Source organism: Kineosporia rhizophila, from assembly GCF_021277265.1.
GTDB lineage: Bacteria > Actinomycetota > Actinomycetes > Actinomycetales > Kineosporiaceae > Kineosporia > Kineosporia rhizophila.
Window position 1 is genome coordinate 400,079 of sequence record NZ_JAJSOH010000001.1, and the last position, 57,671, is coordinate 457,749.

At 71.5% G+C, this 57,671-nt stretch carries 52 protein-coding genes (2 of these 52 running past the window's edge); 19 read left to right on the forward strand and 33 right to left on the reverse strand.

Translation table 11 applies throughout. The features are described 5' to 3' along the window. Positions 1–371, reverse strand: partial view of a sugar ABC transporter substrate-binding protein gene (locus LWF15_RS01840; protein WP_232808549.1) — the start only. Its footprint begins 685 nt before the window's first position; 371 of the gene's 1,056 nt are visible here — the first part of the coding sequence; its start codon is at positions 369–371; its stop codon lies beyond the left edge, outside the window. A gap of 362 nt (positions 372–733) precedes the next feature. Here LWF15_RS01840 and LWF15_RS01845 point away from each other — a divergent pair, with 362 nt between their 5' ends. Beyond that, complete coding sequence (locus LWF15_RS01845) at positions 734–1,726, forward strand: LacI family DNA-binding transcriptional regulator (protein ID WP_269809417.1); 993 nt, start codon at positions 734–736, stop codon at positions 1,724–1,726. A gap of 17 nt (positions 1,727–1,743) precedes the next feature. Here LWF15_RS01845 and LWF15_RS01850 read toward each other — a convergent pair whose 3' ends face one another. The 9 genes from LWF15_RS01850 to LWF15_RS01890 form a co-directional block, all read right to left on the reverse strand. Beyond that, positions 1,744–2,808 carry an ABC transporter ATP-binding protein gene (locus LWF15_RS01850; protein ID WP_232808551.1) on the reverse strand — a complete coding sequence of 355 codons (1,065 nt, stop codon included), beginning with the start codon at positions 2,806–2,808 and terminating at the stop codon, positions 1,744–1,746. 182 nt (positions 2,809–2,990) lie between these two features. After that, on the reverse strand, positions 2,991–3,845 hold the full coding sequence (locus LWF15_RS01855) for a DUF1206 domain-containing protein (protein ID WP_232808552.1): 855 nt from the start codon (positions 3,843–3,845) through the stop codon (positions 2,991–2,993). 91 nt (positions 3,846–3,936) lie between these two features. After that, the gene (locus tag LWF15_RS01860; RefSeq protein WP_232808553.1) at positions 3,937–4,593 is read right to left on the reverse strand and encodes an IspD/TarI family cytidylyltransferase; all 657 of its coding nucleotides are present in this window, start codon (positions 4,591–4,593) and stop codon (positions 3,937–3,939) included. 76 nt (positions 4,594–4,669) lie between these two features. Continuing rightward, the gene (purL, locus tag LWF15_RS01865) at positions 4,670–6,970 is read right to left on the reverse strand and encodes a phosphoribosylformylglycinamidine synthase subunit PurL (RefSeq protein WP_232808554.1); all 2,301 of its coding nucleotides are present in this window, start codon (positions 6,968–6,970) and stop codon (positions 4,670–4,672) included. Continuing rightward, positions 6,967–7,668: a phosphoribosylformylglycinamidine synthase subunit PurQ gene (gene purQ / locus LWF15_RS01870; RefSeq protein ID WP_232808555.1), complete on the reverse strand. Its 702-nt coding sequence runs from the start codon at positions 7,666–7,668 to the stop codon at positions 6,967–6,969. Before purQ ends, purL begins: the two co-directional genes overlap by 4 nt. Before the next feature lie 5 nt (positions 7,669–7,673). Continuing rightward, positions 7,674–7,931, reverse strand: a complete 258-nt coding sequence (gene purS, locus LWF15_RS01875) for a phosphoribosylformylglycinamidine synthase subunit PurS (RefSeq protein ID WP_232808556.1) — start codon at positions 7,929–7,931, stop codon at positions 7,674–7,676. Positions 7,932–8,010: 79 nt separating this feature from the next. Beyond that, entirely contained in the window at positions 8,011–8,481 is a 471-nt protein-coding gene (locus LWF15_RS01880; protein WP_232808557.1) for a nucleoside deaminase, read from the reverse strand. A gap of 3 nt (positions 8,482–8,484) precedes the next feature. Next, positions 8,485–11,136, reverse strand: a complete 2,652-nt coding sequence (locus LWF15_RS01885; protein ID WP_232808558.1) for a molybdopterin-dependent oxidoreductase — start codon at positions 11,134–11,136, stop codon at positions 8,485–8,487. Continuing rightward, positions 11,133–11,936, reverse strand: a complete 804-nt coding sequence (locus tag LWF15_RS01890) for an FAD binding domain-containing protein (protein ID WP_232808559.1) — start codon at positions 11,934–11,936, stop codon at positions 11,133–11,135. Before LWF15_RS01890 ends, LWF15_RS01885 begins: the two co-directional genes overlap by 4 nt. A gap of 235 nt (positions 11,937–12,171) precedes the next feature. On the opposite strand from LWF15_RS01890, the gene LWF15_RS01895 reads away from it, so the two are divergent. Next, positions 12,172–12,822, forward strand: a complete 651-nt coding sequence (locus LWF15_RS01895) for an MBL fold metallo-hydrolase (protein WP_232808560.1) — start codon at positions 12,172–12,174, stop codon at positions 12,820–12,822. Here LWF15_RS01895 and LWF15_RS01900 read toward each other — a convergent pair. From LWF15_RS01900 to LWF15_RS01910, 3 genes are all read right to left on the reverse strand, one after another. Next, positions 12,809–13,963, reverse strand: coding sequence for an SGNH/GDSL hydrolase family protein (locus LWF15_RS01900; protein WP_232808561.1), 1,155 nt, complete (start codon positions 13,961–13,963; stop codon positions 12,809–12,811). The genes LWF15_RS01895 and LWF15_RS01900 overlap by 14 nt on opposite strands. A 136-nt stretch (positions 13,964–14,099) precedes the next feature. Next, positions 14,100–15,170 (reverse strand): FUSC family protein, encoded by a 1,071-nt coding sequence (locus LWF15_RS35885; protein ID WP_285616593.1) that lies wholly within the window; start codon positions 15,168–15,170, stop codon positions 14,100–14,102. Between the two features lie 68 nt (positions 15,171–15,238). Continuing rightward, positions 15,239–15,943, reverse strand: a complete 705-nt coding sequence (locus LWF15_RS01910; protein ID WP_232808562.1) for a hypothetical protein — start codon at positions 15,941–15,943, stop codon at positions 15,239–15,241. Between the two features lie 106 nt (positions 15,944–16,049). On the opposite strand from LWF15_RS01910, the gene purD reads away from it, so the two are divergent. Continuing rightward, a complete protein-coding gene (gene purD / locus LWF15_RS01915; protein WP_232808563.1) occupies positions 16,050–17,363 on the forward strand; it encodes a phosphoribosylamine--glycine ligase in 1,314 nt (437 codons plus the stop codon). A 62-nt stretch (positions 17,364–17,425) separates the two neighbouring features. Here purD and LWF15_RS01920 read toward each other — a convergent pair whose 3' ends face one another. After that, positions 17,426–17,614, reverse strand: a complete 189-nt coding sequence (locus LWF15_RS01920) for an Rv0909 family putative TA system antitoxin (protein ID WP_232808564.1) — start codon at positions 17,612–17,614, stop codon at positions 17,426–17,428. Positions 17,615–17,769: 155 nt separating this feature from the next. Here LWF15_RS01920 and LWF15_RS01925 point away from each other — a divergent pair, with 155 nt between their 5' ends. Beyond that, entirely contained in the window at positions 17,770–19,005 is a 1,236-nt protein-coding gene (locus tag LWF15_RS01925) for a GNAT family N-acetyltransferase (protein ID WP_232808565.1), read from the forward strand. A 9-nt stretch (positions 19,006–19,014) separates the two neighbouring features. On the opposite strand, the gene mobA is transcribed toward LWF15_RS01925, so the two are convergent. From mobA to ligD (LWF15_RS01940), 3 genes are read right to left on the reverse strand one after another with little or no spacing between them, the layout of a single operon-like run. Beyond that, positions 19,015–19,605, reverse strand: coding sequence for a molybdenum cofactor guanylyltransferase (gene mobA / locus LWF15_RS01930; protein WP_232808566.1), 591 nt, complete (start codon positions 19,603–19,605; stop codon positions 19,015–19,017). Next, on the reverse strand, positions 19,602–20,537 hold the full coding sequence (gene ligD, locus LWF15_RS01935) for a non-homologous end-joining DNA ligase (RefSeq protein ID WP_232808567.1): 936 nt from the start codon (positions 20,535–20,537) through the stop codon (positions 19,602–19,604). The genes mobA and ligD (LWF15_RS01935) overlap by 4 nt, the downstream gene beginning before the upstream one ends. A gap of 21 nt (positions 20,538–20,558) precedes the next feature. Beyond that, positions 20,559–21,506, reverse strand: a complete 948-nt coding sequence (gene ligD, locus LWF15_RS01940; protein WP_232808568.1) for a non-homologous end-joining DNA ligase — start codon at positions 21,504–21,506, stop codon at positions 20,559–20,561. Between the two features lie 260 nt (positions 21,507–21,766). Between ligD (LWF15_RS01940) and ku the strand changes: the two genes are divergently transcribed. The 6 genes from ku to LWF15_RS01970 all read left to right on the forward strand — a co-directional run bounded on the left by ku (position 21,767) and on the right by LWF15_RS01970 (position 28,854). Further along, positions 21,767–22,726, forward strand: coding sequence for a non-homologous end joining protein Ku (gene ku / locus LWF15_RS01945; protein ID WP_232808569.1), 960 nt, complete (start codon positions 21,767–21,769; stop codon positions 22,724–22,726). Positions 22,727–22,879: 153 nt separating this feature from the next. Next, a complete protein-coding gene (locus LWF15_RS01950; RefSeq protein ID WP_232808570.1) occupies positions 22,880–24,931 on the forward strand; it encodes an MFS transporter in 2,052 nt (683 codons plus the stop codon). A 362-nt stretch (positions 24,932–25,293) separates the two neighbouring features. Continuing rightward, entirely contained in the window at positions 25,294–26,523 is a 1,230-nt protein-coding gene (locus tag LWF15_RS01955) for an MFS transporter (protein WP_232808571.1), read from the forward strand. 433 nt (positions 26,524–26,956) lie between these two features. Beyond that, complete coding sequence (locus tag LWF15_RS01960) at positions 26,957–27,427, forward strand: ATP-binding protein (RefSeq protein WP_232808572.1); 471 nt, start codon at positions 26,957–26,959, stop codon at positions 27,425–27,427. Then, on the forward strand, positions 27,424–28,341 hold the full coding sequence (locus LWF15_RS01965; protein WP_232808573.1) for a SigB/SigF/SigG family RNA polymerase sigma factor: 918 nt from the start codon (positions 27,424–27,426) through the stop codon (positions 28,339–28,341). The genes LWF15_RS01960 and LWF15_RS01965 overlap by 4 nt, the downstream gene beginning before the upstream one ends. A 27-nt stretch (positions 28,342–28,368) precedes the next feature. Then, on the forward strand, positions 28,369–28,854 hold the full coding sequence (locus LWF15_RS01970; protein ID WP_232808574.1) for an SRPBCC family protein: 486 nt from the start codon (positions 28,369–28,371) through the stop codon (positions 28,852–28,854). A gap of 7 nt (positions 28,855–28,861) precedes the next feature. On the opposite strand, the gene LWF15_RS01975 is transcribed toward LWF15_RS01970, so the two are convergent. From LWF15_RS01975 to LWF15_RS37245, 6 genes are all read right to left on the reverse strand, one after another. Continuing rightward, a complete protein-coding gene (locus tag LWF15_RS01975) occupies positions 28,862–30,151 on the reverse strand; it encodes an adenylosuccinate synthase (protein ID WP_232808575.1) in 1,290 nt (429 codons plus the stop codon). Between the two features lie 96 nt (positions 30,152–30,247). Further along, on the reverse strand, positions 30,248–31,246 hold the full coding sequence (locus LWF15_RS01980) for an NAD(P)/FAD-dependent oxidoreductase (RefSeq protein ID WP_232808576.1): 999 nt from the start codon (positions 31,244–31,246) through the stop codon (positions 30,248–30,250). Positions 31,247–31,263: 17 nt separating this feature from the next. Continuing rightward, positions 31,264–31,701 carry a DUF3151 domain-containing protein gene (locus tag LWF15_RS01985; RefSeq protein ID WP_232808577.1) on the reverse strand — a complete coding sequence of 146 codons (438 nt, stop codon included), beginning with the start codon at positions 31,699–31,701 and terminating at the stop codon, positions 31,264–31,266. A gap of 103 nt (positions 31,702–31,804) precedes the next feature. Beyond that, the gene (fbaA, locus tag LWF15_RS01990; protein WP_232808578.1) at positions 31,805–32,827 is read right to left on the reverse strand and encodes a class II fructose-bisphosphate aldolase; all 1,023 of its coding nucleotides are present in this window, start codon (positions 32,825–32,827) and stop codon (positions 31,805–31,807) included. A gap of 376 nt (positions 32,828–33,203) precedes the next feature. Next, positions 33,204–33,971: a response regulator transcription factor gene (locus LWF15_RS01995; protein WP_352396433.1), complete on the reverse strand. Its 768-nt coding sequence runs from the start codon at positions 33,969–33,971 to the stop codon at positions 33,204–33,206. Positions 33,972–34,103: 132 nt separating this feature from the next. Beyond that, the gene (locus LWF15_RS37245) at positions 34,104–35,528 is read right to left on the reverse strand and encodes a sensor histidine kinase (RefSeq protein ID WP_232808580.1); all 1,425 of its coding nucleotides are present in this window, start codon (positions 35,526–35,528) and stop codon (positions 34,104–34,106) included. A gap of 153 nt (positions 35,529–35,681) precedes the next feature. Between LWF15_RS37245 and LWF15_RS02005 the strand changes: the two genes are divergently transcribed. From LWF15_RS02005 to LWF15_RS37250, 3 genes are all read left to right on the forward strand, one after another. Further along, entirely contained in the window at positions 35,682–36,911 is a 1,230-nt protein-coding gene (locus tag LWF15_RS02005) for a lipid II:glycine glycyltransferase FemX (protein WP_232808581.1), read from the forward strand. Beyond that, positions 36,908–37,993, forward strand: a complete 1,086-nt coding sequence (locus tag LWF15_RS02010; RefSeq protein ID WP_232808582.1) for an alanine racemase — start codon at positions 36,908–36,910, stop codon at positions 37,991–37,993. The genes LWF15_RS02005 and LWF15_RS02010 overlap by 4 nt, the downstream gene beginning before the upstream one ends. 115 nt (positions 37,994–38,108) lie before the next feature. After that, on the forward strand, positions 38,109–39,497 hold the full coding sequence (locus LWF15_RS37250) for an SGNH/GDSL hydrolase family protein (protein WP_232808583.1): 1,389 nt from the start codon (positions 38,109–38,111) through the stop codon (positions 39,495–39,497). Here the strand turns inward: LWF15_RS37250 and LWF15_RS02020 are convergent. Beyond that, positions 39,483–39,953, reverse strand: a complete 471-nt coding sequence (locus tag LWF15_RS02020; protein WP_232808584.1) for a hypothetical protein — start codon at positions 39,951–39,953, stop codon at positions 39,483–39,485. The two genes, LWF15_RS37250 and LWF15_RS02020, sit on opposite strands and share 15 nt — an antisense overlap. A gap of 155 nt (positions 39,954–40,108) precedes the next feature. On the opposite strand from LWF15_RS02020, the gene LWF15_RS02025 reads away from it, so the two are divergent. After that, positions 40,109–40,885 carry an HAD-IIA family hydrolase gene (locus LWF15_RS02025; protein ID WP_232808585.1) on the forward strand — a complete coding sequence of 259 codons (777 nt, stop codon included), beginning with the start codon at positions 40,109–40,111 and terminating at the stop codon, positions 40,883–40,885. Between the two features lie 52 nt (positions 40,886–40,937). Here the strand turns inward: LWF15_RS02025 and LWF15_RS02030 are convergent, their stop codons facing one another. From LWF15_RS02030 to LWF15_RS02045, 4 genes are read right to left on the reverse strand one after another with little or no spacing between them, the layout of a single operon-like run. Continuing rightward, positions 40,938–43,718, reverse strand: coding sequence for an FtsX-like permease family protein (locus LWF15_RS02030; protein ID WP_232808586.1), 2,781 nt, complete (start codon positions 43,716–43,718; stop codon positions 40,938–40,940). Beyond that, entirely contained in the window at positions 43,715–46,486 is a 2,772-nt protein-coding gene (locus LWF15_RS35900; RefSeq protein ID WP_269809419.1) for an FtsX-like permease family protein, read from the reverse strand. The genes LWF15_RS02030 and LWF15_RS35900 overlap by 4 nt, the downstream gene beginning before the upstream one ends. Continuing rightward, the gene (locus tag LWF15_RS02040; RefSeq protein WP_232808587.1) at positions 46,483–47,244 is read right to left on the reverse strand and encodes an ABC transporter ATP-binding protein; all 762 of its coding nucleotides are present in this window, start codon (positions 47,242–47,244) and stop codon (positions 46,483–46,485) included. Before LWF15_RS02040 ends, LWF15_RS35900 begins: the two co-directional genes overlap by 4 nt. A 22-nt stretch (positions 47,245–47,266) precedes the next feature. Next, a complete protein-coding gene (locus LWF15_RS02045; RefSeq protein ID WP_232808588.1) occupies positions 47,267–47,794 on the reverse strand; it encodes a PadR family transcriptional regulator in 528 nt (175 codons plus the stop codon). Between the two features lie 342 nt (positions 47,795–48,136). On the opposite strand from LWF15_RS02045, the gene LWF15_RS35905 reads away from it, so the two are divergent. After that, the gene (locus LWF15_RS35905; protein ID WP_269809420.1) at positions 48,137–48,262 is read left to right on the forward strand and encodes a hypothetical protein; all 126 of its coding nucleotides are present in this window, start codon (positions 48,137–48,139) and stop codon (positions 48,260–48,262) included. Between the two features lie 157 nt (positions 48,263–48,419). Beyond that, on the forward strand, positions 48,420–49,373 hold the full coding sequence (locus LWF15_RS02050; RefSeq protein WP_232808589.1) for an RNA polymerase sigma factor: 954 nt from the start codon (positions 48,420–48,422) through the stop codon (positions 49,371–49,373). Positions 49,374–49,377: 4 nt separating this feature from the next. Here the strand turns inward: LWF15_RS02050 and LWF15_RS02055 are convergent, their stop codons facing one another. Then, a complete protein-coding gene (locus LWF15_RS02055) occupies positions 49,378–50,010 on the reverse strand; it encodes a TrmH family RNA methyltransferase (protein ID WP_408622476.1) in 633 nt (210 codons plus the stop codon). Positions 50,011–50,248: 238 nt separating this feature from the next. Between LWF15_RS02055 and LWF15_RS02060 the strand changes: the two genes are divergently transcribed. Together LWF15_RS02060 and LWF15_RS02065 are read left to right on the forward strand one after the other, a co-directional pair. Then, positions 50,249–51,016 carry a DedA family protein gene (locus LWF15_RS02060; protein ID WP_232808591.1) on the forward strand — a complete coding sequence of 256 codons (768 nt, stop codon included), beginning with the start codon at positions 50,249–50,251 and terminating at the stop codon, positions 51,014–51,016. A gap of 38 nt (positions 51,017–51,054) precedes the next feature. Further along, a complete protein-coding gene (locus LWF15_RS02065) occupies positions 51,055–51,684 on the forward strand; it encodes a DedA family protein (RefSeq protein WP_232808592.1) in 630 nt (209 codons plus the stop codon). 91 nt (positions 51,685–51,775) lie between these two features. On the opposite strand, the gene pyrE is transcribed toward LWF15_RS02065, so the two are convergent. Beyond that, on the reverse strand, positions 51,776–52,351 hold the full coding sequence (gene pyrE / locus LWF15_RS02070) for an orotate phosphoribosyltransferase (RefSeq protein ID WP_232808593.1): 576 nt from the start codon (positions 52,349–52,351) through the stop codon (positions 51,776–51,778). Next, a complete protein-coding gene (locus tag LWF15_RS02075) occupies positions 52,309–54,954 on the reverse strand; it encodes a putative bifunctional diguanylate cyclase/phosphodiesterase (RefSeq protein WP_232808594.1) in 2,646 nt (881 codons plus the stop codon). The genes pyrE and LWF15_RS02075 overlap by 43 nt, the downstream gene beginning before the upstream one ends. Before the next feature lie 238 nt (positions 54,955–55,192). Between LWF15_RS02075 and LWF15_RS02080 the strand changes: the two genes are divergently transcribed. Then, complete coding sequence (locus LWF15_RS02080) at positions 55,193–55,975, forward strand: exodeoxyribonuclease III (RefSeq protein ID WP_232808595.1); 783 nt, start codon at positions 55,193–55,195, stop codon at positions 55,973–55,975. A gap of 7 nt (positions 55,976–55,982) precedes the next feature. On the opposite strand, the gene LWF15_RS02085 is transcribed toward LWF15_RS02080, so the two are convergent. Further along, entirely contained in the window at positions 55,983–57,527 is a 1,545-nt protein-coding gene (locus tag LWF15_RS02085) for an ATP-binding cassette domain-containing protein (protein ID WP_232808596.1), read from the reverse strand. Continuing rightward, on the reverse strand, positions 57,524–57,671 hold the 3' end of the coding sequence (locus LWF15_RS02090; RefSeq protein ID WP_232808597.1) for a hypothetical protein. The gene runs 2,846 nt beyond the window's last position; 148 of the gene's 2,994 nt are visible here — the last part of the coding sequence; the start codon falls outside the window, past its right edge — the gene reads right to left on this strand; it ends in the stop codon at positions 57,524–57,526. The genes LWF15_RS02085 and LWF15_RS02090 overlap by 4 nt, the downstream gene beginning before the upstream one ends.

The following is a 57,671-nucleotide window of genomic DNA, read 5'->3' on the forward strand; positions in this document are numbered from 1 at the left end:
ATCACCGCCAGACCGGCCTCCTTGGCCCGGTCGATGGCGGGCACGATCGCCCGCGAGTCGTTCGGGGTGATCATGAAGCCCTCGGCCCCCAGGGCCATCAGGTTCTCGATCGCGGTGACCTGCGACTCGTTGTCGCCGTCCACCTTTCCGGCGAACGTGCGCAGGTCGATGCCGTCCTGCTCGGCCTGGGCCTGGGCGCCCTTCTTCATCGTGACGAAGAACGGGTTCGTGTCGGTCTTGGTGATCAGCCCGATGATCGGACGACCGTCGCTGCCGCCGGAGCAGGCGGCCAGGGCCAGGGCGGCACCGGCCAGGACGAGGGCGGCCGGTCGCCGGGCGGGGGAACGTGGTCGGACACCTGAACGCGGCACGAAGCGGCTCCTTCGGTACGCGTCGAGCCGCCGTGCCGGAGATTTCTGGGCGCGGACAATTCCGGTCGCACCCGGGCACATCCGGGCCGGCTCCCGACTTCCTTGTCGGTGCTGGGCTACTCAGGACAAGTTACGCCACATCGCCCATTCCGGTAAGCGGCCGCGAACGGTCAACGGCCGCTGGGCGCCAGTTCGGCGAACGTGCTCCCCTGGCCCCAACCGCGCGGTAGGTTCTCGGCAGGGGGATGTCGATCTCGGGCACGAGGGGAGCGGCGGGCATGGAAAGCCAGCTGCCGGAGACTGCAGGAATGCACGAGGAAACGTCACGACGGGGGCAACCACCACTCGGGCGACGCCCGACCATGCGTGACGTGGCGGCCGTGGCGGGGGTCAGCCTCAAGACCGTTTCGCGAGTGGTGAACGGGGAGCCGGGGGTTTCCAGCACCCTGGGACGCCGGGTGCGCGACGCCATCGACGAGCTCGACTTCCGCCCGAACATCGGGGCGCGCAGTCTGCGGCGGGCGGGCGGGCGCACGGCGACCGTCGGGCTGCTGCTGGAGGACGTGTCGAACCCGTTCTCCTCGGCGCTGCAGCGGGCGGTGGAGGACGTGGCGATCCCGCGCGGGGTCATGGTGTTCACCGCCAGCCTGGACGAGGACGCGCAGCGCGAGCGCGAGCTCACCCGGGCGTTCAGCGCCCGGCGCACCGACGGCCTGATCATCGCGCCGGCCAGCAACGACCAGTCGTACCTGGAGAGCGAGGTGCGGGCCGGCACGGCCATCGTCTGCATCGACCGCGCCGCCCGGCGGCTCGAGGTCGACTCGGTGCTGACCACCAATGTGGCCGGGTCCACCGCCGGGGTGCGGCACCTGATCGAGCACGGTCACCGGCGCATCGCCTTCCTCGGCGACCGGGCCGACATCACCACCGCCCAGCAGCGCTACGAGGGCTACGTGGCGGCGCTGGAGGAGGCCGGGATCGCGGTCGACACCCGGATCGTGCTGAGCGACCTGACCAGCCAGGCCATCGCCCAGGCGGCGGCGGTCGAGCTGCTGGGGCGGCCCGAGCCGCCGACCGCCGTGTTCGCCGCGCAGAACCTGGTCACCATCGGCGTGGCCCGGGCCCTGCGGCAGCTGAAGAAGGAGCGCACGGTCGCGCTGGTCGGTTTCGACGACTTCCCGCTGGCCGACCTGCTGGATCCGGGGATCACCGTGGTGGCCCAGGACCCGGCGGCGATCGGCCGGCTGGCGGCCACCGTGCTGTTCGACCGGATCGGCGGCAACGACGCCCCGCCGGCCACCCATGTGGTGCCGACCCGCCTGATCACCCGCGGTTCCGGCGAGATCCGGCCTTAGGCCTCAGGCCTCAGGCCTCAGGCGAAGCGCACCGCGTGGCGGCGCGGCCAGACCACGGTGACCGGTTGCCCGGCCTGCACCGGGATGTCTTCCGGGGCAGCGCTGTTCAGCCTCAGCACCTGGATCTCGGCGCCCTCGGCATCCAGCCGCACGGTGATCCGTGAGGTGGCGCCCAGATAGACCACGCGCTGCACCGTGCCGGTGGCCAGCACCTCGTCCGCCGCAAGTGGGTAGCCCTCCCCCACCACCCGGATCTTCTCCGGCCGCACGCTGAAAGTGGCTGTCTGGGCGAGCAACTGCACCGAGACCGCGGGCCCGAGCAGATTCACCGCCCCGATCAGCTCGGCCACCGACTCGTTGGCCGGCCGCTCGTAGATCTCCAGCGGCGGTCCGCTCTGCACGGTGCGCCCCTCCCACAGCACGGCGATCCGGTCGCCGAGGCTCAGCGCCTGCTGGGCATCGCGCGTGGCGATCACCAGAGCGAAGCCGAACTCTTCTCTGACCACCCGGATCTCGTCCTGCACGCGTTCGCGCAGAGGGTGCTCGACGGGTGCCAGCGGATCGTCGAGCAGCACCACCTGGGCGCCGGCCGCGGCCTCGCGCCCCATGGCAAGGAGCAACTGGTGCGCCGGGGACAGCTCGACCGCACGCAGCTCGGGATCGTCGATGGGGCCGATCCGCTTGAGCAGCGAAGCGACCTCGTCGTCCATCTCGCGCCGGCCCACGCCCCGGGCTTTCAGCGCTGGGGCCAGCACGTCACGCACACTCTGGCGCGGGCCGAAGTCGGTGTCGGCCAGGCCGATGACCGAGCTGCCCCGGGGCACCTCCTGGCCGTCCAGGAGGATCTGACCGTGGTCGGGCTTCTCCAGCCCGGCGACGAGGGCCAGCGTGGCCGACTTCCCCGACCCGGCCGGCCCGAGCAGGGTGAGCACCTCGTGCTCGTACAGCGTCAGGTCGACCCCGTCGAGCGCGGTCAGGCGGTGCGAGCGCGACCCGAACGACTTGCCCAGGCTACTCACAGTGAGCAGCGGAGGCAGCGCGGACTCCAGCTGCTGAAGGTAGGACAGATGCGTGCCGACCACTGTGTCGCGCCCTCACTTCACTCGGAAACCCGCCCCCACCAGCGGTGCTGATCATGCTAGGGGGCCGTCCACCGGCTCGGGCGGATCAGGTACCTACGCGCAGAGAAACAGGGGCGGATCGTGCACGACCGCGACTTTGTGTCGTCGGCCGGGCACGATCCGCCCCTGTTCGGGTGGAGTGGTCAGCCTTCCTTGTGCTGGCGGGCCGTGACCAGCTGGAACACCGCGTAGCAGGCCAGGCCCAGGGCGACCAGCGTCAGGATCCACTGGCCGAAGGGCTGCTCGGCCAGGGTCTTCAGGGCCGCGTCCAGGCCGCGGGCCTCTTCCGGCTGCGACTTCACACCGGCCACGACGAACAGGATGCCCAGCACGCCGAACGCGACACCGCGGGAGATCCAGCCGGCCTGACCGAGGCGGGTGATGTTGCGGCCCGGGTGACCCTCGAGCTTCTCCAGGAACTTCTTCTTCACGCCCTTGTAGACCATGTAGCCGGACCAGGCGATGACCGCCAGGCCGAGCAGCACGACCAGCACCCGGCCGGCCGGAGCGCCCATCAGGTCGGCGGTGAAGTCGGACGTCTTGTCGCTGGAGTTGCTGCTGCCGCCGCCGAGGCCGAGACGCAGCGACTGCACGGCCAGCAGCGCACCGAAAATGCCCTTGCCGGCGGCACTCAGGCGCTTGAAGGCACTGTCGTCGCTCGGCGGGCCGATGATGCTGAGCAGGAACTGCCAGACCGCGAAGCCGATCAGGCCGATCCCCATGATGACGAGAAGTGCCTTGCCGAACGGCTGTTCGGCGACCTGCTGGAGGGCCCCGCTGTTGTCGGCGCTCTGCTCCGAGCTGCCCCAGGCGACCTGGAGCGAGATCCAGGCCAGCAGCAGGTAGACGACCCCGATGGCGGCGACGCCGACCTGCCCCAGCCGCTTCAGCCAGGGTGAGTTCGCCTGCCGGGCAAGCCCTTCGGCGGTGTTCTTGGCGTTCGAGGCTTTACCCTCGCCGCCGGAGGAGCCGTTACGTGTCGGCGTGGCACTGGCCATGGTTCGACCTCTCACTTCCCTACGTGGTTGATCGCCGGACCAAGATCGCACGAAAGGATGAAGGCCGCATATCGAGAGTCTTGACGAGCGGTCAGACCAGGGGTAGGAGCGCCTGTGCCACGGTCAGCTCGGCCGGGGTGGTCACGTGCACGTTGGTCGGCTCACCGGGAACCACCACCACGCGCCCACCCAGGGCCGCCACCATCCCCGAGTCCTCGACAGCGTCTGCAATCTGCTCGTGGGCCCGGCGCAGGGTGGGCAGGTCGAAGGCCATCGGCATCTGCGCCGACACACTGCCGCCGGCCGGGGTGGTGGCACCCGCCAGCCCCAGAATTCCCTCCGCGCCGGAAACCGGATCATTCTCAAGCTTTTTCACCGCATCGGTGAGCGGGAGACCGGGCAGGGCGGCGTCGGCCCCGCCTCGCACTGCCGTGATCACCCGGTCGTAGAGGAGCGGACTGGCCAGCGGGTGGGCGGCGTCGGTGATGCAGACGATCTCGGCGTCTTCCGGCAGGGCGGCCAGACCGGCGCGCACGGACTCGGCGCGGGTGGAACCACCGGTGGCCTGCACTCCCTTACCCGGCCACTCGTGGCCGGCAGGCAGGACGACCACAACGCCGTCGCAGCTGCGCGCCGCGATGTCCACCACCCGCTCGAGCAGGGTCTGTCCGCCGAGCACGGCGAACTGCTTCAGCCCGCCGAACCGGGTACCACCGCCACCAGCGAGAACAACACCCCAGACGCTCATGGGCGCAACCGTATCGTCCGGATATGCGCAACGGCCCGCCTCCCGTTGCCGGGAGACGGGCCGCCGACTTACAGCCTCAGGCGTTGAGCGCCTGGGGCAGCGTGCTCTCGTGCGCGGTGCGCAGCTCGTCGAGCTCCAGCGAGAAGTGACCGGTGACCGTCAGCGACTCGCCGCCGGTCGATCCGAGCGCCACCACCGGCACCTCGTTGGCCAGGCAGGCCTGGGTGAACAGCTGCATGGCCTCCGGCTTGACCGCCACCACGGCGCGGGCCGTGGACTCGGCGAACAGCAGGGTGAACGCGTCCACCCCGTCACGCTCGCAGGCCGCCTCGAGCGAGACCGTGGCGCCGACGCCGTAGCGCAGGCTGGACTCGACCAGGACCTGGGCCAGACCACCGTCGGACAGGTCGTGCGCGGCGACGACCAGGCCGTCGTTCGCGGCCGCGACCATGACCGCGGCCAGGGCCCGCTCGGCCTCCAGGTCGACCTGCGGCGGCAGGCCACCCAGGTGCTGGTGCTGCGACCAGGCCCACTCCGAGCCGGCGAACTCGGCGCGGGTGGTGCCCAGCAGGAACAGCTGCGCACCGGCGCTCTTCCAGCCGGACGGCGTGCGCCGGGCCACGTCTTCCAGCACCCCGAGCACGCCGACCACCGGGGTGGGGTGGATGGCCGTGCTGCCGGTCTGGTTGTAGAGGCTCACGTTGCCGCCGGTGACCGGGATGCCCAGGGTCTGGCAGCCGTCGGCCAGGCCGCGCACGGCCTCGGCGAACTGCCACATCACGGCCGGGTCCTCCGGCGAGCCGAAGTTCAGGCAGTCGGTGACCGCCAGCGGCTTGCCGCCGGCCACACCGACGTTCCGGTAGGCCTCGGCCAGGGCCAGCTGCGCCCCGGTGTACGGGTCGAGCGCGGCGAAGCGCTGGTTGCAGTCGGTGGCGATGGCCACGCCCAGACCGCTCTCTTCGTCGACCCGGATCACGCCCGCGTCGTCGGGCATCGCCTGGGTGGTGTTGCCCTGGACGTAGCGGTCGTACTGGTCGGTGATCCAGGAGCGGCTGGCCAGGTTCGGCGTGCCGGCCATCCTGACCACCAGGGCCCCCAGCTCGTCCTCCGAAGGCCGGGGCAGCTTGTCCGGGGTGTCGGCCTGACGCGCGTCCAGCCAGTCGGGGCGGGCGTAGGGCCGGTCGTAGACCGGGCCGTCGTGGGCCACGCTGCGCGGCGGCACGTCGACGATGGTCTCGCCGTGCCAGAGCACGACCAGTCGGCCGGTGTCGGTGACCTCACCCATCACGGTGGCCTCGACGTCCCAGCGGGTGGTGATCTCCAGGAAGCCGGGCAGGTCTTCCGGGGTGACCACGGCCATCATGCGTTCCTGCGACTCGCTCATCAGGATCTCTTCCGGCGCCAGCGTGGAGTCACGCAGCGGGGCCCGGTCGAGGTGCACCAGCATGCCGCCGTCACCGTTGCTCGCCAGCTCGGAGAACGCGCAGGACAGGCCGGCCGCTCCGAGGTCCTGGATGCCCTGCACCACGTCGGCCTTGAACAGGTCGAGGCAGCACTCGATCAGCACCTTCTCGGCGAACGGGTCGCCCACCTGCACGGCCGGGCGCTTGGTCGGGCCGCCCTCGGTGAAGGTGTCGCTGGCCAGGATCGAGGCGCCGCCGATGCCGTCGCCGCCGGTGCGGGCGCCGAACAGGACCACCAGGTTGCCGTTGCCGCGGGCGTTGGCCAGGTGGATGTCCTCGTGCCGCAGGGTGCCCACGGCGAGGGCGTTGACCAGCGGGTTGCCCTGGTAGCAGGGGTCGAACGAGACCTCGCCGCCGATGTTGGGCAGGCCCAGGCAGTTGCCGTAGCCGCCGATGCCGCCGACGATGCCGGGCAGCACCCGCAGGGTGTCCGGGTGGTCGATGGCGCCGAAGCGCAGCGGGTCCATCACCGCGACCGGGCGGGCGCCCATCGAGATGATGTCGCGCACGATGCCGCCCACGCCGGTGGCCGCGCCCTGGTAGGGCTCGACGTAGCTGGGGTGGTTGTGGCTCTCCACCTTGAAGGTGACCGCCCAGCCCTGGCCGATGTCGACCACGCCGGCGTTCTCGCCGATGCCGACCAGCAGGTGTTCCTTCATCTCGTCGGTGGTCTTCTCACCGAACTGACGCAGGTGCACCTTGCTGGACTTGTACGAGCAGTGCTCGCTCCACATCACCGAGTACATCGCCAGCTCGGAGCCGGTGGGGCGGCGCTCGAGGATCTTGCGCACCGCCTCGTACTCGTCCTCCTTCATGCCCAGGGCGGCCCAGGGCTGTTCCACGTCGGGCGTGGCGGCGGCCTTGTCGACAGTGTCGAGGGCCTTGCGCTGCTCTTCGGTAAGGCTGTTGGTCACGCTGAGAGCACTCCCTGCAGTGCGCTGGTGAAGAAGGCCAGTCCGTCGGTGCCGTTGTTGACCTCCGGGCCGTAACCGGCCTCGGTGGCGTGCTCCGGGTGCGGCATCAGGCCGACGACGGTGCCGGAGGCGTTGCTGACGCCGGCGATGTCGCGGTACGAGCCGTTCGGGTTCACCTCGAGGTAGCGGGCGACCACCCGGCCCTCGCCCTCGAGCATGTCGAGCGTGGCGTCGTCGGCGACGAAACCGCCCTCGCCGTTCTTCAGCGGGACGACGATCTCCTGGCCCTGCTCGTAGCCGTTGGTCCAGGTGGTGCCGGTGCGCTCGATCCGCAGCTTCTGGTCGCGGCAGATGAACTGCTGCTTCTCGTTGCGCACCAGGGCGCCGGGCAGCAGGTGCGACTCGGTGAGCACCTGGAAGCCGTTGCAGATGCCGAGCACCGGCAGACCGGAGGAGACCTGGGTGGGCGGGCCGGCCAGCCGGATGATCTCGTTCATCACCGGGGCGAACCGGGCGATCGCGCCGCAGCGCAGGTAGTCGCCGTAGGAGAAGCCGCCGGGGAGCACCACGGCGTCGACGCCCTTGATGTCCTCGTCACCGTGCCACAGCGGCACCGGGGTGCCACCGGCGATCTTCACCGCGCGCAGGGCGTCCCGGTCGTCCAGGCTGCCCGGGAAGGTGACGACACCGATCCGCATCCCGGTCACTCCTGCTCCGAGGCGGCGCGGACGGCCACCACGTCCTCGATGACCGGGTTGGACAGCAGCGTCTGCGCCGCCTCCCGGGCGCGGTCGAGAACCGCCTGGTCGACCTCGCCCTCGACCTCGAGCTCGAACCGCTTGCCCTGGCGGGCACCGGCGAACTCGGCGAAGCCGAGCCGGGCGAGGGCCCCGACGACCGCCTTGCCCTGCGGATCGAGGATCTCAGGCTTCGGCATGACGTCGATCACGACGCGACCCATGACAGTGCTCCTAGCTGGAGAGACGGGCTGATGCGGGTAAAACGCTACCTGACCCGGACCGCCCTGCCGCACATCAGCATCAGTAGTCGGTGCGGTCGCTCTTGCGCCCCCACTCCTCGAACGGCCGGGTGGCCGCGGCCAGCGGCAACTGGGCCAGGGTGAGCGGCCACTGCGCGGGCTCGTTCTGGAACACCTCGTAGAAGGCCCGGTCGTCGAAGCCGGCCTTGGCCGCGTCGTAGCGGTCGGCGGCGAAGACGATGCGTTCGACCCGGGCCCACAGGGCCGAGGCGAAGCACATCGGGCAGGGTTCGCAGGAGCTCACCAGCAGGCAGCCGTCCAGCCGGAAGGAACCCACCGCCCGGCAGGCCGCCCGGATCGCCACCACCTCGGCGTGCGCGGTCGGGTCCAGCGTGGGGGTGACCTGGTTGGTGCCCGAGGCCAGGAGCTCGCCGTCGCGCACCACGATCGCCCCGAACGGCCCACCGCCGTCGGTCACGTTCTGCGCCGCCAGCGCCACCGCCTGGTCCAGCCACTCGGTCTCGGTGACCATGGTTCAGCTCCTGTCCGGATGGTTCGTGAGGTTCTGCCGCTCGGCCTCCAGCCTGGCCCAGATCCGGTCGCGGCTCAGCGGGAGGTCACCGAAACGCACGCCGGTGGCCGAGCGCAGGGCGTTGGCCAGGGCCGGGGCCACCGGGTTGAACGGGCTCTCGCTCATCGACTTGGCCCCCAGCGGGCCGAGCCGGTCGTAGGTCTGGGCGAAGACCACCTCGGTGGTGGGCACGTCGGCCACCGTGGGCAGGTGGTAGCCGCGGAACGTGGAGGTGGTCACCGTGCCGCCGGCGTCGACGTCGACGTGCTCGAACAGGGCCGCGCCGAGGGCCTGCGCGGTGCCGCCCTCGATCTGCCCCCGGCACTGCATCGGGTTCAGCACGGTGCCCGCGTCGGCCGCCTGGATGCTGCGCAGGAAGGCGATCTCCCCGGTCTCCGGGTTCACCGCGATCCGGAACCCGTGCACGTTGAAGGCGATCGAGCGGGGCGAACCACCGGCGGTGCCGGTGCCGGTCAGAGCAGAATTGAGGACGTTTGTGGGCCTCGACGCCGGTTGCGTCATCTTTTGTCTCAGGTCGAGTGCGGCCCGGACGGTGGCCGCCCCGGCCACCACGATCCCGGTCGACCCGAAAGCGCCGGTGTCGTAACGCACCACGTCGGTGTCGGACTGGCGCAGCCGGATCGCCTCGACCGGGCAGCCGAGCACCTCCGCCGCGAGCTGGCGGTGCACCGTGCTGGTGCCGTTGCCGAACTCGGCCGTGCCCACGTTGAGCTCGTACCCGCCGTCGGCCAGGGCCCGGACGGTGACCTCGCTGTGGTGACCGCGCGGCGGGATGGTGTCGATCATCGCCAAGGCCGTGCCCGAGCCGACCAGCCACCCTTCCGGCGCCGGGGTCGTGTCTTCTTCGAGGGCGCGGCGCACCACGGCCAGGCACTCGTCGGCCCCGTGACTGCCGTACTCCACGTCGTGGTCGTCCTCGCTGGTCGAGACCATCCGGTCACCGGGCCGCACGATGTTCAGCTCACGCAGCCGGAACGGGTCGATCCCGAGTTCCCGGGCCACCTCGTCGACCGCCGACTCGACCGCGAAGATCAGCTGGCTCAGCCCGTACCCGCGGAACGCCCCGGCCGGCACGGTGTTGGTGTACACGGCGTACCCGTCGACCTTCTTGGCCGGGCAGCGGTACACCGAGATCGACTCGTTGCAGCCGTGGAACAGCACACCGGGAGCGTGATTCCCGTAGGCGCCGGTGTTGCTGACCACCTCCAGCTCGATCGCGGTGAACGTGCCGTCGGCCCGGGCCCCGATCTTCACCCGGATCCGCATCGGGTGCCGGGTGGTGGCCGCGGTGAACTGCTCGGAGCGGGTCAGCTCGATCTGCACCGGCCGGCCGGTGCGCAGGGTGGCCAGCGCCGCCACGTCCTCGACCAGCATCTCCTGCTTGCCGCCGAACCCGCCCCCGACCCGGCCGGTCAGGACCCGCACCTGGGCCTCGGGCCGGCCGAGCACGTGGGCCAGGGCGGCGCGGGTGAGGAACGGCGTCTGGCTGCTGGTCCGTACGTTCAGGCGGTCCTTCTCGTCCACCCAGGCCACGCAGGCGTGGGTCTCCAGGTGGGCGTGCTGCACCCGCTGGGTACGAAAGGTGTTCTCGTACACCACGTCGGCCGCAGCGAACCCGGCCTCGGCGTCTCCGATCCGGCCGTGCACCTCGGCCACCACGTTGTCGGCGGCCCGGGCCACGCCCTGCTCGGGGGTGCGGTCGGGATGGAGCACCGGGGCGCCGGGGCGCATCGCCAGCTCCGGATCGAACACGGCTTCCTTCAGCGTGTAAAGGATCTCGAGCCGGCGCACTCCCTCCTCGGCGGCGGCCACGGTCTCCGCGACGACGGCGGCGACCCGCTGGCCCTTGAAGCGCACCGTCCGGTCGAGCACCAACGTGTCCCACGGGTCGTCGCGGAGGCTGTCGTGGCGGCCGGTGGAGAACAGGGTCTGCGGCGAGTCCTCATGGGTGAGCACGGCCACCACGCCGGGCACGGCCAGGGCCGCGGAGCAGTCGACCGAGTCGATCTCGGCGTGGGCGTGCGGCGACCGGGCCAGCACGCAGTGCAGCAGGGCGGGCGGGGTCTCGTCGAGCGTGAAGCGGGCTGCCCCCGTGACGATCTCGCGCGTGGCCGGGGCCGGGCTGTTCCGGCCCACCCCGCCCACACCGCCCGCCTCGACGTGTGACACCCCGGCCACCGCGTCGCAGATCGAGCGGTAGCCGGTGCAGCGGCACAGGCTGCCCTTGAGCGAGCGCGGCAGGTCCTGCTTCTGCTCCGGGCTCATCCCGGCCACGGTCATGATCATGCCCGCGGTGCAGAACCCGCACTGGAAGCCCTGGGCGTCGGCGAATCCCTGCTGCACCGGATGCAGCCCGTCGGCGCCTTCCAGACCCTCGATCGTGGTGACCTCGCGGCCCGCCGCTCGTTGCGCCGGGTACAGGCACGAGTGCACCGGACGCCCGTCCACGTGCACCGTGCAGGCCCCGCAGTCACCCGCGTCGCAGCCCTTCTTCACCCCGGTCCAGCCGACCTCGCGCAGATAGGTGCGCAGGCACTGCCCGGGCGCCGGCTCCTCGCCGTACGACTTCCCGTTGACCAGGACCCGGAAACTCACTGCACCAGCTCCTGTCTGATCTCCTCGGCGAAGCCCAGGGTCAGATGCCGGCGCCAGGCCGGAAGCCCGTGGACGTCGTCGTGCCCCAGCTCGTCCGGCACAGCCTGCAGCACCGCGCGACGCACCTCGTCCGCACCTTCGTCGCCGGAAAACCGCAGCTGGACAGGATGCTTGACGGAGGCCGTGACGGTCAGCACCCATTCGCGACCCGATCTCGCCGTACCGATCAGCAAGGCCGCCGAACGTCCGTGGGTGTTCAGCGACTGGCGGCGGAAGACGTGACGCCCGCGCAGTGCGGCGGCCGGGAGGTAGATGGAGCGCAGCCATTCACCGGGCCGGAGCACATGCCGATTGTCACCGACGACGAAGTCTGCGGCCCGCACGGTCCTTTCGCCTGACGGCCCCTGGATCAGGCACACGCCGTCGAGCGCTGCGGTGAGGGCGATCATGGGTCCGGCCGGCAGCGCGTTGCAGAGGTTGCCGCCCACGGTTGCCTCGTTCCAGACCTTGAACGAGGCCAGGAAGGCCTCGCAGCACTGCCTGATCAATGGCCCGGCCGTCGTCCCGGGCAGCCCCGGCCAGCTCCGCAGTTCGGCGATGGTGCAGGTAGCAGCGATCTCCAGACCGTCCGGCCCGGCCACCAGCGCGGGCCAGCCCAGGGTGGTCAGGTCGAGCAGGCGCTCGATCCCGGGCTGCGGTTCGGAGAACAGCCAGGTGCCGCCGGCCAGCCAGGCGTCTCCCGGCCGCCAGTCGCCCAGGGCCGGAGTGGCCACGAAGGCCGAGACCTGATTCAGGTCCACAACGGTCCCCGCAACCCAACCTCCGCAAAACCGCCGTCGCCCACCACAACGTCCTCAGTTCCGAGGTTTTCCCGCCCTAGAGGCCGCCGTGCCATGTCTGACTCAACCACCTCCTGGAGCGTACGCACCACCTGTTGCGCCCAGGTGTCGCAACGCGACGGACAGATAACGTTGTCCCCGCCCGGGCGCCGTGTCCCGAGTGCATCGCCGGACCGCTCGTGCCAGGGTGGACGGCGTGCGGATCACTCATATCGGGCATTCATGTCTGCTGGTCGAGACCGGGAACGCCCGCATCCTGACCGACCCGGGCGCCTTCGCCGAGGGTTTCGAGGACCTGACCGGGCTGGACGCGATCGCGATCACGCACCAGCACATCGACCACCTCGACACCGAGCGCCTGCCCGCCGTGCTGGCCGCGAACCCGCAGGCCGTGGTGCTGGCCGAGCCGGAGACGGCGGCCCTGCTGGCCCAGGCCGGGGTGCCGGTGCAGGCCCTCACGCCGAACCAGCCGGTGCGCGTCGCCGAGGCCGTCCTCACCCCGATGGGCGGGGTGCACGCGGAGATCCACGCCGACATCCCGCTGATCGGCAACGTGGGCCTGCGGATCGCTGCCCCGGGCGACATCTCGCTGTTCCACCCGGGCGACTCCTACGGCGCCCTGCCCGGTGAGATCGATCTGCTGGCCCTGCCGCTGAACGCGCCGTGGGCGAAGTTCAGCGAGACCGCGAACTTCGTGAGGGCGATCGCCCCGGGCCGGCTCTTCCCGATCCACGACGGCCTGCTGCAGCCCGCCGGGCGCGCCGTGTACCTGCGCAACCTCTCCGGGCTGCTGCCGGCCGGGGCCCAGCTGGTGGATCTGGCCGGGCAGGGCCCTACCGAGCTGTGATCCGCAGCGCCTTCAGGCCTTTCTCGGGAAGACCGGTGCAGGTCGCGTCGCCCTTCAGGCGGGCGGCCCCGGCGATGCAGCGGCCGATCGCCTGCTGCCCGTAGAAGTTCGGGTGCAGGGACTCGGCATAGTCGCCCTGGCCGGTGTAGTCGACGAAGCGCACCCACTCCACGTCGGTCGAGTTCGGCTCACCGCGGGGGTGGGTGGTGCCGTCGGCGCACAGCTCGTGACCGTCGAAGGCGTTGCTGAGGTCGAGGAACGTGGCGCCCTGCCGGTGCGCGGCCCGCTCCAGGGTGAGGCTGATCGCCGGGATGGCGCTGCGCGCCGTCCAGGTCATGTCCGGATCGGTGAACGGGCAGCGCCCACCGGTCCACTTGAACACCCGGGAGTGCCCCTCGTACTTGTCTTCCGCGGCGGTGGGCAGCGGGTTCGGGTACGACTGCAGCATCAGCCGGTAGTCGCCGTCGGCGTAGCCGGCCGCGCGCAGGGTGGCCCGGATGTCGGCGAGCACGGCCCCCACCGCCGCGCCCATGGCCGGCAGCTCGACGTCGAGGCGAGGCTGCTGCTCGGTCTTGCACGGGTCGTCGCGCAGCGTGTAGGCGGAGATGCAGTCGAACACCAGCTCGGGGAAGCTCAGGTCGTTGCCGCCGACCGAGAGCACCACCAGCTCGACCCGGCTCTTGCGGGCCAGGGCGGCCAGCTGGTCGTTCTGCGGCTTCTCGCCACGCATCCCGACCCCGCCCTCCACCGCCCGCAGCACGTTCGCGGCCTGGGCGCCGGAACAGGAGAGGTTGACCGGCCGGCCGGCCAGCCCGGCCTTGGTGGCGCTGATGATCGGGGCCGAGTCGGACCGGTAGCAGCCGCTCTTGGCGGTGCGGCCGTAGACCTTGCCCCGGTCGGAGTCGCCGAAGAGCTCGCCGTCGTCGCGTGACCAGGCCCGGTCGGTGCCACCGCGGTCGAACAGGAACTGGTCGGAGTTGCCGGCCCAACGGCCACCGGTGCCGGAGATGTAGCTGTCGCCGAGGCTGACCACCACCGGGTCGCCGGACGGGCGCTGTGGTTGCGGCTGCGCATCGGCGGAGGGTGGGACGGCCAGCAGCGCGGAGGCGGCCAGGGCCGCGACCGCGGCCCAACGCAGCACGCGCCCCTGCGTAGTAGTTCCGGTTGCCGACCGTGCCTGCGCCACGCGAACCTCCCCCGCCGGATGCCTCTGGCAGGGTCGCACCCAATGCGCTGTGTCCGCAATGGTTCACCGTCGGTAGTGCGGCGCGCGGAGGTCAGCCCGGCAGCAACGTCCGCGCCTGGTGCTCGTCCATGCCGGTCACCCCCAGCAGGTCCACCACCACCGACCTCAGCTGCGCCACCACCACGTTCGCCGACAGCGACTGTGCGCCCAGCTGTTCCGGGTCGAGGCGCCCGGCCAGGGCGGCCAGCGCGGTGGCCGAGACCATCCGCTCGTGCGCGGTGCCGACCTCGCCCTCCAGCAGCCGGAGGATCTCGGCCAGGTGGTCGAAGACGTCGGCCAGCTCGGCGGGCATCGGGGTGCCGGTCTCCAGGGCGGCCGCGATCCGGCGCACGGCCACCCGCATGTTGCGGGTGGCCCGGTCCAGCCCGACCAGGCCGCGGCGGTAGCGCTGCAGCTCGGGCCGGTGCCGGCGGCGCAGCGGAGACACCCGGCTGATCTCCTCGGCCCCGCGCAGCGCGTCGGTCCAGGCCTGGATGTCGTCCTGGGTGCGCCGGGCCCGTTCCAGGGCTGCATCGGCGCGTTCCGGGTCTCCGCTGCGCAGCACCGCGGCCGACTCCGACGAGATGGCCGCCAGCACCCGGATCAGGTCCTGCGCCTCCTGCCGCACGAACCGGGCCGGGTCAGCCGGCAGGAAGGCCACCACCACCAGGGCGGTGGTGCCCCCGATCAGCGCGTCCTCCCAGCGGTAGAGACCGCCCCCCGGGGTCTGCGGCATCGCGGCCAGGAAGATGCCCTGCACTGCCGACTGCGTGGTCATCAGGGCCCCGCCGCCGAGCAGCTGGGCCACCGACATGCAGACCAGCACCACCAGGGAGATCTGCCACCAGCCGTTGCCGAGCTCCTTCACCAGCAGCTCGGCGATGCCCACGCCGATGCTCACGCCCAGGGCGAGCTCGACCATCCGCCGCAGCCGCTGGGTGTCGGACAGGCCCAGGCAGACCACCGCCGCGATGGGGGCGAAGAACGGCCGCGGGTGGTCGAGCACGTTCTCCGCCACCAGCCAGGCCACCGCCGCGGCGATGCCGCACTGCAGGATCGCGAACCAGGCCATCCGGACCCGGAGCACACCGTCCCGCACCACCACACCCGAGGCTCTGATCACGGGTCAATCCTGGTGGGCAACCCCCGGCCCGGCCACCAGGGCGGGGCCACCACCCAGCGGCGGCGGCGTCATCCGTCCGTGCCCGGGGCCTCGGCGCCGACCGGCTCGTCCCAGTCCGAGAACGTGTAGGTGATCTCGTCGCTGCGGTAGCCGACCAGTTCCGCCTCACCGTCCGCCGAGGCGTACAGCGTCAGCGCCTCGTCCTCGGTCTGCAGCCCGATCGCCAGCCGGCCGTCGAACTCCTGACCGTCGACCTGCCGCAGGCCGGACATCTCGCTCCTCGACAGCTTGAGCAGCGTGTCGGTGTAGAAGGGGATCTCGGTGTACGTCAGGAACCCCGCCACCGGGCTCTTGGCGGTGATCGCTCTCCACTCGCCCTCCGGCTGCGCCCCCTTCACGCCGTACGCATCGAGAAAGTCCTGGTCACCCTTGAACCAGGCGTCGTCGCCGACCTTCAGCAGCTCGACCTGCTGATCGTCGGTGGGGGAGACCGAACCGGTGGCCGAGCCGTCGCGGTCGAGCCGCAGATCGGTGCTCAGGACTGCACCGGCGTTCTCCGATTCCATGCGCACCCGTACAGAGTCGGCCTTGCGCACCGAGGTGCGGACCAGCTTGTAGATCTCGACCGGCTGCAGCCCGTCGTAGGGGACCACTTGCAGGGTGTTACTCAGAGCAGTGGACGAGGGGGCGTCGCCCGACGCTGTCGAGTCGCCTCCGCAGCCCGCCAGCAGGGCCGTCGCGGTCAGGGTGATCAGCAACTTACGCAGTGCCATTGCGAGTCCGTTCGCACGCAGAACCGCGCCTTTGCGGTGATTTCCAATGGTTCGGACCCAGCCTAGAGAACATGGAAGGGGCCGAGGACGATTACCCTCTGGAACCGTGAAGGTTCTTGTGGTCGGGCCCGGAGCCCGTGAGCACGCCCTGGTCCGCTCCCTCGCCGCCGACCCGGGGGTGACGAAGCTGTACGCGGCACCGGGCAACCCGGGCATCGCCGGGCTGATCGGTGAGCGCAACTGCCTGCCGGTCGACACCCTCGACCCGCAGGCGGTCGCCGCCCTGGCCACCGACCTCGAGGCCGATCTGGTCGTGGTCGGGCCGGAGGCGCCACTGGTGGCCGGCGTGTCCGACGCGGTGCGGGCGGCCGGTGTCCCCTGCTTCGGCCCGTCGGCCGCCGCCGCCCAGCTGGAGGGCAGCAAGGCGTTCGCCAAGGACGTGATGGCGGCCGCCGGGGTGCCCACCGGCGCGTCGTACGCCTGCACCACCCTCGAAGAGGTGCAGAAGGCCCTGACCGAGTTCGGCGCGCCCTACGTGGTGAAGGACGACGGGCTGGCCGCGGGCAAGGGGGTCGTGGTCACCGAGAGCGTGGACGCAGCCCTGGCGCACGCCGCCGCCTGCCTGGACCGTGAGGGCGGCCGGGTGGTGATCGAGGAGTTCCTCGACGGCCCCGAGGTGTCGCTGTTCTGCATCACCGACGGCAAGACGGTGCTGCCGCTGGCCCCGGCGCAGGACTTCAAGCGCGCCCTGGACGGCGACCTGGGGCCGAACACCGGTGGCATGGGCGCCTACTCGCCCCTGCCCTGGGCCCCGGCCGACCTGGTGGACGACGTGGTGGAGAACGTCGCCCGGCCGACCATCGAGGAGATGGCCCGGCGCGGAGCCCCGTTCGTCGGCGTCCTGTACTGCGGGCTGGCCCTGACCAGCCGGGGCGTGAAGGTGATCGAGTTCAACGCCCGCTTCGGCGACCCCGAGACGCAGGTCGTGCTGGCCCGGCTGAGCACGCCGCTGGGCATGCTGCTGCGGGCCGCCGCGGTGCAGCACCTGGAGCACGTGCCCCCACTGGAGTGGCTCGACCGGGCCGCCGTCACCGTGGTCCTGGCTTCCGAGAACTACCCGGACACGCCGGTCAAGGGTGACGTGATCACCGGGGTGAGCGACGCCGACGGCTGGCCGGACGCCTGGGTGCTGCACGCCGGCACCGCGATCGAAGAGGGTGACCTGGTCGCGGCCGGAGGCCGGGTGCTCTCGGTGGTGGCCACCGGTGAGGACCTGACGGCGGCACGCACCACCGTCTACGCCGCCCTGGAGCGGATCGGGTTGCGCGGCGGGCAGTTCCGTAAAGACATCGCCGAGGCTGCGGCCGCGGCCGAGCTCACCGAGCGTCTGGCCCACCCCGCGGTGCCCAGCGAGTCCTGAGCCCGGCGCCGAGCCGCAGCGGAGTCGTTCAGGCTCCGCTGCGGCTCGCGGCGGTCTCTTACCTACTGACCGATCGCGCCGTCGGCCTTCTTCTGCGCCGCGTCGACCTGCTTCTCGTACTTGTCGCCGCTGGCCTGGTCGGCCGCGTCGCCACCGCGCTCCACGGCCTGGTCGCTGGCCTTCTCCACCTGCTCGGGGTGGTCCTCGGCGTACTGCTGGCCCTTGTTCTTCAGCTCGTCGAACGCGCCCATGACGTACTCCTCCCGGATTTCGCGGATACAACGGGTACAGCGGATCTGCGCTGCCCAGTCGAGCCCAGCCCGGAGGAGTCCGCGAGTTGATCAACCCCCGTCGCCGTCCCGGAAAACCGGGTGCAGGCGGGCGCTTCGCCGCGTAGCGTCCCGATGTGACCGCCACCACGATCGAAGTCCGCCCGGTCGGCGCGGAAGAGCTCCCTATCTGGGCCGCCCTGAATCACCGGGGTTTCCTGTCCACCACCCGGCCTTCCGAGGCCCGGCTGAAGCACTACCAGCGACAGTCGGCCGAATACCGGTTCTGGCTGGCCTACAGCGGTTCCACGCCGTGCGGCGCCTACCGCTCGTGGGACCTGGAACTGCCGGTGCCGGGTGCGGCGGCGGTGCCGACCCGGGCCATCGGCTCGCTGAGCGTCCTGGCCACCCACCGCCGGCGCGGCGTGGCCAGCAGCTTCGTGCGGGGTGCGCTTTCGGGTGCGCGGGAACGCGGTGCAGCGCTGAGTCTGCTGATCCCCAGCGAGTCGGGGATCTACGGGCGTTTCGGGTTCGGCGCAGCCACCGAGACCACGCACCTGGCGGTGGACACGCGCCGGATCACGCTGCCCCCGGCCGAGGGTCTCGAGCTGGAACTCACCGATGATGCGGCGGTGCGCGCAGTCGCCCCCGCGCTGTACCGGGAAGTGGCCGCGGGTATGCCGGGGGCACTGCCTCGCACCGACCTGTGGTGGGACGACGTGTGCGGGCTGCACGCGGACGAGGACGATGACGACGACCGGCCGGCGGTGATCGCCCGCGACCAGAGCGGTGCGGTGGTCGGCACGGCCAGCTACCGGATCAAGGGCGACTGGAGCCTGGACCATCAGGCGGACATCGAGCTGCAGGATCTGACTGCCGCGAATCCCGCTGCCTACAGTGCTCTTTGGCGGTTCCTGGCCGACCTCGACCTGACCGACCGGGTGCTCGCCGAGGACCGGCCGGTGCACGAACCCCTGGCCTGGATGCTGCCCGACCGACGGGCGATCACCGAGTCGCACCGCACCGACTTCCAGTGGGTCCGGGTGCTCGACGTGGTCGCCGCCCTGAGCGCCCGGGCGGCGCAGGGGCCGGGTCGGGTGGTGGTCGAGGTGGCCGATGCCGACGGGTACGCGAACGGCCGGTGGCTTGTGGACGCCGACGAGGACGGCCGCACGCAGGTCACCGCAACCGAGGTGGAGGCTGAGGTGACCCTTCCGGTACAGACCCTGGGATCGCTCTACCTGGGCCAGAACTCGCTGGTCCGGCTGCACGGCGCGGGCCGGGCCGACGAGCACCGGGCCGGGGCGGTGCGCAGGCTGGACCGGATGCTGGCCTGGGCGCCGGAGGCGGCGGTGGGGCACACCTGGTTCTGAGCAGCTGTCTCATGGTCGAGTCGCGGCTGCCTGGTCCTGCAGGGCCTGGAGCTGGGCCGGGGTGTCACAGTCCTCGGAGGCACCGCGATCGGGCACTTCGACGACGGTGAGCGAACGCACGAGGGCGCGCATGGGTTTCCCGGCCAGCGGGCTCAGTTCGCGCAGCGCGGTGATCAGCGGCGTGGTGCGGTAGACGGCGGCCAGGGGCTGCATCCGACCCTCGGCATCGACGAACAGGGCAGCCTCGGCGTCGGTGGTGGCGACCAGGGTCTCCAGCAGTAGCTGCACATCCGGCTCCCGCAGCCGGGCCAGATCGGTGGCGAAAACCCCCGTGAAGGGCGTCACCTCCGGATCCAGCAGCTCCACACCGGCCAGAAGGGCGGCCAACGGCCCGGTTCCGGGCGGCTCCTCGCGCGTCCACTCGACTTCTCGCGCAGAAGGACGTTTGTCACCGACGACCACGGTGAGCACAGCCGATTCGGTGGCCCGGAGGACGTTGTCGAGCAGGGTCACGCCGCCGATCTCCAGCGCCCCCTTGTCCACCCCACCCAGGCGTTCCCCGGTGCCGCCCGCCAGCACCACAGCAGCCAGATGCGTCATGACGTGGGCACCTTCGGTCCGGCCCCGGCCTGACCGGCCGAGGGCAACATCGTGGCCAACGGATCACCGAACTCCTGCACGCGCTCCAGCACCTCACCGAAGTCCAGTTGTCTCAGCGCCCCGGGCGATTCCAGCTCGTCCCAGGTACGGGGCGCCGCCGCCGTCGGCCGCTCCCGGCCGCGCGGGGAGAACGGGCAGATCGTGGTCTTGGCCGAGTTGTTCTGGCTCCAGTCCAGCAGCACCCGGTTCTTGCGCAGGCTCTTGGTCATCCGTGAGACCACCAGGCGGGGCAACTTCTTCTCCAGTTCCTCGGCCAGACGGTGGGCGTACTCCCGGACCGTCGTCGCATCCTGCTTGCCCGACACCGCTGCGTACAACTGCATGCCCTTGCCCCCGGAGGTGACCGGATGCGGCTCCAGGCCGTCCTCGCGCAACCTCTCCTGCACTGCGAAGGCGACCTCGCAGCATTCCGGCAGACCGGCCGGGGCCCCTGGGTCGAGGTCGATCACCAGCAGGTGCGGATCCTTGGCACCGCCGCGCGGGCCGACCCGCCACTGCGGCACGTGCAGCTCCAGGGCCGCCAGGTTGGCCGCCCACATCAGCCCGGCCAGGTCGTCGATCAGCGGATAGGTGACCATCTCGCGGTCCTTCGTGCTGCCCGGGGCCGGCAGGGTCACCTCGCGCAGCCACTTCGGCGCGCCCCGGGGCACGTTCTTCTCGAAGAAGCTGGGGCCCGCCTCCACCCCGTCGGGCCAGCGCTTACGCGTGGCCGGACGATCGCGCAGATGCGGCAGCAGCACCTCGGCCACGCCGGTCAGGTAGTGCAGCAGCTCGCCCTTGGTGGTGCCGGTGGACGGGTAGAGCACCTTGTCGAGGTTGCGCAGCCGTAGCGTGCGCCCGGCCACCTCGACCAGTTGTTCCTCTCCAGGCAACGGGCCCCCCTCAATCCACGCTCACTCGTACCGGACGTCCTCTGGTTCCAGGTCGCTGCGGATACCCCGGAAGACCGGCTGCCGCAGCCTTCCGCCCTCGGTCCGCCCGAGGTGCCGTACGTCCACCACGACCCGCGGCCGCACCCAGGTCGCCCCCTTGGCATCCGGCCGCGGCACCGTGTCGTCGAACGGTGACTTCTCCAGTTCTAGCGGTGCCAGCAATCGGCGCAGCTCGGCCTGCGGCCCGGCGGCGGTCAGGCCGCTGCCCATCCGCCCGACGAAGCGCAGTACCCCCGGCGCCGCCCACACCCCGATCAGCAGCGCCCCGATCTGCGCGCGGTCGTTCACCTCCGGCCGCCAGCCCCCGATCAGCACCGACTGCACCCGCCGGTGGGCCAGCTTGCGCCAGTCGCTGCTGCGCGCCCCGGCCCGGTAGACCGAGCTGCGCCGCTTGGCCACCACCCCCTCGAGCCCCTGCTCCCGGGTGGCCTCCAGCAGGATCTCGACGTCCTCGTAGACCGGCGACAGCTGCCAGTGCTCCCCCGAGGCGGGCAGGCGTTCCAGCGACTCCCGCCGTTCCTGCCAGGAGCGCCCGGTCAGGTCCACGCCGTACATCCGCAGCGCGTCGAAGGCGATCAGGGTGGCCGGGTTGCGAGCCGCCAGCGCAGCGGCCTTGCGCGGGTCGCTCAGGTGGATCCGGTCGGCCAGGGCGGTGAACGAGGGCAGTCCCTGCTGCAGGATCACGATCTCGCCGTCGAGCAGCACGTCCGGATGGGCCCGGCCGATCGCCGTCAGCTCGGGGAACGCCGCGGTGATCTCCCGTTCCGACCGGCTCCACAACCGCACCGAGCCGTCGTGGATGTCGGCCAGCACCCGCCAGCCGTCCCACTTGACCTCGTAGGCCCAGCGCACGCGGTCCGCCGGGAGCCCGCGGTCGGGATCCGCCGCGGTGGCCAGCATCGGACGCATGTCGCCATCAGAGCACACCGCAGCCGCAGATCACTGGGGCTGGCCGACTCGATCGCCACCTCAATCGCCGACTCACCCGAACCGATGACTTTCCCCGTAGACGCAGGTCAGTACGAATGGACACGCACCTGCCCTGGCACCGTGGTGGTCGAGCGGTCATGCTGGGTGACAGGTCTGCGCGTGTCCGCCTTGACACCGGATGTCGGTTCGGTCCCGTGCCGCCAGGGTCGACGTGAGTGCGACAGCGAGGGAGATCCACGATGCGAGCGATCTGGAAGGGCGCGGTCTCGTTCGGCCTCGTCAACGTGCCGGTCCGGCTGTTCTCGGCGACCCAGGAACACGACATCCGCTTCCACCAGGTGCACCGCGAGGACGGCGGGCGGATCCGGATGCGCCGGGTCTGCAGCGTCTGCGGCGAGGAGGTGGCGTGGGACCAACTGGCCAAGGGCTACGAGGCCGAGGACGGCCGGCTCGTGGTGATGACCGACGAGGACTTCGAGGCCCTGCCGCTGTCCACCAACCGCGAGATCGACGTGATCGAGTTCGTCCCCACCGGGCAGGTCGACCCGGTGCTCTTCGGCAAGTCCTACTACCTGGAGCCGGACTCCCGGGCGGCCAAGCCCTACGCCCTGCTGCGCGAGGCGCTCGAGGCCACCGATCGGATGGCCGTGGTGAAGGTCGCTCTGCGTCAGCGTGAGTCACTGGCCGTGCTGCGGGTGCGCGAACAGGTCATCATGATGCAGACGTTGCTGTGGCCGGACGAGATCCGCGCGGCCGACTTCCCGATCCTCGAGGAAGACGTCGAACTGCGCCCGCAGGAGCTGCGGATGGCCGCCTCCCTGGTCGACTCGATGGCCGCCGACTTCGAGCCCGAGGAGTTCGAGGACGACTACCAGCAGGCCCTGGTGAAGCTGGTCGAGGCGAAGCTCGAGGGGGCCGAGCCGGCCCCGGTGGAGGCCTCCGACGAGGCCGCCACCGAGGTGGTCGACCTGCTCTCGGCGCTGCAGGCCAGCGTCGACCGGGCCAAGGCGGCCCGGGGCGAGAGCACCGGCGAAAAGGACGAGAAGCCGGCCCGCAAGAGCGCGAGCAAGGCCCCGGCCAAGAAGGCCACGGCGGCCAAGAAGAGCAGCACGGCCAAGAAGGCACCGGCCAAGAAGACCGCCACCAAGACGGCGAGCAAGAGCGCCGCGAAGAAGGCCCCGGCCCGCAAGTCGGCCTAACGGCCTGACTTTCCGTGCTCGCCCGACCGCGTTCCGGCATCTGGCGGGCGGCTGGTTCTTGTGACACCCTCACGGCGCGCCGACGCCTGCTGGTCCATGCCCCGCGAGTTGTCCGGCCAAGATCCGGAACAGCTGTAGGCGAAGGCGGCAGGCGTGCTCAATCCCGTGCGACGAGCACTGCTGGTGCTGGCGATCTGCAGTTTCGGCCTCGGGACGGGTGAGTACGCCAGCCTCGGCCTGCTGCCGGACATCGCCCAGGACCTCGACATCACCGCCACCCAGGTGGGCAACCTGATCTCGGCCTACGCGCTGGGGGTGGTGATCGGGGCGCCGGTCCTGGCCGCCGTCTCGGTCCGGTTCCCCCGTAAGGGCCTGCTGATCAGCCTGGTGCTCGCGCTGGCGGTGGGAAACCTGCTCTCGGCCGCGATGCCGAGCTTCTGGGGCCTGCTGGCCATGCGCTTCCTGGCCGGCCTGCCGCACGGCGCGTTCTTCGGCCTGGCCTCGGTGCAGGCCGCCAACCTGGTGCCGCAGGCCCGGCGCAGCCAGGCCATGGCCGTGGTGTTCGCCGGGTTGACCATCTCGAACGTCGTCGGCGTGCCGCTGACCACCTACATCGGCCAGAACACCTCCTGGCGGCTGGTGTTCGTGCTGGTCGCCGTGGTCGAACTGGTCGGCGTGCTGGGGATGCTGGTGGCCGTGCCCCGCAGCGCCCGGGCCGACCGGGACGCGCCGGACGGCCCGAACCTGCGCACCGAACTGCGGGCGTTCAAGAACCTGCAGATCTGGCTGTCGCTCGGGGTGGCGATGATCGGCTGCGGCGCGATCTTCTCCACCTTCAGCTACATCGCGCCGATGATGACCGAGGTCGCGGGGTACGCCGAGGAGAGCATCACCCCGCTGCTGGTGCTGTTCGGGCTGGGCATGACCTTCGGCAACCTGGTCGGGGCGCGGCTGTCCGACCGGTTCGAGGTGACCCGGGTGATCTACGGCGTGATGGCGGCCCAGGTGGTCGTGGCCGGGATCTTCTTCTTCGCCTCGAGCAACCGGATCGCCTCGGCAGTAATGATCTTCGTCTTCCCGTTCTGCAACACGATGGCCTTCCCGGCCCTGCAGAACCGGATCATCACGATGGCCGGTGGCGCCCCGAACCTGGCCGCCGCGAGCATGCACGCGGCCTTCAACATCGCCAACTCCCTGGGCGCCTGGCTGGGCGGCCTGACCATCGCCGCGGGCTGGGGCTACAACGCGCCCAACCTGGTGGCCGTGGGGCTGGGCCTGGTGGCCGCGCTGATCGCGATGTACGCGGCGCAGATGCAGCACTCGCTGGTCCTCACCCTGCGCCCGAGCCTCGGTGACGTGCCCCCGGCCAGCAACAACCAGGCCCACGAGGCCCTGAGCGCCGACCCGGCCGCGACGGCTCCGCGCGGCCTGCGGATACCGGTGGTGGGCCTGAACACCAACCCGATCCCGATGGTCGGCCACTACACCAACACCGGCCAGATCCCCGTGATCAAACCCCAGCCCGTCTGGCCCACCGGCCCGCTGCCCGCAGCGCACGTCCGTCCCTTGGCCGCCGCGTCCGCCAGTTCCGCCGCCACTGCCTCCCAGCCCGTGGCGCCGAACCCCACCCCCGCCGACGACAAGCCCTCAAGCACATCAGCGCCGATCACATCCACGTCGGCCACCACAGGCCCCACTGCATCAGGCCCCACCACCTCGGGACCCGCCACCCCAAGGCCCGCCACATCCACGCCGTCCACCCCAGGCTCCACCACATCAGGCCCCACCCCCTCCACCCCCCCCACCCCAGGCCCGGCCACCGCCCCCCCCCCCCCCGTTCCCACTTCCGGGCCGCCCACCGCCCCCACGCCCGCAATACCGGCACCCGCCGCCAGCCCCACGCCTGCGCCGACCTCCGCGCCGGCACCGTCCACCCTGGCCGCGTCCACCTGGGAAGAGCAGATGAAAGACATCCTCGACCTGGCCGCCCCCAGGATCGAGGCAATGCTCAATGCCCCCGAACAGCCGCAGCCGGCCTCAGAAACACCCGCCGAAACCTCCAAGCCCGACGCAGCGGTTTCCTCTTGGCGAGCGGTCTCACCCCCCGCGACGGTCACCGTTCCGGCAGAACTGCTCAACGAGCCGCCCGAAGCAGTCCTCGACTCCGGCACGACCCCAGCCGTACCCAGGACACCGCCGAACTAGGGCCTGTCCTGTGGATCAGCGCCGTAGCGAGGAGGTGCCGGTAGGCGCCCCGCAGTAGGCGAGTGATCCGCAGGACAGGCCCTGACCCGAGCCCCGGCCCCGAATCCCCGGCCCCCACCGACCGCCCAGCCCAGCCTCAACGGGCGCGAGCGGTTGTACGCTGGGAGCAGCCAGTGGCGACCGCAGCCGTCCGTCCGTTCGGCGCTTGGGCTCAATGATGCCGCCCCGCAGCTTTTTCCCCTACCGTCCGCTTTTGCTTGCCTCTCAAGCAAACGACGCGCCCTGGCCGACCGCGAGACCTCAGCGGCTGCCGTCCCAGGGGCGGGGCCGCTCACTGATGTGCACGAAAGAGGCGGCAGGCCATGTTCACTCCCGTACGGCGAGCCCTTCTGGTGCTGGCCATCTGCAGCTTCGGCCTGGGTACAGGTGAGTTCGTCGCCCTCGGGCTGTTGCCGGACATCGCCGCCGATCTCGATGTGAGCGTGCCCCAGGCGGGCAACCTGATCTCGGCCTACGCCATCGGCGTGGTCATCGGGGCGCCCCTGCTCACCGCCGCCAGCGTCCGCTTCCCCCGCAAGGGTCTGCTGATCAGCCTGGTCGTCGCGCTGGCGCTGGGCAATCTGCTCTCGGCGGTCATGCCCGGCTTCTGGGGGCTGCTGATCATGCGGTTCCTGGCCGGTCTGCCGCACGGCGCGTTCTTCGGTGTGGCGGCGGTGCAGGCGGCCAACCTGGTGGCGCAGAACCGTCGCAGCCAGGCGATGGCCATGGTGTTCGCCGGGCTGACCATCTCCAACGTGGTGGGCGTGCCGATGGCCACCTACATCGGGCAGGGCACGTCCTGGCGGGTGGTGTTCGCCCTGGTGGCCCTGATCGAACTGGCGGGCGCCCTGGGCGTGCTGGCCGCGGTGCCGCGCAGCGAGCGGATCGATCCGAGCTCGCCCGAGGCCCCGCACCTGCGCAAGGAACTGGGCGCCTTCCGGAACCGGCAGGTCTGGCTGGCCCTGGCGGTGGCCACGATCGGCGGCGGGGCCACGTTCGCCACCTTCAGCTACATCGCGCCGATGATGACCGAGGTGGCCGGCTTCGCCGAGTCCAGCCTCTCGCGCCTGCTGGTGCTGTTCGGCCTGGGCATGACCGTGGGCAACCTGATCGGGGCCCGGTTGTCCGACCGCTTCGACAGCAACCCGGTGATCTACGCCGCGATGGGGGCGAACGTGCTGGTGGCCGCCACCTTCTACTTCGCCTCGAGCAACCAGGTGGCCTCGGCCGTCCTGATCTTCCTCTTCCCGTTCTGCAACACCATGGCCTTCCCGGCCCTGCAGAACCGGATCATCACGCTGGCCGGCGGGGCGCCCAACCTGGCCGCGGCCAGCATGCACGCGGCCTTCAACATCGCCAACTCCCTGGGCGCCTGGCTGGGTGGTCTGACCATCGCCGCGGGCTGGGGCTACAACTCCCCCAACCTGGTGGCCGTCGTCCTCGGATTCCTCGGCACCCTGATCGCGGTGTATTCGGGACGGACCCTGGCGCCCACCACCCCCGCGCCCAGCGCACAGAGACAACACAGCCCCGCCGCCCTGACCGACCACTGATCAACCCGACTGAAGACGTCCGTGGTCACCACGGACGTCTTCAATCGGGTTCTGCGCTGGTCGGCGAACCCGGCGCGCTTGTTGAGTTTTCACGCACGGAGGACGATTCGCCCGATTGGTGATGAATGCCGTGCTGCACTCACGCTGCATTCACCGGAGAATGACCGGATGTGGCCAACAAGGCGTGCAACGGCTCCGGAATCAAGCCGTGGATGCGCCCCTGGACGGGCAGAATTACCCGTACGGCCGAACGGGTGACCGGGTTAACTAGTCGTGATCGAGCAAGCGACTTCCGTAGCTTGCCTCTCCCTTGAGGCCTGGACAAGTTCAACTCTGAGTGCACTACCCTGTTCCGATGGTGACATTGGTATCGTTCCGTGACGAACGATCCGCGCACCGCAACGATCAGGTCCGGACTTCGTCACGGGGGGATGTGAGCACGATTCGCGGCAGGCAGCGCTCCGACCTGTTCGACCGCAACGGGCAGGCCGAGCCGGCAGAGAAGGCGGAGAAGACAGCGCGCCGCCCCGACGTGGTGGACCTGCGGGTGCCCGCCGATCCGGCCTACCTGGCCGTCGTGCGCACGGCCGCAGCCGGCCTCGGCACCCGCCTGGACCTGACCCTCGACGAGATCGAAGATCTGCGGATCGCCGTGGACGAGGCCTGTTCCCTGCTGCTCGCCGGGCGGGCCCACCCGGGCCGCACCCTGGAGGCGGCCTTCGAGGTCGGGCTGGTCGGCAGCCAGCATCTGTCGGTCACCATCTCCGGGCCGGTGGCCCACCTGCCCCGCGAGGCGAGCTTCTCGTGGTCGGTGCTGCGCGCCCTGGCCGGAGACGTGCTCACCGGAGGCGGGGCCGAGGGGGCCTGGATCAAACTGAGCGTACCGGGGCGGGCGGAGAGGTGAGTCTGCAGCCGGACGCCGACGCCCGCCTGCACGTAATGCCGCGCAGTCAGCCGGGAATCGTCCACCGGGTGGGGCCGGAGCAGCCGGGCGAGCGCGAGGTGCTGGACCTGGACGACCCGGATCTCGCCGCCCCGGGCGAAGAAGAAGACGAGGAAGAGGTACCGGTAGATCCAGACACCGCCGTACCCCTGGCCGATCCCGACCTGTTCCGGCTGGCCGCGATGCCCCCGGCGCACCCGCAGTACCAGCAGCTGCGCCGCGCGGTCATCGAGGCCCATCTTCCCCTCGTGCACCACCTCGCCCAACGCTTCAAAGGCCGCGGCGAACCCTACGACGACCTCGTCCAGGTCGGAACCATCGGCCTCCTGCACGCCGTCGACCGCTTCGACCCCCAACGCGGCGCCTTCGCCGCCTTCGCCGTCCCCACCATCGTCGGAGAGATCCGCCGCCACTTCCGCGACCGCGGCTGGGCCATGCGCATCCCCCGCCGCATCCAGGACCTCGGCCGCCGCGTCTCCGAAGCCCGCGAAACCCTCACCCACACCCTCGACCGATCCCCCACCGTCCGCGAGATCGCCGAACATCTCGACGTGGACGCGGATCTCGTGCTCGAGGCGCTGGAGACGGCGAGCGCATACATCACCGTGCCGCTGCAGACCACGGCCGACGACTCCGACCGGATGGGCAAGTCGTTCGAGGACGCCGGGCTGGAACTGGTCGAGCAGCGCGAGACCCTGCGCCCTCTGCTGGCCCGGTTGCCGGTGCGCGAACGCCGCATCCTGGAGCTACGTTTCGGCAAGGGTCTGTCCCAGTCGCAGATCGCCGCCGAGGTGGGGGTCTCGCAGATGCACGTCTCCCGGCTGCTCACCAAGAGCCTGAACATCCTGCGCAGCGGCCTCACTCAGGAACTCTGAGACGCGATCTTGTGGGAGCCTGACCCCATGCAGACGTCAGACCCGACCGGACGCATCACCCGTGACCAGAACGGCGCTCGCCTGGTGTTCACCCGGGCCTACAGCGTTCCGGTGCAGCAGTTGTGGGCCGCCCTGACCGAGCCGGAGCAGACGGCCCGCTGGATCGGCCGGTGGGAGGGCGATCCCACCTCGGGCACGGTCTCGCTGCACATGTCGGCCGAGGAGGGCACCCCGGCCAGCCCGGTGCGCATCGACAGCTGCGCCGCGCCCTACGTGCTGGCCGTGACCACTCCGGCCGAGGGTGAACCGTGGACGCTGCGCCTGGTGCTGAGCAGCACCGCCTCGGGCAGCAGCCTGACCTTCACCCACGAGCAGGCCGGCTCCCCCGACCTGGGCAGCATCGGCCCGGGCTGGGAGTTCTACCTCGACCGCCTCGCCGCCGTGCTGGACGGCGGCGAGGTTCCGGAAGACTTCGAGAAGTACTATCCGGTGCGGGCTTCCGTCTACGCCTGAGAGTTTCTCACTCCGGCAGCAGCGAGTGGCGCACCACGGTCTGCTCACGGCTCGGGCCGACCCCGACCGCGGAGATCCGCTGACCCGAGATCTCTTCCAGGGCGAGCACGTACGCCTGGGCGTTCTTCGGCAGGTCCTCGAACGTGCGGGCCGCGGAGATGTCCTCGGTCCAGCCCTCGAAGTGCTCGTAGACCGGCTTGGCGTGGTGGAAACCGGTCTGCGTCATCGGCATCTCGTCGTGCCGCACCCCGTCCACGTCGTAGGCCACGCAGACCGGGATGCGCTCGATGCCGGTGAGCACGTCGAGCTTGGTGAGCACGAAGTCGGTGACGCCGTTGACCCGGGCCGCGTAGCGCGAGATCGGCGCGTCGTACCAGCCGCAGCGCCGCGGGCGGCCGGTGGTGGTACCGAACTCACCGCCGACGTTGCGCAGCCGGTCGCCCCACTCGTCGTGCAGCTCGGTCGGGAACGGGCCCTCGCCGACCCGGGTGGCGTAGGCCTTGGCCACCGCGATCACCCGGTCGATCCGGGTCGGCGGTACGCCGGAACCGGTGCAGGCGCCGCCGGCGGTGGCGTTCGACGAGGTGACGAACGGGTAGTTGCCGTGGTCGACGTCGAGCAGGGTGGCCTGGCCGCCCTCGAAGAGCACCATCTCGCCCCGGTCGAGCGCGTCGACCAGCGTCTTGCCGGTGTCGGTGACCATCGGGCGCAGGCGCTCGGCGTAGGCGATCAGCTCGTCGAAGACCTCGTCGACCTGGATGGCCCGCCGGTTGAAGGCCTTGACCAGCAGGTGGTTCTTGGACTCGAGGGCGCCCTCGATCTTCTGCCGGAGGATCTTCTCGTCGAACAGGTCCTGCACCCGGATGCCGACCCGGCTCATCTTGTCGGCGTAGGTCGGGCCGATGCCGCGGCCGGTGGTGCCGATCTTGCGCTTGCCCAGGAACCGCTCGACCGTCTTGTCCAGGGTGCGGTTGTACGACGGGATCAGGTGGGCGTTGGCCGAGATCAGCAGCTTGGAGCAGTCGATGCCGCGGGCGGTCAGGCCCTCGATCTCCTGGAACAGCACGGCCAGGTCGATGACCACGCCGTTGCCGATCACCGGGATGCAGTCCGGCGTCAGGATGCCCGAGGGCAGCAGGTGCAGCGCGTACTTCTCACCGTCGACGACCACGGTGTGGCCGGCGTTGTTGCCGCCGTTGAACTTGACCACGTAGTCGGCTTCGGCGCCGAGGGCATCGGTGGCCTTGCCCTTACCCTCGTCGCCCCACTGGGCGCCGACCAGAACGATCGCGGGCATCTACCGGGCTCCTTAGCTCACCCCTGGGTGTGGGGTCCGGTGATTGATGCTACCGCGACGACAGTGCATCGCCCGGACGCCCCCCGGGCCTGTCGATCACTGGTCCAGATGCTTCAGCAGCGTCTCGGCCAGCCCGTTGCCGGACATCCAGGCCTGTTCCACCCGGGAGCGCGGGCCCCAGGCGTCCGAGCAGACACCGATCAGGCCGGGCTCTTCACCCGTCCCCAGCAACCGGAACGGCTCCAGATGGGTGCGCGCCGGCGCGGCGAACGACCAGCGGTGGATGCGGGCCCACTCGGCCCGCGGCGTGGGCTCGACGCCCAGCACCCGGCCCAGTTCGGCCAGCATCGGCTCGATGCCGGAGCTCGGGTTCTTCAGCCGGGTGCGGGCGAACTCGCTGGTGCTGTGGGCGACCAGCAGGGGCACCCCGTCGGCGTGGCTGCGGCCGCTGTCGGCGATCCAGGTGAGCACGTCGGAGTGGTTCACGAAGACCCCGTCGAACTCCGGCCACCAGCGCTGCGCCCAGGGCGCCCAGAGCGCGAGCACCGGCTGCTGACCGGAGTTCTGCACCCCGAGCCGGGCGGCGACCGGCGCCGGCACCAGACGCTCGGCCTGCGGGTCGGGCATGGCCAGCACGACCGCGGCCACCGGTTCCCCGTCGACCGTGGGGCGCCCGTTCTCCAGGCCCACCGACTCGACCAGGTGCGCCGTCTCCACCCGCAGCCCCTGGGCCAGGTTCTCGACCAGACCGCGCAGGCCTCCGGCGCCGGGCACGGTCGACCAGCGCTGCAGGCCGTTCTCCTGCCGGCGCAGGCCCTGCTCGTCCAGCACCGAGAACCGGTCGGTCCAGGGCTGGGCCAGGCCGGCCCGCTGCCAGGTGGCCACCACGTGCGCGAAAAGGGCCTCCCGCACGGTGAAGTAGGGAGCGCCGATGTCGACCGCGTGGCCCACCGACAAGGACGAGACCGGCCCGACGTACTCGGTCTTCACCGCCATCCGGCCGCCGATCCGGCGACCGCGCTCGAAGACCCGGACCCTCACCCCTGCGTCGTGCAGGCGGCGGGCGCAGGCGATGCCCGCGATCCCGCCGCCCACCACGACGACGGTCTTGCTCAGCGCGGGTCCGCCCAGCTCAGAACGTTGAGGGCGGAGGCGGCCTCCGGGTCGCAGTCGGCCACGAACTTGGCGATGCGCTCGCGCTCCTCGTCCTCACCGATCTCGGCGGCGGAGCGGCCGAGCGCGGCCAGCGCCCGCAGGAAACCCTGGTTCGGCAGGTGCGACCACGGCACCGGGCCGTGCCCCTTCCAGCCGTTGCGGCGCAGGGCGTCCAGGCCCCGGTGGTAGCCGGTCCGCGCGTAGGCGTAGGCCTCCACGTCGTTCCCGGCCTCCAGCGCCCGCTCGGCCAGGGCCGCCCAGGGCAGGCAGTGCGCCGGGTTGGCGGCGGCGACGTTCTCCAGCGGGGCCCCCGCGGCGATCGCGTCGCGGGAGACGGCGTCGTCCGGCAGCAGGGTGGGCGGCGGCGAGTTGAGCAGGTTATGCGGCGTGGTCACGGAGGTGATTGTGCCCCAGCCCGCCGGTGAGACGCCCGTCCGCCCCCGGCCCGGCGCCGGCAAAGGTGCGTGGCCCGGCGAGCCGGGCCACGCGTCCGCCGCTCTACTTGATCTTCGTACCCGCGCTGCGCAGCGCCTCGCAGGCCTCGACCACCCGGGCCGCCAGACCCGCCTCGGCGGCCTTGCCCCAGGCCCGCGGGTCGTACTGCTTCTTGTTGCCGACCTCGCCGTCGATCTTCAGCACGCCGTCGTAGTTGCGGAACATGTGCTCCACCACCGGCCGGGTGAAGGCGTACTGGGTGTCGGTGTCCACGTTCATCTTGACCACGCCGTAGTCGACGGCGGCCGAGATCTCCTCCGGCAGCGAACCGGACCCGCCGTGGAAGACCAGGTCGAACGGCTTCTCGCGGCCGTACTCGGCGCCGATCTCGTCCTGGATCTGCTTGAGGATCTCGGGGCGCAGCTTCACGTTGCCCGGCTTGTACACGCCGTGCACGTTGCCGAAGGTGAGAGCCGTGATGTAGCGCCCCTTCTCACCCAGGCCGAGGGCCTCGACGGTGGCCTTGGCGTCGGCCACGGTGGAGTACAGGTGCTCGTTGATGTCGTGCGAGACGCCGTCCTCCTCGCCCCCGACCACGCCGATCTCCACCTCCAGAACGATCTTCGCGGCGGCGGTGCGCTCCAGCAGTTCGGCGGCGATCTTCAGGTTCTCGTCCAGCAGCACCGCCGAGCCGTCCCACATGTGCGACTGGAACAGCGGGTTCTCGCCCCGGTCGACGCGTTCCTGGCTGATCGCCAGCAGCGGGCGCACGTACCCGTCGAGTTTGTCCTTCGGGCAGTGGTCGGTGTGCAGCGCGATGTTGACGTCGTAGTTCTTGGCCACCTCGTGGGCGAACTGGGCCAGCGCCACGGCCCCGGTGACCATGTTCTTGATCGTCGGGCCGGAGGCGTACTCGGCCCCGCCGGTGGAGATCTGCACGATGCCGTCACTGCCCGCCTCGGCGAACCCGCGGATCGCGGCGTTCAGCGTCTGGGACGAGGTGACGTTGATGGCGGGATAGGCGAACGACCCGGCCTTGGCCCGGTCGAGCATCTCCGCGTAGACCTCGGGGGTTGCAATCGGCATCTGCGCTGCTCCTGTGCGGTTCGTCGCGTGCGGTTTTCGCTCTGCGGCTCGGCGGTAACTCGTCTACGGCTCGGGTACGGCCCTCGGAGACATGTCCTGCCGCCGATCCTTGCACGTAACGCCTGCCCGAACCCGTCTCCAAGCGCGGCCATGAGGCTCGAATTCCTCGACGGGGCCGCCGTTTTACACGCGCCGGTGTCATCCACCTCCGGCTTCCCGGGCCAATCGACGAACGGTCGTGTCCAACTTGTCCGGACAAGCACGGAGTTCAAACCGGTTCAGGTGATCAACACGACATTCCGGACGCTGGTGCGACGTCGGTTCAGTACTCTCGAACCTGTCCGGACAACGTGATCCAGACAACGAGTGGCGTGCATCAAGTACCAGTGATCCAGGCAACTCCGCCAGGGCCTTCCGGCCTCCCCGGCACCACCACGCCGGTCTCGTAGGCCACCACCACCGCCTGCACCCGATTCCGCAGCCCCAGCTTGGCCAGCACCGAGCTGACGTGGGTCTTCACCGTGGTCTCGCTGACCACCAGATGCGCGGCCAGATCGGTGTTCGACAGCCCGCGGCCCATCCCGGCGAAGATCTCCTTCTCCCGCTCGCTGAGGGTGGCCAGCCGGGGAGACCAGTAGGCGTGGGCAGGCCGGTCGGGGCCGCCCGGCAGGGCCGGAGGCTGGGCGCGCTCGAGCTCCAGGCAGTGGGCGATCAGCGTGTTGGTCACCACCGGGTCGACCAGGGAGTTGCCGGCGTGAACGGTACGCACGGCTGCCACCAGAACGTCCGGGCCCGCGTCCTTCAGCAGGAAACCGCTGGCACCGGCCCGGATTGCACCGAGGACGTACTCCTCGTCGTCAAAGGTGGTCAGGATCAGCACCGCCGGCTGAGGGCCCCCCGCCGCTCCTTCGGCCAACAGCCGGCGGGTGGCCTCGATCCCGTCCAGCACCGGCATACGGATGTCCATCAGCACCACGTGCGGTTGTTCGGCCGCGACCATCGCCAGCGCGGCGGCACCATCAGCGGCCTCGCCGACCACGGTCAGATCGGGCTCGTGGTCGATGATCATGCGCAGCCCCGCCCGGATCACCCCCTGGTCGTCGACCACGGCAACACGGATGGGCTGGTTCAACACGGTGTACATCCTGCCCGTCAGGGGTTTGTTTTAGGACGCTGGCCCGCCTCTTTGGTGACCATCGGCACCTTGGGTGCGGGAGGGCGTCCTCAATTTTGCTTTTGAAGGCCGTAATTCGTGCCTTTGGGTGTTGAAAGGTGTTCAGCCGGCGTGCGGCAGCGCCGTCTGGTTCATCAGCGACTCGCTGGACACAGCCGTGGTCAGCCGGGCCCGCACCAGCCAGCCGCCCAGGTGCGAGCGGCCGATCTCGAGAGTGCCGTCGCACGAGGCCGCCCGCTCGCGCATACCGACCAGACCGTGCCCCGAGCCGAAGGTGGACGAACGACCTACCGGCATCGGCTGCCCGGTGGCCGCACCGACCGCTGGAATGCCGGAGGGCTGGGTGGCGGCCCGCCGGGACCAGCGGGTGCCCGCGCCCTCAGCCGACGAGGTCCCCCGCCCACCGTCGTCGTGGACCTCGATGACCAGCTGGTCCCCCGAGGGCTCGAGGGCCACCAGCGCCTGCCCGGCCCGGGCGTGGATCAGCGCGTTGGTCAGCGCCTCCTGCACGATCCGGACCGCCGCCAGCTCCACCGCGGCCGGCAGGATCGGCTGGATCGGCGGCAGACCCAGCTGGACCGGCATGCCCACCGCCTGCATCCGGGCCGCGATCTCGGGGATCTCGGCCAGCGTGGTCTGCGGGGCCAGGGCGGCTCCCGAGTCGGTGGAACGCAGAACCTTCACCACCTGACGCATGGCGGCCAGGGTGTGCTGCCCGTCCAGGGCGATCCAGCGCACGGCCTCGCGCAGCTGCTCGGGCTGGGCGTCGGCGACCCGGTCGGCGGCCTGGGCGCGCAGCACCACGGCGCTGATGTGGTGCGCCACCACGTCGTGCAGCTCCCGGGCGATCCGGGTGCGCTCGGCCATCACCATCTGGTCGGTCTCGATCTTGCGCAACCGTTCCACCTCCTGCTGCCGCCGGCGTAGCTCCTGGTTCGCCTGCTCCTGCCGATAGGACGCACGGCCGAGCAGAACGGTGGCAACGAAGGCGCAGCCGAACAGCGCGGTGCGGGAGAAGTTGAAGTCCCAGAACGAGTAGGCCTCCGGGTACTGCAGGAGCGACAGGAGGGGCCACGACTGCCAGTCCGGCCCGCTGACCCAGTCGTGCCGGAACACCCCGAAGAGGCCGACGAGAAGTCCCCAGTGGGCACGCATGGCCCCGCGCGCCGCCACCGTGTACCCGGCCAGGGCGTAGGGCAGGATGTGCCAGTTGCTGCTCAGCCAACTGCCGTAGGCGTCGGGGTAGAACAGCGCCAGGGCGATCAGGGTGAGCCGGGGGAAACGGTCGCGGGTGAGCAGCACCAGCGTGATCACCGCTCCGAGAGCCTGGTACTCGTACACGCCGATGCCCGGGTACCAGCCGTGCCGGGGCAGCCAGTACATGGCCAGGGCCCAGCTCAGGCCCACCGCGGTGGCCACCAGCGCCGGACGCCCGGGGGGCAGGACCCGGTCGCGCAGGAACACGGCGACCCGCACGGCCGGGCTCGGGCTCGTGCTCGTGCTCGGCCTTGGGGACGGGCTCGTCACCGTTCGACGATACGGCCGGGGAGGCGGGCCGGGCCTCCTCCCGGAGGATGAACCCCCTCGTTCCCGAACCTCGTTCTAGAGGACGAGCCGGGCGCGCACAGACCGTTCCGGCGCCCGATGTGGTCAACGGTCCGGTGCAGCCACGCTTCCGGCATGCCTGGAACCGATCTACGCGGCACCCCCACCGGCCTTCTGCGGGGCAGGCCGGCTCACACCCTCCGGCTACGGCCCGAGGCTGCTTCGGCGCTGTGGCCGAAGTCCCGGACGGGCCTGGTGGTGCAGGCGATCGACGCCCGGCAGCACGCCCGCTACGCCGAGTCGCACTCGGCCAGCATCCTGCAGACCCCGGCCTGGGCCGGGGCGAAGCCGTCCTGGCGCAGCGAGAGCATCGGCTGGATCGAGCAGGGGGAACTCGTCGGCGCTGCGCTGGTGCTGCACCGGCCGGTGCCCGGCACCAACCGGAGCCTGGCCTACGTGCCGGAGGGGCCGGCCCTGCCCTGGCACCAGGTGGTGCGCGAGCCCGCCCGGTGGCTGGACCCGTTCCTGGCCCACCTGCGCTCGCAGCACGCGTTCGCCGTGCGGATCGGGCCGGCCCAGGCGGTGCGCACCTGGAGCACCGCCACCGCCAAGCGCGGCCTGGCCGCCCCCGGGGCCCGCCGCTTCTCCGACCTCGAACCCGACCAGGTGCACCCGGAGGGCACGGCGTTGCTCGAGGTCCTGCGCGAGAAGGGCTGGACCTCGCTGGAGGACGAGTCGGGGCACTTCAGCGCCGGCCAGCCGCGGCTCGGGGTCCGGCTGGACCTGCGCGGGCAGACCCCGCAGGACCTGCTCAAGGGCATGAACCAGCAGTGGCGGCGCAACGTGAAGCGCTCGGCCGCGGCCGGGGTGCGGGTACGCCCGGGCTCGGAGGCCGACCTGGCGGTGTTCCACCGGCTCTACGTCGAGACCGCCGAGCGGGACGGCTTCACCCCGCGCCCGCTGAGCTACTTCCGGACCATGGGGGACGCCCTGGGCCCGGTTCTGCGGCTCTGGGTGGGCGAACTCGAGGGTGAGGCACTGGCCGCGGCGATCACCGTCGACGCGGACCGCACCTGCTGGTACACCTACGGCGGCTCGACCTCCCGCAACCGCGACGCCCAGGCCTCGACCGCGGTGCAGTGGGCCGCGATGCGGGCCGCGCTGGCCCGGGACTGCTGGGTCTACGACCTACGCGGTATCGCCGACACCCTGGACGAGGCCGAGAAACTCTCCGGGCTGCTGCGTTTCAAGCTGGGCACGGGCGGATCCGTGGTGGAGACCGCCGGGGAGTGGGAGTTCGTTCTTTCCCCGCTGTGGCACAAGGCGTTTCAGGCTCATCAGCGTATCCAGAAGGCGCGGTCATGACGTTTCGGCTGACGATCGACGAACCCCGCTGGCACGCCGCGATCCGGCGGGCAGCCGCGCAGTCTCCCGGGCTGGTGCCGGTGATCAAGGGCAACGGCTACGGTTTCGGGCGCGAGCGGCTGGCCGAGCTCTGCGGCCGCCTCGGGGTGGACACCGTCGCCGTCGGGACCGAGGCCGAGATACCCTCGGTACGGCTGGGTTTCCACGGGACGATCGCGGTGATGGCGCCGCTGGGCACAGCCGACCTGAACCCGGAACCGCGGCCGACGCAGGTGTTGCGCACGGTGGCCCACGCTTCGGTGGTGCGTCACCTGGCCGGCCTGGGGGCGGCCGGACCGGCGGCGGTCCTCGAGCTGGACTCCCCGGTGCATCGGCACGGTGTAACTCTTTCCGAGCTGGCCGAACTGGCCGCTCCGCTGCGTCAGGTGCGGCTGGCCGGCGTAGCGATGCACCTGCCCAGCGGCGGCGACCGGCGGCGGGTACTGGAGTCGGTGCACCTGGCCCTGGACGCGCTCGGGCGGGCCGGGATCCCGCTCAGCACTTTCTGGGTCTCGCACCTGACCCCGCCGGAACTGGCCCTGGTGCGGGCGGCTCATCCGGGCGTGCAGGTGAGGCCGCGGATCGGGACCAGCCTCTGGCTGGGCGACCGCCAGGCCTTCCGGGCCAGTGGCACCGTGCTCGATGTTCGCCGGATGCCGCACCGGCAGGCGGTGGGCTACCGGCAGCGCCGGTTCGCCGGGGGCACGCTGCTGGTGGTCTCCGGCGGCACCGCGCACGGAGTCGGGCTGTACGCCAGCGCCGCCCACAGCGGTCTGCGGGACGTGCTCAAGGGCGCGGTGCTGGGGGCCGCGCGCGGGGCAGGCTGGGCGCCCTCACCGTTCCACTGGGCCGGGCACCGGCTGCACTTCGCCGACGTGGCGCACATGCAGGTCTCGATGCTGGCGGTGCCGCCCCATCTGAGCGCGCCGACGGTGGGCGACCGGCTGGACTGTGACATCCGGATGACGGTGAGTACGTTCGACGCGGTGGAACTGAGGCCGGGGGTGAGCGAGCCGGAGGCGAGCTGGCCGGCGGCTTCCTGAGGGTTCATACGGATTTGTCCCAAGTCGGAACCCGACGGGCTACCGTCGAGTTGAACTCTCCAGCGGGCCCGACGTCGTGCCGATCAGGGGGGACACGCGGGGTTCGGGAGGGGCAGTGGGGCACAGCCGTCGACGGGCCTTCACCACCGGGCTCGCCCTCTTCTCGGTGGGCGCGCTGACCGGGGGCGTGATCCTGGCGACCTCTCTGGACAACAGCGGCCTGACCGCCGGCGCCGCCCCGGACCGGTCGCGCTGCGTCACCGCAGCCTTCCCCGGCGAGACCGAGCCCCTGGCTCCCAGCCCCTCCGCCCCGGCCACACCCCGGCTCCCGGTGGCCACCCCGAGCCCTACGGCGAGCATTCCGGCCAAGGCGATCCCGCCCGGGTGGAGCGGGGTGTGGAGCACCTCGGTGCAGGACCTGGACGGCCCCGACCTGTCCGGCCGTACCCTGCGCCAGGTGGTGCTGCCGAGCGCGGGCGGCACCGGTTTCCGGATCCGCCTGGCCAACACCTTCGGCACCGAACCGCTGCGGCTGAGCCGGGTCAGCGCGGCGCTCGCCGCGGCCAGTGGCTCGCCCGACCTGCGGGGCGGCACCGCCCGCCGGGTGACCTTCGAGGGCGCCGGTGAGGTCGAGATCCAGCCCGGCGAGCGGGTGGTCAGCGATCCGGTCGACCTCACCTTCGGCTTCGGTCAGTCGCTCGCCGTCGACCTGGTCCCGCAGGGTCCGGCCGTGGCCGGCTCCGGGCACAGCCGGTCGATCGCCACCTCGTACATCGGTGAGGGCGACCTGGCCGGCCAGACTTCCGGCGCGGCGTTCTCGGGTTCGGTGCGCTCGTGGTTCTGGCTGGAGGGCATCGACGTGCCCGACCTGGCCGGGGTGGGGGCGGTCAGCACGTTCGGCGACTCGATCACCGAGGGGATGAGCTCCACGGTGGACCGCAACCAGCGCTGGCCGGACCTGCTGGCCGGGCGGCTGCGGGCCGACCCCTCGACCGGCGGGCTGGGGGTGCTCAACGAGGGCATCGGCGGCAACCGGGTGGCCTCGGAGAACCTGAGCTGCAACTCGCCCAGCGCCTCGGGCCTGCGCCGGTTCGACCACGACGTGCTGAGCCGGCCCGACGTGCGGGTGGTGGTGCTGGCGCTGGGCATCAACGACATCGGCTCGGGCACCCCGGCCACCACGGTGATCGACGGCCTGACCGTGCTGGCCGAGCGCGCCCGCGAGCACGGCCTGCGCGTCGCGGCGGTCACCCTCACCCCATTCACCTGCGACGACGGCTGCCTGACGGCCGAGAAGGAGCAGCAGCGCAAGCTGGTGAACGACTGGATCCGCAGCACCGACGTGTTCGACGCGGTGGCCGACTTCGACGCGGCCGTGCGGGACCCGGCGGCGCCGGAGCGGATGGGTGCGCTGTACGACTCCGGCGACAACCTGCATCCCAGCGATGCCGGGATGCAGGCGCTGGCCGCCAGTTTCGACCTGGACGCGCTACTCGGACGCTGACTGCGGCCCGGGCAGTTCGGGCTGCAGTTCGGCCTGCATCGACATCGACCCCGGGCCGGGTTTCGGGCGCCGGGGCTCACGCACCCCGGCCGATCCGCCTTCGTCAGGATCGTCACCGGCGCCGAACCAGCCGCCGGGCCAGGGCCCGTCGCCCTGCACCGACTCCGGGCGCCGCCGCCGGCCACCCACCAGGGCACGTTCGCGGTCGGCCCGCCAGCTGGCCATCTTCAGCTGACCGTGGGTCTTCGCCCACGCCCGGCCGACCTCCTCGGTGACCAGCCCGGCCGCCTCGGACGGAGTGTCGGCCCGCACCCCCGACGCGGTGACCGCCAGCATGCCGTCGGCGGCGAGCATCCGGATCGTGCTGCCCACCCCCCGGCGCAGCGTGTGTTTCCGGTCGAAGGACGCCCGCAGCCCCGGCGCCTCGAACGTGATCAGAACCGCGTACCTGGCCATGGACCCCTCCTGGGCCGAGCGCACCTGACGTTCCGCCGATTGTCCGCCGACTGCTGCGGCCGGGTCCACCGCAGTACGGTTCCAGCTCAGGCTTTCCGCGGAGAGCCGAATCCGGAACGAATCCGGACGTAACCCCTCAGAGACTGGGAGAAGTCATGAAGACGCGCGAGATCCGCTGCTGGCTGACCGACATGGACGGCGTTCTCGTGCACGAAGGCCTCGCGCTGCCCGGGGCGGCCGAGTTCCTGCAGAAGCTCCAGGAGAAGGAGCGCCCCTTCCTGGTGCTGACCAACAACTCGATCTACACCGCCCGTGACCTGCGGGCCCGGCTGAACGCCTCCGGCCTGGACGTGCCGGAGACCTCGATCTGGACCTCGGCCCTGGCCACCGCGCAGTTCCTGGCCGACCAGGTGCCCGGCGGCAAGGCCTACGTGATCGGTGAGGCCGGGCTGACCACGGCGCTGCACGAGGCCGGTTACGTGCTCACCGACACCGACCCCGACTTCGTCGTGCTGGGCGAGACCCGGACGTACTCGTTCGAGGCGATCACCAAGGCGATCCGGCTGATCGAGAACGGCGCCCGGTTCATCGCCACCAACCCCGACCCGACCGGTCCCTCCGCCGAGGGCCCGCTGCCCGCCTGCGGTGCGGTGGCGGCGCTGATCAGCCGGGCCACCGGCCGTGACCCGTACATCGTGGGAAAGCCCAACCCGATGATGTTCCGCAGCGCGCTGAACGCGATCGACGCGCACTCGGAGTACACCGCGATGATCGGCGACCGGATGGACACCGACGTGGTCGCCGGGATGGAGGCCGGCCTGGAGACCTTCCTGGTGCTCACCGGGTCGACCACCCGCGACGACGTCCAGCGTTACCCGTTCCGCCCGTCGCACATCGTGCCCTCGATCGAGAGCCTGATCGAACTGGTCTGATGCGCAAGGGGTTCCGGGCCGCCCGGCCCTCCACCGGGCGGCCCGGAAGTCATCACTGCCCCAGCCGGCGCACCATCGTCAGCCGGGAGCGGGTGGCGGCGAACGCGATCGTGGTCGCGAGCAGGGGGATCCCCACCGCCACGGCGAGCAGGTACCAGCCGGGCAGGGCCAGCCGCCACAGGTTCTCGCCACCGTACTCGACGGCCCAGTCCTGCTGCATCCGGACCAGGATCCAGCCGGCCAGGATGCCGCTCAGCACCCCGAGAATCCCACCCAGGCCCGAGATCACTCCGGCCTGGGCGGCCGCGAGCCGACGTCGTACCCCCGGCCCGGCGCCCACGGCGGCCAGCGTGGCCACGTCGGCCCGCGCCTCGGCCGCGGCCAGGCCCACCGCGGTGAAGGTGCCGACCAGACTGATCACGGCACAGGCGATGAGCAACGCCAGCTGCCCGAGGGCGTACTGACTGGTGTAGCCCCGCTCGACCGTGCCCTCCAGCCCGGTCCGGGCCAGCAGGAGGTCGTTCGCGGCCTCCTCCTCGTCCTTCGTCGGCATCCGGCTCATGTCGGCCACGAAACCGATGTCCTGCAGGGAGATCCCGAGCTCCTCGGCGGCCGTGACCGGGTAGACGATCCCGTCCAGGCTGAGCTGCCCCGGCGCCGAACGCACGGCCTTCAGCGGGATGACCTCCCGGCTCAGGTCGTTGCCGTCCTGGTCGTAGCGGTGCACCAGTACGTGCACCCGGCCGTCGGGCCAGATCAGCTCGGGACGGTTGGTGACCACGCTGCCCGCCCGGAGCGCGGCCTCGTCCGAGGCGGCCCGGCCACCGGTCAGGATCCGTAGCGCCGAACCGTCGTCGAAGATCGAACCGGCGGAGTCCAGGGTGCCGACCGGGTTCCGGCCGTAGTAGCAGGCGCCGGGCCAGCCCTCTTCGGCCTCCGGCGCACCCGGTTCCAGCACCGTGCCCTCTTCCCCCGGGCAGCGCCGGTCCGGAGGCCTCAGCTCCTGGACCTCCACCTCGACCTCGCCGTCCGGCTGGGACCAGGCCGGGGTGCGCAGCGGCTGAACCGTCTTGACCGGCAGTTCGTCACGAACGATCGCCTCAGCCCGATCCATCGATCCGATGACCTCGTCGACCGCATACCCGGAGGCGCCGACGGTCAGAACGCCTTCTACTGCGGTCGCCCGATAGTCGCGCCGGTCGTGGTCGTCCTGCGCCGCGACGTAGACCAGCGCTGCACTACCCCCGGCGATCGCGGCCAGCACCGCGGCCACCGCCGGAGCGGTGCGGCTGCGCTGGCGGGCCGCGTCCCGCAGGGCGAACCGGATGGTGAAGGGAGACCGCACGGCCAGGCGGGCGGCCAGTGCCACGACGGCACCGGAGGCCAGCACCATGCCTACCTCGGCCACCCCCAGGCCCAGCACGGTCACGAAGGCCCAGCGCCGGGACGATCCGAACACCGCGAGCGCGGCGCCGGCCAGGGTGATGAGGAGCCCGGCCACCGGCACCCGCAGCGCCGGCGGGTGGTATCCGCGTCGGCCGGTCAGGGCGGCCACCACGTCGAGGCGGGCGGCCTGGCGCGCCGGGAACAGCGAGGCCCCGGCCGCGGTCAGGCCCCCCACCGCGACCAGGACCGCGAGGTCGGTCAGGCGGATGTCCACCCGCACCACGGTGGTGCCGAAGGCCCGCGCCACCTCGACCAGCCCGATCCCGATCGGCACACCCACCGCTGCCGCGACGGCACTGCTGACCAGACCGATCAGGCCGTTGGTGGCCAGGACGAGGGTGCGCAGATGCTTGGGTTCGGCCCCGGCCGCCACCATCAGGGCCAGCGTGCGCTGGTTGCGCCGGGCGCCGACGGCGATGGCCGGGCCGGCCAGCAGGGCGATCTGGAGCAGGATCAGGCCCACCGCCACCGCGGCGATGCCCACCGCATCACCGTTCTGCCCCAGCCCGTAGTCGTCGTCGTTGAAGGCGACCTGGCTGGACGGCGGCGGGTTCTCGACCACATGCCGGCTCAGCACGGTCGCCCCGCGCTGGTTGATGTCCAGCACCGCGTCCCAGGTCACCGGGTCGGGGCCGACCACCAGCAGACGGGACTCGCCAAACGCGCCGCCGTAGCTGATGAACGAATTCTGCGTGGCGAAGGCGTCTTCGGGGAACAGCGAGCCCGGCAGGCCGATCACCTGCCGGTCCAGATCCAGCCCGCTGACCACCCCGACCACCTTCAGGCGCTGCTCGGGGTCATGGGCGGAGGGCCGGTAGACGAGCTCGTCGCCGGCCTTCACCCCGGTGTCGGCCACCGCGTCGCTGACCACCACCTCCCCGGGCTCCTCGGGAGCCCGGCCGGACTCCTGCTCGACGAGGCCCTTGACCCCGCTCGCGGTGTAGTCGAACTCCCGCACCTTGAGCGCCAGGAACCGGTCCTGCCAGCGCAGGTTGCGGTTGGAGTCGAACGTGCGATCGCGCACCAGCCGGTCCCGGGCCGGGATCAGCGCACCGACCTCGGCCTCGAACTCCTCGGGCGTCGGGGCCGCCGCGGCGGACCCGACGGTCCCCTCGGAGACGTACTGGGTCCCGTTGTCGGTGGGCGACTGCACGATCGGGGTACCGTCGACGTAGGCGATCCGGGCCTGCGCCTGCACCCCCAGCGCCACCCGGACGTTGTCCTGCGGATCGCGCACGTCCGAGCGGTAGAGCACCGACACCGAAGCCATCACGAGCACCGGCAGGGCGATCATCAGCGCAATCAGGGCGCTGCGCCCCTTGTTCCGCCAGGCGTCGCGCCGGGCGATCCGGAGCGCCGCCCGCCAGAACACGATCCGCTGTCTCACAGACCGACCCTCCTCAACGGCGGCAGCGGTCTGCGGGCCACCAGGGACCCGACCCCCATCGCGATCAGCGGGATGCCGAGGCCGACCCCGAGCAGGTGCGGCCAGGGAACGATGAACTCCCAGATCGCCGAGTCGCTGAACTGCACCCCGGCCGGCCGGGCCAGCCGCACCAGGACGTAGCCGGCCAGCACACCGCTGCCCAGCCCGAGAACCGTTCCGAGCCCGGCGATCACCGCGCCCTGCCCGGCCCCGAGCCACTTGCGCAGACCCGGCTCGGCGCCCAGCGTGGACAGGGTGGACAGGTCGGCCCGCGACTCGGTGACGGCCAGACCGACCGCGGTGAAGGTGGCGACCAGGCTGATCACTCCCGCGGCCACCAGCAGGGCCAGGACGGTGAGCCGGTAGGTCTCCTGGTAGCCGCGTTCCACCTCGACCTGCGACACCTGGCCGGTCGCCATGAGCGCGGCCCGGACCGAGTCCTCCTGACTCTCCGAGAGAGGCTGCGGCGGCTGGGCGACCAGACCGCCGGGGACCAGCTCGACCCCCAGCTCCGGCGCCGTCCCGATCGGGAAGACCGGCTGCGGCAGGCGCAGTTCACCGGTGGCCAGCGTCGCCGGGAGAACGACCTGCGTGCTCTCCTGCTCCTTGCCGTCCCGGGTGTGACGCTGCACCGTCAGCTGCACCGTGCCGTCCGGCCGGAGCTGCGCCGGATCGGCCACCACCACCCGGCCGGCCCGCAGTGCGGCCACGTCCTCTTCGGCCCGGCCGCCGGTGAGCACCGCCAGGGCGCTCCCGTCGTCGAAGACGTCACCGTCCAACGACTTCAGCGCGTGATCTTCCCAGTAGCAGATCTCCAGCGAGTTGGTGGGGAAGTTCCCGGTGCTGCCTTCGCACCGGTTGTTCGGCTGACGCTCCGGCTCGAGGTAGGTGGTGAAATTCCCGTCCACGATCTTGACCCTGGAGAAATCTGCGATGTCGTCGGTACCGAGCTCCTCGGCCAGAACCTTCTCGGCCCGGTCGAGCGGCTCCACCGCACCGGTGGTCGAGAGGAACGGATCGGTACCGGTCACCCTGACCACGCCCAGTTCGCCGGCGGCGTTGTAGACCCGGGCCTGGTGGTCCTCCGCCGAGGCGAAATAGACCAGCCCGGCCGTGCCTCCGGCCACGGCCGCGAGAACAGCCGCCACCGCCGGGGCGGTCCGGGTCCGCTGCCGGGAGGCGTCCCGCAGGGCGAACCGCATCCGGAAGGGCAGACCTCGGGACAACCGGGCGGCCGTGGCCACCACTGCTCCGACGGTCATCACCAGGCCGATCTCGAACAGGCCCAGGCCCACCACCACACGAGCCGGATCGGCGATGAACCCCCGGGTGGCCTGCACTGCCAGAGCAAGACCGCCGACGGCAACGGCCCCACCGATCAGCGGCAGCAGCAGCCGGACCGGACCGGAACCCCGGGACCGGCGGCCGGTCAGGGTGCGGGCCACGTTCATCCGCGCGATCTGCTGGGCCGGGACCAGCGCCGTCATCACCACGGTCAGGGTGCCGACCAGGACCAGGGCGAAGAGATCGGTGAAGTGCAGGTCGATCCGGGGCATGTCGGGATCGCCCCACTGACGCAGGCCGGCCACCACGAGCACCCCGGCCAGGCCCCCGACCACGGCTGCCGCGACCGAGCTGACCAGGCCGATCACGCCGTACGAGGCGAGCAGCACCCGGCGCAGGTGAGCCCGGCTGCCTCCGGCGGCCGCGATCAGGGCCAGATCCCGCTGGTTGCGCCAGGCACCGACGGCGATCGCCGGACCGGCCAGCAGCGCGATCTGCAGCAGGGCCAGACCCGCCACCACCACCACGATCACAGCGGTCTGCCGGGACGGGCGACTCGTGCCGTCGCTGCTGTAGACCCCGAGGGTGCTGGCCGAGGGATCGGCGAAGACCTCTTTGCTGAACACCACGGCCCCGACCTTGTTCAGCTCACGGACGTGCGACCAGGTCACCGGGCTCGGCCCGGTCACCAGCCACTCCACCGCAACCGGCCGGCGATCCTTCTCCCGCTGCGACCGAGGCAGATCGAAAAGATCCTGTGAGAGCAGGGTTCCGGGCATTCCCAGGATCGAGTCGCGCGCGGTGCTGTGGTAACTGTCCACCACGCCGACCACGGTCAGCTCGACCGGCCCCTGCCCCTCGGCGGCGCGGTAGGTGATCACGTCGCCCTGGGCCAGGCCCTGGCTGGTCAGGTCCTCGCTGACCACAACCTCTCCGGGCCCGGCCGGGGCGCGACCTGAGACCTGCTCGACCAGGCCGTCGATACCGGCTGCCGTGTAGTCCAGTTCACGCAACGACACGGTCTTACGTTCGGCGATTCCGGGCCACTGCACCTGAGTCTGGTTCACCGAGGTCCAGCGTTCGGCGACCAGGGTGTCATCGGCGGGGATCCGCCGGCTCAGCAGTTCCTGGTACTGGGCCGGATTCAGCTGCCCCAGCCCTTCCTGGTCCACCGGGACGTTCGACACGGTGACCCCGGCGTCTGCCGACTGCTCGATCGGATTGAGCGCCTGCCACAGGATCCGGGCCTGCGCCGCTCCCATCTGGGCCCGAAGCTCGTCCTCGGTGTCCCACTTCTGCGACTGGTAGATCACCGAGACCACCGCCATGGCCAGCACCGGCACCGCCACCAGGCAGGCGATCAGCACGCTCCGGCGCCGGTTCCGCTGAATGTCCCGGAAAGCCAGCCGCAGAACGGGCTTCCAGGAACCGAACCAGCGCTTCATCGGCCCGGGAAGGGCGCGTCGTCGGAGACCTTGCCGTCGCGCAGCAGCACCACGCGGTCGGCCCAGGCGGCGTGCTGCGAGTCGTGGGTGACCAGCAGGCCGGCCGCACCGGCATCGACCCGGGCGCGCAGCAGCCGCATGATCGCCTCCCCGGTGAGCGAGTCCAGCGCTCCGGTCGGTTCGTCGGCCAGCACCAGGCGGCGCGGGCCGACCAGGGCGCGGGCGATGGCCACCCGCTGCTGCTGACCGCCGGACATCTCCTCGGGGAACCGGTCGGCCAGGTCTTCGACGCCGACCTCGCTCAGGGCCGCCCGGGCCTCCTTACGGGCCTGGCGGGTGCCGATCCCGTCGAGTTCCCGCGGCAGCATCACGTTCTCGACCGCAGTCAGGGCCGGAACCAGGTTCAGGTCCTGGAACACGTATCCCACGCTGCGCCGGCGCAGGGCGGCCCGGGACTTCACCGAGAGCCCGCCGATGCTCACCCCGTCCACCACCACGTCACCCGAGGTGGGCTTGTCCAGGCCACCGGCCACGTGCAGCAGGGTGGACTTGCCGGATCCGGAAGGTCCCATCACGGCCACCAGTTCGCCGACCCGGACCTCCAGGCTGACCCCGTTCAGGGCGTGCACCGGCACGGCGGTGCCCTGCCCGTGCACCCGGGCCACCTCCTCCAGCCGCAACAGCACCGGCCGACGGTCCTCCGTCTGCTCGGACCCCACCGCAACCGGCTCCGTGGCCGGCGTGTCGATACTGCTCATGTCCTCGAAACCCCTCTGAACGTCACTCATCACGCGCCGCCAGGCGCTGCTCGACCAGATCCAGCCAGCGGGCCTCGGCCTCGGCCGAGAAGATCAGGCTGTCCAGGACCAGGAGCCGGGCCAGTTCCGCACCCTTGGCCGGATGCGGCAGCGCACGCTTCTCCCGGGTGTATCCCTGCAGCACGCGCAGGGTTTCGCTCTTCTGCCGGTGCACCACCGCGATCGCGTCGACCAGGGGTGCGGTCGCGGCCAGGGCGATCTTGATCGCCACCTCGTCACGGTTCGGCGTGCCGCGATCCACGGCCGTGCTCCACCAGTTCTCGACCTCTTCGCGCCCGGCGTAGGTGAGCCGGTAGTTGACCGAGCCGTCCTCCTTGCGGCCCGCCTCCTCCACCAGCCCGTCCCGCACCAGGCGGTTCAGGGTCGTGTAGACCTGCCCGATGTTGATCGGCCAGGTCCGCCCGGTACGCAGTTCGAACTCGTGCCGGAGCTGGTATCCGTACTGCTCGCCCTCGGCCAGGATGGCCAGCAGGCTCTGTCGGACCGACATCTCCGGAACTCCCCTCCTTCATGCATACCCGGTATGCGGCAGAAGCTATACCGAGTATGGTGGACCGAGCAAGCACCGAGCCCGTACCGGCACCGCGCCGGTCCGGGCGCACGACACGCCCGCAACCCGACTGCACCGCTCGCCTCGCGAGTCGGCACCGATCGGCACGGGCGCGGGAGTTCGGCACCGGAACGGCATTCCAGCGGCACCAGGGGCTCACAGGAGCGAGCTGCCGTTATTAGATCGTGACCGCACGAACTGCCCCAAAAGGACGCCCGACGCGTCTTTGGGGGTGGGGGCCGCAACCAGCGGTCGGAGTACTCGGAGTACCTGGGGGCAGGGATGAGCATCAAGAACTTCGTCGTCGGCGTGGCCGCGGCTGCACTGGGGTCGGCGTTCCTCACCATCGCCGGTACACCCGATGACGATCTGGTCCCTGCGGCTGACCTGGCCGATGACCTGGTCTGATCGGAAGGTCCGGGAGTTGTCCGGCCAGTAGCCTGCTCAGGCGCCTCGGGGGGCGAGGAGGTCGGGCCACGGCGAACCAGTGGGGATCAGGACCACCGGCACGCGGCGCGCCCAGGTCCGGAACGAGCAGTGGCGAGTACGAGGAACGGCGGGTGGAATGACGACCGACACGCAGGCACCGGCAGGTCGCGGGCTGCCCGACCGGCAACCCCGCCGGTTCCCGGGCCGGATCCCGGGCCAGACGGCAGGTGGCGCCGCCGACCAGAACCCGGGCCGCCTGCCCACCCGTAGGCCCGGCCGCCGGGAAGACGACTGGGTGTCCCTGTTCCCCGAGTTGTACCGCTCGGCCTTCACCGCGGCCCACCGTGAACTCGGCAGCCGGACGGCAGCCGAAGAGGTCACCCACGCCACTCTGGCCCGGGCCCACGCCCAGTGGCCGCGCATCGGTGATTCGCCGGTGGGCTGGGTCTCCACCGCCGCCCGTACCCAGGCCCGGCAGGTGCTGCAGCGTCAGCCCCTGGGCCGCGAGGTTCTCACCGACGACGAGACCGAACTGCTCCCGGGCCAGATCCCCGATCCGGCGCCCGGTGATCTGGCCGCCGTAACTCGCCGCGGCCGCTGGCTGCGCCGTCGGCGGGCGGCCGGCTGGGCCACGGCGGGGGCCTCGGTAGTGGCCGCAGCGATCCTGGCCGTGGGGCTGGGCAACTGGATGCCCCCGACGCGGGTGGGCGCTGCGGCCGTGCCCGCAGTCGCGCCCGTCACCTCCGACTACTCCCCGATCGACGAGACCGCTCAGGCCTCGCAGGCGCCGAACCTGCTCTTCGGCCGGATCAGCGCGGGCCGTAGCGAGCAGGGCTCCGTACGGGTCACGTTCGAGCCCGCAACCCTGGCGTCCGGGCAGGAGCAGCGCTGGGGTTCGCCCCAGCAGCTGGTGATCGACCCGCCGGCGTCGCTGGAGTCACGGCAGTACGCGCGTGAGGGTCAGCCTCTGATCGCCCGCACGCCGGAACAGCTCGTGCAGAACCTCAACCGCTCCACCCCCGGCGGCCAGGCCGAGGTCTGGGTACGGCTGGGCCCCGACGGCCGGATCAGCGCCCTTCGCGAGCGCTGAACCCTCAAACGGCGTGCTGACGGATCCAGGCATGCATGGCGATCGCCGCCGCCGCCCCGGCATTGATCGACCGGGTCGAGCCGAACTGGGCGATCGAGAGCACCTGCTCGCAGGCCTGCAGCGTGGCCTCGGACAGCCCCGGCCCCTCCTGGCCGAACACCAGCACGCAGTCGCGGGGCAGCTGCGCCGTCTCCAGGGCGACCGATCCGGGCACGTTGTCGATCCCGATCACCGTCAGCCCCTGCCCGGCTGCCCACCCGGTCAGCGCCGCGGCGTCCTCGTGGTGCTGAACGTGCAGGTAGCGATCGGTCACCATGGCCCCCCGCCGATTCCAGCGGCGGCGGCCCACGATGTGCACCCCGGCCGCGTTGAATGCGTTGGCCGTGCGCACCACCGAGCCGATGTTCAGGTCGTGCGCCCAGTTCTCGATGGCCACGTGGAAGGAGTGCCGACGGGTGTCCAGCTCGGCCACGATCGCCTCGACGCTCCAGTAGCGGAACTCGTCCACCACGTTGCGCCGGTCGCCCAGTTCCAGCAGCTCCGGGTCGTAACGCGGGTCGTCCGGCCAAGGCCCTTCCCAGGGCCCCACCCCGACCGACGCCACCTCGACCGGCAATGCCGCCTCGGCCGGCGTCACGTCCACCGGCGCCGACCCGTCGCCCTCACCCAGCCGCTCACTCACCCGCCGATCCTGCCCTACCCGCCCACCCCGTCCGTCGTCGGTGCCTCGGCCACCGGGCCCGATTCACCTGACGGAATGATGTTCGCCCAGAGCGGGAACGCCGGACCGGGCTTCCCACGTTGACGGCTTACGTGCACCTACCCCCGGGGAAACCCCACGAGTCCGTTCACACCGACACCGTAGGGTGGGCGCCGTGCTGACGAGCGTTCCGATGGCCTTCGGGCCGGAGTTCCTGTCCCCCGACACCCTGCTCACCAATCTCGGTGACGTGGCGCTGTGGGGAAGTGCGCTCATCATCTTCGCCGAGTGCGGCCTGCTGCTGGGCTTCTTCCTGCCCGGCGACTCCCTGCTGTTCAGCATCGGCCTGTTCATCGGCCGGGGCGACATCGACTTCCCGATCTGGCTGGCCTGCCTGGTGCTCACCCTGGCCGCCTTCGCCGGGAACGTGGTGGGGTACGAGATCGGCCGGGCCGCCGGGCCGGCCATCTTCAAGAAGGAAGACTCGAAGCTGTTCCGGCGCGAGTACGTGGACAAGACCATGGCCTTCTTCGACCACTACGGCCCGGTCGCGATCGTCCTGGCCCGGTTCGTGCCACTGGTCCGCACCTTCATCACAGTGACCGCCGGGGTCGGCAAGATGGACCGCCGCCGCTACCTGACCTACAGCTTCATCGGTGCGGTGCTCTGGGCCGCGGGCCTGACCCTGCTCGGCCGCCTGCTCGGGGGCATCCCGCTGTTCCGCGACCACCTCGAGGCTGGTTTGCTTCTCCTGGTCGCGCTCACCGTGATTCCGATGGCCTTCGAGGCCCTGCGGCACCGGCGCAAGGCCAGGAACGCCGATCCGGAGGCCACCGCGGCCGCTGCGCACGACGCCGGTGAGGAACCTCTGACGCACCCGCACGGGGCTGAGCAGCCCGGGCACGAGGAGCCGGAAGGCGCCCAGGGTCCCGGCCGGCGCTGAGCCGGCACTGAACCCGGACCGGAACAGGACGGACGACCATGTCGCACTGGTGGGCCAGCCTCTCCGACGTCTCCTCGATGACCACGGTGACGGTCTACCTGGTGATCTTCACCCTCGTCTTCGTCGAGTCGGGCCTGCTGGTCGGGTTCTTCCTGCCGGGCGACAGTGTGCTGTTCGCCGCCGGTCTGCTGGCCGCCGAGCCGGGCAGCGACCTGAACCTGTGGCTGCTGGCCGGGGGCACCGCGGTCGCCGCCATCGCCGGGGACGCGGTGGGCTACTGGACGGGACGGCGCCTGGGCCGGCCGTGGTTGTTACGCAAGGCCGGTAAGAACGCCGACCGGGTGCACCGGGCCGAGGCCTTCTACGAACGCTGGGGATCGCTGGCGGTGATCATCGCCCGGTTCATCCCCTGGGTACGCACGTTCACCCCGATCATCGCCGGCATCGCCCGGATGCCCTACCCCAAGTTCCTGCTGGCCAATGTGCTGGGCGCGCTGATCTGGGGCGCGGGGATGATCCTGCTGGGCTACGTGGCCTACAACGTCCCCTGGGTGAAGTGGGCGGCGTACATCATCGCCGGTATCGCGATCACGGCGACGATCGTGACCCTGGTGGTCGACCGGCGCCGCAGTCGGCGCCAGGCCGCCCAGGAAGTGACCGCCCCCTAAGTGGGCGCCCACCGACGTCCGTAAGCAAAACAAAGGTGCCCACGAACGTCCTCAAATCAAGGACGTTTGTGGGCACCGATTGCTGTGTCGGTCAGGAAAGCCCGAGATCCGTAAGGTCGTAGGCGTAGCGGTAGGGCAGCCCGGCCGCCTCGACCTTCTCGCGGGCGCCGGTACCCCGGTCGACGATCACCGCTACCCCGACCACGTCGGCCCCGGCCTCACGCAGCGCCTCGACGGCGGTGAGCACCGAGCCACCGGTGGTCGAGGTGTCCTCCACCGCGAGCACCGGCCGGCCCGCGACCTCGGCGCCCTCGATCCGGCGCTGCAGCCCGTGCGCCTTGCCCTGCTTACGCACCACGAACGCGTCCAGCCGGCGGCCCGCGGCCGCACTGGCGTGCAGCATCGACGTGGCCACCGGGTCGGCGCCCAGGGTCAGACCCCCGGCGGCCTCGAACCGCCAGTCCTTCACCAGGTCGAGCATGATCCGCCCGACCAGCGGCGCGGCCTGCCCGTCGAGGGTGATCCGGCGCAGGTCGACGTAGTAGTCGGCCTCCTTGCCGCTGGACAGGGTGACCTTGCCGTGGACCACGGCGAGCTTCTTGATCAGCTCGCGCAGTTCGTCCCTCACGGGGCCGAGGGCGGCCGGGCTGTCGTCGGTGTGCTGCATTCGGCCAGGGTATCCAGGCGCGTGTCCAGCGGGGCGTCCAGCGGGCTCCGGAGCCGGTCACCGGTGTCGGTGGGCTGGGCCGGGACCGGCGGGAAACCGTTCGGCAGCAATCGGGTGGTCCACGGCCCGAAGCCCTGCAGCCGGCCGCTCGCCTGCCAGGCCAGCTCGCCCACGGCCATCGGCGCGGTGAAGTAGTAGCCCTGGCCGAACCGGCAGCCCATCCGCTTCAGCTCGATCCGGGTGAGCGCGTCGGCCACCCCCTCGGCCACCACCTCCAGGCCCAGGTTGCGGCCCAGGTCGATGATCGACTGCACCACCGCGCGGTCCCGGCCGGCCGAGCGCAGCTCCTGCACGAACGACTGGTGGATCTTGATCTGGTCGACCGGCAGGCGGTTGAGGAAGGTCAGCGAGGAGTAGCCGGTGCCGAAGTCGTCCACCGACAGCCGCACCCCGATCTCCCGCAGCCGGGTCAGCGCGGCCAGCACACCGTGGGCGGTGTCCGGCTCGTCGATCACGTCGGCCTCGTTGACCTCCAGGACCAGCAGCTCGGGCGGCAGGTCGTGGACGGCCAGGGCGGTGGTGATCTGCTCGGGCAGGCTCGGGTCGGCCAGCCAGCCGGGCGCCAGGTTGATCGCCACCCGCACCCGCTGGCCGGCGTCCAGCCACTGCCGGGCCCCGGCCAGCGCCTGGTCCAGCACGCAGCGGGACAGTTCGACCACCAGCCCGCTGCGCTCGGCCGCGGCGAAGAAGTCCTCCGGCGGCACCTCGCCCAGCTCCGGGTGGTTCCAGCGGGCCAGCGCCTCGAGGGCGTGCACCTGACCGCTGACCAGGTCGACCACCGGCTGCACGGCGATCCCGATCCGGCCCTCCTTCAGGGCCTCGGCCAGCGCCGTGGCCAGGGTGTGCACCTGCTCGGCGGGCAGGTCCATCGAGCGGGTGAACATCCGGTACCCGCCGCCGCCGGACTTGGCCACGTACATCGCCACATCGGCCCGGCGCAGCAGCTCGGCCCCGGTGGTGCCCTGCTCCGGCCCCACCGCCACGCCCAGCGAACCCCCGATCCGCAGCTCGTTGGCATCGAGGCGGACCGGCTCGTCGAACGCCGACATCAGCCGCCGGGCCAGGGCCCGGGCGGCGCCGTCGCCCATCCCCGGAGCCAGCACGGCGAACTCGTCGCCGCCGAGCCGGGCGATGGTCACGCCCTTGCCCGCGACCTTGCCGAAGCGCCCGGCCAGGGCACTCAGCAGCTGGTCGCCGGCGTGGTGGCCGAGAGTGTCGTTGATCGCCTTGAACCCGTTGAAGTCGAGCAGCATGACCGCGCACTGGCGGCCGCCGGAAATCAGGTCGTCGACGCACTCGTCGAGCTGGGCGCGGAAGTCCAGGCGGTTGGGCAGGCCGGTCAGCTCGTCGTGCCGGGCCTCGAACTGCAGGCGCTCGAGCAGGTGGCCGTTGCCCAGGGCGACGGCGGTGCGGTCGGCCACGGTCTGCAGGAGGTCCGGGTCGGCCGGGGCGAACCCGCGTTCGCCGCCCCGGCGGTCACCCACCACGAGGTGGCCGATCACCTGCTCGTCGATCCGCAGCGGCACCCGCACGGCCTGGTCGATGCCCCGGCCGCGCAGGAAGCTGGCCTCGTCCGGGTCGCTCCCCCGCACCAGCGCTGCGCCGGCCAGCGGGAAGAGCAGGTCGGGCGCAGGGGTGCGGGGCCCGGTGATCCGGCCGTCGCGCAGCACCCACAGCCGGCGGCCACTGGTGCTGCGTTGGGCCGGCAGAGCATCGGTGAGCATGAGCTCGGCGTAGCGGGCCCGCAGCAGGTCGGCGGACTGCTCCAGCACCAGCGGGATCGCCCGGGCCGGGTCGGGGGCGTGGGCCAGGTCGTCGGAGAGCCGGTACAGGCGGCACAGGCGGTCGTGCCGCTCGGAGAGCGAGGCGAAGGCCCAGTAGCCCAGCACCAGACCGGGCCCCAGCACCGCGCCGGTCACCAGCGGCTCGTCGTGCACCAGCCACATGGCGGGGATCAGCCCGACGGCCGCGCCGAGCACGCCGATCACCAGGGCGCGCGCCAGCAGGCCGCCCGCCTCGCGCCGGTGCCCGGCTCCGACCCGGTGCACCAGCACCTTCAGCCCGACCTCGACCAGCACGGCGAGCCCGGCCACGGCCAGCGTCAGCACCCGGCCGGGATAGCTGAGCACCTCGTACTGCAGCACCAGCACCCGGAACAGCAGCTCGGCCAGTGCGGTGCCCGCGATCATCGAGAACGCGCCGGCCAGCAGCGAGGCCGGGGTCTGCCGGCGGTGCCCGGCCGAGACCAGCAGACCGCCGGTGAGCCGGCCGACCAGCAGGGACAGCGGGTCGGTCAGGTAGAGCCCGGCCGCCAGCGGCAGGCCGACGAGCGAGATCGGGTACCGCCGTCCCCGCAGGCTCAGGTTCAGCCCACCGGCCTCGGCCAGGGCGAAACCGACGGTGAAGACCCACCACGGCAGCGCGCTCACGTGGGCCAGTTCGCCGGGCCGGCCGAGCAGCACCGCCAGCAGGCCGAGAGCGAGCACGCCCAGCGCGGAGCCGGCCGCGGCCCACTGGGTGGCGGCGGGACTCTTCGTGGTCACCCAGAGATGTCCCATCGCTCCATCCAGTTGACGTCGAAGCCGTCAGTTCACCGCAACGGGTAGTGGATCGTCACGCTGTGGTCACCACTAGCACCCGGACGGCGTCACCCCTGCCCCACCTGGAGCAATCCGGCTTCGACCGGACTTGCCGGGAAAAGCGAGGTCCGGAAAGTACGGGCGGTGAGGCCTGGACCCGCTCGGGCGCCCGCCGTCCGGGTGACGCAGGTACGCTCGCGGCGTGCGGATCGCTACTTGGAACGTGAACTCGATGCGGGCCCGGGTCGACCGGGCGGTGGCCTGGCTGGAGCGCAGCGACGTCGACGTGCTGGCCGTGCAGGAGACCAAGTGCAAGGACGAGCAGTTCCCCACTGCGCGGTTCGAGGAGATCGGCTACCAGGTGGCCCACCTCGGCCACTCGCAGTGGAACGGCGTGGCCCTGATCTCACGGGTCGGCATCGACGACGTCCAGCACGGCTTCCCGGGCATGCCCACCTGGGGCGACCCGGCGGTCGCGGAGGCCCGGGCGATCGGCGCGGTCTGCGGCGGGGTGCGGGTCTGGAGCCTGTACGTGCCGAACGGCCGCACCCTGGAGGATCCGCACCTGCAGTACAAGCTGCAGTGGCTCGAGGCGCTGCGCGCGGCCGGGCAGGACTGGCTGGCCGCCGACCCGCAGGCCCAGGTGGCCCTGGTCGGCGACTGGAACGTGGCCCCGCGGGACGAGGACGTGTGGGACATGGCGGCCTTCGAAGGCAGCACCCACGTGTCCCAGCCGGAACGCGACGCCTTCAACGGGGTGGTCGACGCGGGTTTCGCCGACGTGGTGCGCCCGCACACCGAGGGCGCCTACACCTACTGGGACTACACCCAGCTGCGCTTCCCCAAGCGGCAGGGCATGCGGATCGACTTCGTCCTGGCCTCCCCGGCGCTCTCCGCCCGGGTGAAGACGGCGGCGATCGACCGCGAGGAGCGCAAGGGCAAGGGCGCCTCCGACCACGCCCCGGTGATCGTCGAGCTGAACTGAGGGCTGGTCACCGCGGGGTGAGCAGCTGGTCGGCCGGCCCGGTCAGGACCGGGTCGTGGCTGGCCACCAGCACGGCGGTGCCTTCGGCGGCCCGCTCCCGCAGGACCTCGGCGACCAGCTGCGCCGAGGCCTCGTCGAGCTGCGAGGTGGGTTCGTCCAGCACCAGCAGCCGGGGGTCGAGGGCCAGGGCCCGAGCCAGGGCCAGCCGCTGACGTTCTCCGCCGGAGAGCGCCTCCACCCGGCGGCGGGCGAGGCCGGCCAACCCCAGCCGGCCGAGCAGGCTCAGGGCCAGGGCCGGGTCGGCGGGCAGACCCCGGGCGGCCCGGGCCAGGTCGATCTCGTCGACGCAGTCGAGGGCCGAGGAGAGGTCGACCTGCTGCAGCACCACCGCGCTGAGCCCGGATCGCAGCCGGGCCAGACCGTCCCGGTCCAGCCCGGCCAGGTTCTGCCCGGCCAGCTTCACCGTGCCGGCGTCGGGCCGCTGCAACCCCAGCGCCACCCGCAGCAGGGTGCTCTTGCCGGTACCGGAGCGCCCGGCCACCACGGCCACTTCTCCGGACCGCACGCTCAGCCGTAGTCCGGGCCCCAGGACCGGTGGCCCGCCCTCGTACCCGAAACTCACGTCCTCGAACTCGACCAGGATCCCGGCCTCGGTCTCGCGCCGGGCCGGCTGGTCCCGGACCGGCGGCACCGGGACGACGGGGGCACCGTCCCGGCTCAGCCGGACCGCGCCCTCGCTGACCTCGGCCGACCACAGGGCACCGCCCATCACCTGCTCGCGCACCGGCTGGGGCAACCGGATCCAGCCCCGGTCGTCCATCACCAGCAGTTCCCGGCCGGGACCGGGCCGGGCCGGGCCCCGGGGATCCCAGGTCTCGCTGATCCGGCCGTCCCGGATGCGGACCACCCGGTCGGCGATCTGCCCGGCCCGGCGGTCGTGGGTCACCAGCACCAGAGTGGCGCCCACCGCCCGGACCGCATCGGCGAGCAACTCGTACACCCCTTCGGCGGAGCGGACGTCGAGTTCGCCGGTGGGCTCGTCGGCCAGCACCAGCTGAGGTCGGTGGGCCACCGCGGCGCAGACGGCCACCCGCTGGCGCTGCCCACCGGAGAGCGTCTCGATCCGGCGTCCGGCCAGGTCGGCGAGGCCCAGCTCACCGAGCGCGGCCAGGCCCGCGGCCCGGGCCTTCGACCGGGCCGTACCGGCGATGCGCAGTTGGAGGGCGATGTTGTCGAGCACGTCGAACTCGGTGCGCAGCAGCCGTCGGGCGTCCTGGTCCACCTGCCCCAGCTGCCGCGAGCGCCAGCGGGCCAGGTCCCGGGCCCCGGCGGCGGCCAGATCGAGCCCGGCCACCTGGGCCTGCCCGGCCGCCAGCGCCCGATCACCGGCCAGAACCCCCATCAGCGTGGTCTTTCCGGATCCGTTCGGCCCATGGACCACGAGCAGTTCACCCGCCGGCACACTCAGCCCCAGCCCTCGCAGGGCAGCCACCGCTCCCCCGCCGGGCAGCGGATGCAGGCAGAAGGCGTCCCGGATGTCGACGGCCCTCATCGAGGCTGCGCCTCCCGGAAAGAGGTGAGGGCCACGACCCCGGACCCGGCCAGGGCGACCGCGAAAGCGCCCAGGACCAGAGGAACGGCGAGACCGGCACCGATCACCGGAACCAGTGGCGGCTCCGGCACCGCGGCTCCGGCG

Bases quoted from the DNA above. Each gene is read 5' to 3' on its own strand.
- LWF15_RS02045 (WP_232808588.1), bottom strand. From the start codon at position 47,794: ATGTCGGTCCGACAGAGCCTGCTGGCCATCCTGGCCGAGGGCGAGCAG.
- LWF15_RS01975 (WP_232808575.1), bottom strand. From the start codon at position 30,151: ATGCCCGCGATCGTTCTGGTCGGCGCCCAGTGGGGCGACGAGGGTAAG.
- LWF15_RS02020 (WP_232808584.1), bottom strand. From the start codon at position 39,953: ATGGCCAGGTACGCGGTTCTGATCACGTTCGAGGCGCCGGGGCTGCGG.
- LWF15_RS02040 (WP_232808587.1), bottom strand. From the start codon at position 47,244: ATGAGCAGTATCGACACGCCGGCCACGGAGCCGGTTGCGGTGGGGTCC.
- LWF15_RS02010 (WP_232808582.1), top strand. From the start codon at position 36,908: ATGACGTTTCGGCTGACGATCGACGAACCCCGCTGGCACGCCGCGATC.
- pyrE (WP_232808593.1), bottom strand. From the start codon at position 52,351: ATGCAGCACACCGACGACAGCCCGGCCGCCCTCGGCCCCGTGAGGGAC.
- purQ (WP_232808555.1), bottom strand. From the start codon at position 7,668: ATGCGGATCGGTGTCGTCACCTTCCCGGGCAGCCTGGACGACCGGGAC.
- LWF15_RS02050 (WP_232808589.1), top strand. From the start codon at position 48,420: ATGACGACCGACACGCAGGCACCGGCAGGTCGCGGGCTGCCCGACCGG.
- LWF15_RS02065 (WP_232808592.1), top strand. From the start codon at position 51,055: ATGTCGCACTGGTGGGCCAGCCTCTCCGACGTCTCCTCGATGACCACG.
- LWF15_RS02085 (WP_232808596.1), bottom strand. From the start codon at position 57,527: ATGAGGGCCGTCGACATCCGGGACGCCTTCTGCCTGCATCCGCTGCCC.
- LWF15_RS02005 (WP_232808581.1), top strand. From the start codon at position 35,682: ATGCCTGGAACCGATCTACGCGGCACCCCCACCGGCCTTCTGCGGGGC.
- fbaA (WP_232808578.1), bottom strand. From the start codon at position 32,827: ATGCCGATTGCAACCCCCGAGGTCTACGCGGAGATGCTCGACCGGGCC.
- LWF15_RS01860 (WP_232808553.1), bottom strand. From the start codon at position 4,593: ATGAGCGTCTGGGGTGTTGTTCTCGCTGGTGGCGGTGGTACCCGGTTC.
- LWF15_RS35905 (WP_269809420.1), top strand. From the start codon at position 48,137: ATGAGCATCAAGAACTTCGTCGTCGGCGTGGCCGCGGCTGCACTGGGG.
- LWF15_RS35900 (WP_269809419.1), bottom strand. From the start codon at position 46,486: ATGAAGCGCTGGTTCGGTTCCTGGAAGCCCGTTCTGCGGCTGGCTTTC.
- LWF15_RS01995 (WP_352396433.1), bottom strand. From the start codon at position 33,971: ATGTACACCGTGTTGAACCAGCCCATCCGTGTTGCCGTGGTCGACGAC.
- LWF15_RS01880 (WP_232808557.1), bottom strand. From the start codon at position 8,481: ATGGTCACCGAGACCGAGTGGCTGGACCAGGCGGTGGCGCTGGCGGCG.
- ku (WP_232808569.1), top strand. From the start codon at position 21,767: ATGCGAGCGATCTGGAAGGGCGCGGTCTCGTTCGGCCTCGTCAACGTG.
- LWF15_RS01955 (WP_232808571.1), top strand. From the start codon at position 25,294: ATGTTCACTCCCGTACGGCGAGCCCTTCTGGTGCTGGCCATCTGCAGC.
- ligD (WP_232808568.1), bottom strand. From the start codon at position 21,506: ATGCGTCCGATGCTGGCCACCGCGGCGGATCCCGACCGCGGGCTCCCG.
- LWF15_RS01910 (WP_232808562.1), bottom strand. From the start codon at position 15,943: ATGGCACTGCGTAAGTTGCTGATCACCCTGACCGCGACGGCCCTGCTG.
- LWF15_RS02025 (WP_232808585.1), top strand. From the start codon at position 40,109: ATGAAGACGCGCGAGATCCGCTGCTGGCTGACCGACATGGACGGCGTT.
- purS (WP_232808556.1), bottom strand. From the start codon at position 7,931: ATGGGTCGCGTCGTGATCGACGTCATGCCGAAGCCTGAGATCCTCGAT.
- LWF15_RS01855 (WP_232808552.1), bottom strand. From the start codon at position 3,845: ATGGCCAGTGCCACGCCGACACGTAACGGCTCCTCCGGCGGCGAGGGT.
- mobA (WP_232808566.1), bottom strand. From the start codon at position 19,605: ATGACGCATCTGGCTGCTGTGGTGCTGGCGGGCGGCACCGGGGAACGC.
- LWF15_RS01970 (WP_232808574.1), top strand. From the start codon at position 28,369: ATGCAGACGTCAGACCCGACCGGACGCATCACCCGTGACCAGAACGGC.
- LWF15_RS01845 (WP_269809417.1), top strand. From the start codon at position 734: ATGCGTGACGTGGCGGCCGTGGCGGGGGTCAGCCTCAAGACCGTTTCG.
- LWF15_RS01920 (WP_232808564.1), bottom strand. From the start codon at position 17,614: ATGGGCGCGTTCGACGAGCTGAAGAACAAGGGCCAGCAGTACGCCGAG.